Source organism: Paenibacillus xylanilyticus, assembly GCF_047246825.1.
In the GTDB taxonomy this organism is placed as follows: Bacteria; Bacillota; Bacilli; order Paenibacillales; family Paenibacillaceae; genus Paenibacillus; species Paenibacillus xylanilyticus_B.
Genome location: NZ_JBFOLB010000003.1, coordinates 274,487 through 332,157, shown reverse-complemented (window position 1 = coordinate 332,157; position 57,671 = coordinate 274,487). Strand labels below are relative to the sequence as shown.

At 49.3% G+C, this 57,671-nt stretch carries 53 protein-coding genes and 1 riboswitch (1 of these 54 cut by a window edge); of the genes, 38 read left to right on the top strand and 15 right to left on the bottom strand.

Features of this window, described 5'->3' with window-relative positions; all coding sequences use genetic code 11:
• Positions 1 to 251: 251 nt before the first annotated feature.
• Together AB3N00_RS20845 and AB3N00_RS20840 are read left to right on the top strand one after the other, a co-directional pair.
• The gene (locus AB3N00_RS20845; protein ID WP_413036304.1) at positions 252 to 731 is read left to right on the top strand and encodes a Dps family protein; all 480 of its coding nucleotides are present in this window, start codon (positions 252 to 254) and stop codon (positions 729 to 731) included.
• 128 nt (positions 732 to 859) lie between these two features.
• Positions 860 to 2,068, top strand: a complete 1,209-nt coding sequence (locus AB3N00_RS20840) for a nitric oxide synthase oxygenase (protein WP_413036303.1) — start codon at positions 860 to 862, stop codon at positions 2,066 to 2,068.
• A 92-nt stretch (positions 2,069 to 2,160) separates the two neighbouring features.
• Here the strand turns inward: AB3N00_RS20840 and AB3N00_RS20835 are convergent, their stop codons facing one another.
• Positions 2,161 to 3,522 (bottom strand): MFS transporter, encoded by a 1,362-nt coding sequence (locus tag AB3N00_RS20835; protein ID WP_413036302.1) that lies wholly within the window; start codon positions 3,520 to 3,522, stop codon positions 2,161 to 2,163.
• Between the two features lie 237 nt (positions 3,523 to 3,759).
• On the opposite strand from AB3N00_RS20835, the gene AB3N00_RS20830 reads away from it, so the two are divergent.
• Genes AB3N00_RS20830 through AB3N00_RS20815 form a run of 4 tightly spaced genes read left to right on the top strand, consistent with a single transcriptional unit; the run spans position 3,760 to position 7,543 of the window.
• The gene (locus AB3N00_RS20830) at positions 3,760 to 4,869 is read left to right on the top strand and encodes an ABC transporter ATP-binding protein (protein WP_175396790.1); all 1,110 of its coding nucleotides are present in this window, start codon (positions 3,760 to 3,762) and stop codon (positions 4,867 to 4,869) included.
• The gene (locus tag AB3N00_RS20825; RefSeq protein ID WP_175396789.1) at positions 4,859 to 5,692 is read left to right on the top strand and encodes an ABC transporter permease; all 834 of its coding nucleotides are present in this window, start codon (positions 4,859 to 4,861) and stop codon (positions 5,690 to 5,692) included. The genes AB3N00_RS20830 and AB3N00_RS20825 overlap by 11 nt, the downstream gene beginning before the upstream one ends.
• Positions 5,667 to 6,473: an ABC transporter permease gene (locus AB3N00_RS20820; protein ID WP_413036301.1), complete on the top strand. Its 807-nt coding sequence runs from the start codon at positions 5,667 to 5,669 to the stop codon at positions 6,471 to 6,473. Before AB3N00_RS20825 ends, AB3N00_RS20820 begins: the two co-directional genes overlap by 26 nt.
• Positions 6,470 to 7,543 carry an ABC transporter substrate-binding protein gene (locus AB3N00_RS20815; protein ID WP_413036300.1) on the top strand — a complete coding sequence of 358 codons (1,074 nt, stop codon included), beginning with the start codon at positions 6,470 to 6,472 and terminating at the stop codon, positions 7,541 to 7,543. Before AB3N00_RS20820 ends, AB3N00_RS20815 begins: the two co-directional genes overlap by 4 nt.
• A 300-nt stretch (positions 7,544 to 7,843) precedes the next feature.
• On the opposite strand, the gene AB3N00_RS20810 is transcribed toward AB3N00_RS20815, so the two are convergent.
• Together AB3N00_RS20810 and AB3N00_RS20805 are read right to left on the bottom strand one after the other, a co-directional pair.
• Positions 7,844 to 8,344 (bottom strand): hypothetical protein, encoded by a 501-nt coding sequence (locus AB3N00_RS20810; RefSeq protein ID WP_413036299.1) that lies wholly within the window; start codon positions 8,342 to 8,344, stop codon positions 7,844 to 7,846.
• Positions 8,345 to 8,536: 192 nt separating this feature from the next.
• The gene (locus tag AB3N00_RS20805; protein WP_413036298.1) at positions 8,537 to 9,574 is read right to left on the bottom strand and encodes an AraC family transcriptional regulator; all 1,038 of its coding nucleotides are present in this window, start codon (positions 9,572 to 9,574) and stop codon (positions 8,537 to 8,539) included.
• A gap of 157 nt (positions 9,575 to 9,731) precedes the next feature.
• Between AB3N00_RS20805 and AB3N00_RS20800 the strand changes: the two genes are divergently transcribed.
• A complete protein-coding gene (locus tag AB3N00_RS20800; RefSeq protein WP_413036297.1) occupies positions 9,732 to 10,322 on the top strand; it encodes an NAD(P)H-dependent oxidoreductase in 591 nt (196 codons plus the stop codon).
• Positions 10,323 to 10,448: 126 nt separating this feature from the next.
• Here AB3N00_RS20800 and AB3N00_RS20795 read toward each other — a convergent pair whose 3' ends face one another.
• From AB3N00_RS20795 to AB3N00_RS20785, 3 genes are all read right to left on the bottom strand, one after another.
• Positions 10,449 to 11,420, bottom strand: a complete 972-nt coding sequence (locus AB3N00_RS20795) for a cation diffusion facilitator family transporter (RefSeq protein ID WP_217506493.1) — start codon at positions 11,418 to 11,420, stop codon at positions 10,449 to 10,451.
• A gap of 300 nt (positions 11,421 to 11,720) precedes the next feature.
• Positions 11,721 to 12,491, bottom strand: coding sequence for a DODA-type extradiol aromatic ring-opening family dioxygenase (locus AB3N00_RS20790; RefSeq protein WP_413036296.1), 771 nt, complete (start codon positions 12,489 to 12,491; stop codon positions 11,721 to 11,723).
• Positions 12,491 to 13,165 carry an alpha/beta hydrolase gene (locus tag AB3N00_RS20785; protein WP_413036295.1) on the bottom strand — a complete coding sequence of 225 codons (675 nt, stop codon included), beginning with the start codon at positions 13,163 to 13,165 and terminating at the stop codon, positions 12,491 to 12,493. Before AB3N00_RS20785 ends, AB3N00_RS20790 begins: the two co-directional genes overlap by 1 nt.
• Before the next feature lie 206 nt (positions 13,166 to 13,371).
• Between AB3N00_RS20785 and AB3N00_RS20780 the strand changes: the two genes are divergently transcribed.
• On the top strand, positions 13,372 to 13,737 hold the full coding sequence (locus AB3N00_RS20780; protein WP_413036294.1) for a glyoxalase superfamily protein: 366 nt from the start codon (positions 13,372 to 13,374) through the stop codon (positions 13,735 to 13,737).
• Positions 13,738 to 13,775: 38 nt separating this feature from the next.
• Positions 13,776 to 14,324 (top strand): helix-turn-helix domain-containing protein, encoded by a 549-nt coding sequence (locus AB3N00_RS20775; RefSeq protein ID WP_413036293.1) that lies wholly within the window; start codon positions 13,776 to 13,778, stop codon positions 14,322 to 14,324.
• A gap of 78 nt (positions 14,325 to 14,402) precedes the next feature.
• On the opposite strand, the gene AB3N00_RS20770 is transcribed toward AB3N00_RS20775, so the two are convergent.
• From AB3N00_RS20770 to AB3N00_RS20750, 5 genes are all read right to left on the bottom strand, one after another.
• Complete coding sequence (locus AB3N00_RS20770) at positions 14,403 to 15,122, bottom strand: 3-ketoacyl-ACP reductase (protein ID WP_413036292.1); 720 nt, start codon at positions 15,120 to 15,122, stop codon at positions 14,403 to 14,405.
• 79 nt (positions 15,123 to 15,201) lie between these two features.
• Positions 15,202 to 16,101: a DUF4097 family beta strand repeat-containing protein gene (locus AB3N00_RS20765; RefSeq protein WP_413036291.1), complete on the bottom strand. Its 900-nt coding sequence runs from the start codon at positions 16,099 to 16,101 to the stop codon at positions 15,202 to 15,204.
• Positions 16,098 to 16,691, bottom strand: coding sequence for a DUF1700 domain-containing protein (locus AB3N00_RS20760; RefSeq protein WP_413036290.1), 594 nt, complete (start codon positions 16,689 to 16,691; stop codon positions 16,098 to 16,100). Before AB3N00_RS20760 ends, AB3N00_RS20765 begins: the two co-directional genes overlap by 4 nt.
• A complete protein-coding gene (locus AB3N00_RS20755; RefSeq protein WP_175396778.1) occupies positions 16,684 to 17,013 on the bottom strand; it encodes a PadR family transcriptional regulator in 330 nt (109 codons plus the stop codon). Before AB3N00_RS20755 ends, AB3N00_RS20760 begins: the two co-directional genes overlap by 8 nt.
• Before the next feature lie 259 nt (positions 17,014 to 17,272).
• Positions 17,273 to 18,817, bottom strand: coding sequence for an FAD-dependent oxidoreductase (locus AB3N00_RS20750; protein WP_413036289.1), 1,545 nt, complete (start codon positions 18,815 to 18,817; stop codon positions 17,273 to 17,275).
• 383 nt (positions 18,818 to 19,200) lie between these two features.
• Here AB3N00_RS20750 and AB3N00_RS20745 point away from each other — a divergent pair, with 383 nt between their 5' ends.
• Positions 19,201 to 22,020, top strand: coding sequence for a glycoside hydrolase family 3 C-terminal domain-containing protein (locus AB3N00_RS20745; protein ID WP_413036288.1), 2,820 nt, complete (start codon positions 19,201 to 19,203; stop codon positions 22,018 to 22,020).
• 309 nt (positions 22,021 to 22,329) lie between these two features.
• Complete coding sequence (locus AB3N00_RS20740; RefSeq protein WP_413036287.1) at positions 22,330 to 23,718, top strand: nitrous oxide reductase family maturation protein NosD; 1,389 nt, start codon at positions 22,330 to 22,332, stop codon at positions 23,716 to 23,718.
• A gap of 147 nt (positions 23,719 to 23,865) precedes the next feature.
• Here the strand turns inward: AB3N00_RS20740 and AB3N00_RS20735 are convergent, their stop codons facing one another.
• The 3 genes from AB3N00_RS20735 to AB3N00_RS20725 all read right to left on the bottom strand — a co-directional run bounded on the left by AB3N00_RS20735 (position 23,866) and on the right by AB3N00_RS20725 (position 27,424).
• Positions 23,866 to 24,705: a methyl-accepting chemotaxis protein gene (locus tag AB3N00_RS20735; protein ID WP_413036286.1), complete on the bottom strand. Its 840-nt coding sequence runs from the start codon at positions 24,703 to 24,705 to the stop codon at positions 23,866 to 23,868.
• 251 nt (positions 24,706 to 24,956) lie between these two features.
• Positions 24,957 to 25,466 (bottom strand): anaerobic ribonucleoside-triphosphate reductase activating protein, encoded by a 510-nt coding sequence (gene nrdG / locus AB3N00_RS20730; RefSeq protein ID WP_413036285.1) that lies wholly within the window; start codon positions 25,464 to 25,466, stop codon positions 24,957 to 24,959.
• Positions 25,463 to 27,424 carry an anaerobic ribonucleoside triphosphate reductase gene (locus tag AB3N00_RS20725; protein WP_413036284.1) on the bottom strand — a complete coding sequence of 654 codons (1,962 nt, stop codon included), beginning with the start codon at positions 27,422 to 27,424 and terminating at the stop codon, positions 25,463 to 25,465. The genes nrdG and AB3N00_RS20725 overlap by 4 nt, the downstream gene beginning before the upstream one ends.
• 376 nt (positions 27,425 to 27,800) lie before the next feature.
• Here AB3N00_RS20725 and AB3N00_RS20720 point away from each other — a divergent pair, with 376 nt between their 5' ends.
• Positions 27,801 to 29,438 carry a histidine kinase dimerization/phospho-acceptor domain-containing protein gene (locus tag AB3N00_RS20720; RefSeq protein WP_413036283.1) on the top strand — a complete coding sequence of 546 codons (1,638 nt, stop codon included), beginning with the start codon at positions 27,801 to 27,803 and terminating at the stop codon, positions 29,436 to 29,438.
• Positions 29,439 to 29,625: 187 nt separating this feature from the next.
• Positions 29,626 to 30,564, top strand: a complete 939-nt coding sequence (locus tag AB3N00_RS20715; RefSeq protein ID WP_175396771.1) for an aldo/keto reductase family protein — start codon at positions 29,626 to 29,628, stop codon at positions 30,562 to 30,564.
• 102 nt (positions 30,565 to 30,666) lie between these two features.
• Here the strand turns inward: AB3N00_RS20715 and AB3N00_RS20710 are convergent, their stop codons facing one another.
• On the bottom strand, positions 30,667 to 31,791 hold the full coding sequence (locus AB3N00_RS20710) for a GGDEF domain-containing protein (protein ID WP_413036282.1): 1,125 nt from the start codon (positions 31,789 to 31,791) through the stop codon (positions 30,667 to 30,669).
• Between the two features lie 274 nt (positions 31,792 to 32,065).
• Here AB3N00_RS20710 and AB3N00_RS20705 point away from each other — a divergent pair, with 274 nt between their 5' ends.
• The 25 genes from AB3N00_RS20705 to AB3N00_RS20585 all read left to right on the top strand — a co-directional run.
• The gene (locus AB3N00_RS20705) at positions 32,066 to 32,461 is read left to right on the top strand and encodes a Fur family transcriptional regulator (protein ID WP_413036281.1); all 396 of its coding nucleotides are present in this window, start codon (positions 32,066 to 32,068) and stop codon (positions 32,459 to 32,461) included.
• The gene (locus tag AB3N00_RS20700) at positions 32,437 to 33,243 is read left to right on the top strand and encodes a winged helix-turn-helix domain-containing protein (RefSeq protein WP_413036280.1); all 807 of its coding nucleotides are present in this window, start codon (positions 32,437 to 32,439) and stop codon (positions 33,241 to 33,243) included. Before AB3N00_RS20705 ends, AB3N00_RS20700 begins: the two co-directional genes overlap by 25 nt.
• 239 nt (positions 33,244 to 33,482) lie before the next feature.
• On the top strand, positions 33,483 to 34,946 hold the full coding sequence (locus tag AB3N00_RS20695; protein ID WP_413036279.1) for a catalase: 1,464 nt from the start codon (positions 33,483 to 33,485) through the stop codon (positions 34,944 to 34,946).
• A 246-nt stretch (positions 34,947 to 35,192) separates the two neighbouring features.
• On the top strand, positions 35,193 to 35,609 hold the full coding sequence (locus tag AB3N00_RS20690) for a BlaI/MecI/CopY family transcriptional regulator (protein WP_413036278.1): 417 nt from the start codon (positions 35,193 to 35,195) through the stop codon (positions 35,607 to 35,609).
• 1 nt (position 35,610) lies between these two features.
• Positions 35,611 to 36,471, top strand: coding sequence for a M56 family metallopeptidase (locus AB3N00_RS20685; protein WP_413036277.1), 861 nt, complete (start codon positions 35,611 to 35,613; stop codon positions 36,469 to 36,471).
• 39 nt (positions 36,472 to 36,510) lie between these two features.
• A complete protein-coding gene (locus AB3N00_RS20680; protein WP_413036276.1) occupies positions 36,511 to 36,924 on the top strand; it encodes a DoxX family protein in 414 nt (137 codons plus the stop codon).
• A gap of 270 nt (positions 36,925 to 37,194) precedes the next feature.
• Positions 37,195 to 38,148 carry an ABC transporter permease gene (locus tag AB3N00_RS20675; protein ID WP_413036275.1) on the top strand — a complete coding sequence of 318 codons (954 nt, stop codon included), beginning with the start codon at positions 37,195 to 37,197 and terminating at the stop codon, positions 38,146 to 38,148.
• Positions 38,149 to 38,150: 2 nt separating this feature from the next.
• Positions 38,151 to 39,113: an iron chelate uptake ABC transporter family permease subunit gene (locus AB3N00_RS20670; RefSeq protein WP_413036274.1), complete on the top strand. Its 963-nt coding sequence runs from the start codon at positions 38,151 to 38,153 to the stop codon at positions 39,111 to 39,113.
• Positions 39,107 to 39,865 (top strand): ABC transporter ATP-binding protein, encoded by a 759-nt coding sequence (locus AB3N00_RS20665; protein WP_413036273.1) that lies wholly within the window; start codon positions 39,107 to 39,109, stop codon positions 39,863 to 39,865. Before AB3N00_RS20670 ends, AB3N00_RS20665 begins: the two co-directional genes overlap by 7 nt.
• A 35-nt stretch (positions 39,866 to 39,900) precedes the next feature.
• Positions 39,901 to 40,887: a siderophore ABC transporter substrate-binding protein gene (locus AB3N00_RS20660; RefSeq protein ID WP_413036272.1), complete on the top strand. Its 987-nt coding sequence runs from the start codon at positions 39,901 to 39,903 to the stop codon at positions 40,885 to 40,887.
• Between the two features lie 177 nt (positions 40,888 to 41,064).
• Positions 41,065 to 42,648 (top strand): spore germination protein, encoded by a 1,584-nt coding sequence (locus AB3N00_RS20655; protein WP_413036271.1) that lies wholly within the window; start codon positions 41,065 to 41,067, stop codon positions 42,646 to 42,648.
• Between the two features lie 4 nt (positions 42,649 to 42,652).
• Positions 42,653 to 43,852 carry a Ger(x)C family spore germination protein gene (locus AB3N00_RS20650; RefSeq protein ID WP_413036270.1) on the top strand — a complete coding sequence of 400 codons (1,200 nt, stop codon included), beginning with the start codon at positions 42,653 to 42,655 and terminating at the stop codon, positions 43,850 to 43,852.
• Complete coding sequence (locus AB3N00_RS20645; RefSeq protein ID WP_413036269.1) at positions 43,845 to 44,066, top strand: hypothetical protein; 222 nt, start codon at positions 43,845 to 43,847, stop codon at positions 44,064 to 44,066. The genes AB3N00_RS20650 and AB3N00_RS20645 overlap by 8 nt, the downstream gene beginning before the upstream one ends.
• A 52-nt stretch (positions 44,067 to 44,118) precedes the next feature.
• The gene (locus AB3N00_RS20640; RefSeq protein WP_413036268.1) at positions 44,119 to 45,321 is read left to right on the top strand and encodes a GerAB/ArcD/ProY family transporter; all 1,203 of its coding nucleotides are present in this window, start codon (positions 44,119 to 44,121) and stop codon (positions 45,319 to 45,321) included.
• A gap of 132 nt (positions 45,322 to 45,453) precedes the next feature.
• Positions 45,454 to 46,278 (top strand): uroporphyrinogen-III synthase, encoded by an 825-nt coding sequence (locus AB3N00_RS20635; RefSeq protein ID WP_413036267.1) that lies wholly within the window; start codon positions 45,454 to 45,456, stop codon positions 46,276 to 46,278.
• Between the two features lie 197 nt (positions 46,279 to 46,475).
• Positions 46,476 to 46,666, top strand: a riboswitch (cobalamin riboswitch).
• A gap of 381 nt (positions 46,667 to 47,047) precedes the next feature.
• Positions 47,048 to 48,913, top strand: coding sequence for a precorrin-3B C(17)-methyltransferase (gene cobJ, locus AB3N00_RS20630; RefSeq protein ID WP_413036266.1), 1,866 nt, complete (start codon positions 47,048 to 47,050; stop codon positions 48,911 to 48,913).
• Between the two features lie 207 nt (positions 48,914 to 49,120).
• Positions 49,121 to 50,338 carry a sirohydrochlorin chelatase gene (locus AB3N00_RS20625; RefSeq protein WP_413036265.1) on the top strand — a complete coding sequence of 406 codons (1,218 nt, stop codon included), beginning with the start codon at positions 49,121 to 49,123 and terminating at the stop codon, positions 50,336 to 50,338.
• Complete coding sequence (gene cobK, locus AB3N00_RS20620; RefSeq protein ID WP_413036264.1) at positions 50,335 to 51,105, top strand: precorrin-6A reductase; 771 nt, start codon at positions 50,335 to 50,337, stop codon at positions 51,103 to 51,105. The genes AB3N00_RS20625 and cobK overlap by 4 nt, the downstream gene beginning before the upstream one ends.
• A gap of 68 nt (positions 51,106 to 51,173) precedes the next feature.
• Complete coding sequence (locus AB3N00_RS20615) at positions 51,174 to 51,821, top strand: precorrin-8X methylmutase (RefSeq protein WP_413036263.1); 648 nt, start codon at positions 51,174 to 51,176, stop codon at positions 51,819 to 51,821.
• A gap of 702 nt (positions 51,822 to 52,523) precedes the next feature.
• Entirely contained in the window at positions 52,524 to 53,660 is a 1,137-nt protein-coding gene (locus tag AB3N00_RS20610; RefSeq protein WP_413036262.1) for a cobalt-precorrin-5B (C(1))-methyltransferase, read from the top strand.
• On the top strand, positions 53,623 to 54,903 hold the full coding sequence (gene cbiE / locus AB3N00_RS20605; RefSeq protein WP_413036261.1) for a precorrin-6y C5,15-methyltransferase (decarboxylating) subunit CbiE: 1,281 nt from the start codon (positions 53,623 to 53,625) through the stop codon (positions 54,901 to 54,903). Before AB3N00_RS20610 ends, cbiE begins: the two co-directional genes overlap by 38 nt.
• 31 nt (positions 54,904 to 54,934) lie before the next feature.
• The gene (cobI, locus tag AB3N00_RS20600) at positions 54,935 to 55,651 is read left to right on the top strand and encodes a precorrin-2 C(20)-methyltransferase (protein WP_413036260.1); all 717 of its coding nucleotides are present in this window, start codon (positions 54,935 to 54,937) and stop codon (positions 55,649 to 55,651) included.
• Positions 55,648 to 56,445: a precorrin-4 C(11)-methyltransferase gene (gene cobM / locus AB3N00_RS20595; protein WP_413036259.1), complete on the top strand. Its 798-nt coding sequence runs from the start codon at positions 55,648 to 55,650 to the stop codon at positions 56,443 to 56,445. The genes cobI and cobM overlap by 4 nt, the downstream gene beginning before the upstream one ends.
• Positions 56,438 to 57,526, top strand: coding sequence for a cobalt-precorrin 5A hydrolase (locus tag AB3N00_RS20590; RefSeq protein ID WP_413036258.1), 1,089 nt, complete (start codon positions 56,438 to 56,440; stop codon positions 57,524 to 57,526). The genes cobM and AB3N00_RS20590 overlap by 8 nt, the downstream gene beginning before the upstream one ends.
• Positions 57,527 to 57,624: 98 nt before the next feature.
• Positions 57,625 to 57,671 carry the 5' end (the start) of a cobyrinate a,c-diamide synthase gene (locus AB3N00_RS20585; protein WP_413036257.1) on the top strand. The gene runs 1,453 nt beyond the window's last position, so 47 of the gene's 1,500 nt are visible here — the first part of the coding sequence; its start codon is at positions 57,625 to 57,627; its stop codon lies off the right edge, out of view.

The following is a 57,671-nucleotide window of genomic DNA, read 5'->3' as shown; positions in this document are numbered from 1 at the left end:
TATTAGTCCAATCTAAGGTATAAATGCTGTGTGTAAGATGGAGGGCTCCGGGTTCTGGTGATGGACCAAAAATGAAGCTTAACTTCATGGAATCTTCATTTGATTGGCTGGGCTAATGTCTTCACAAAGTAGAAAGGTGGTGTTATAATTAAAACAAGATTTAGATTAAGTCTAAATTAAATAAACGAAAACAAACTTATATGATGATTAAAAAATCAAATGATATCACATTCGAGAGGGGATAATTATCCATGAGCACAATTCAAACGAAAACCAACACTTTTGCTAACCATGCCGCTGCACTGCACGATGTTCTGAACCGCCAGATTGCAGGCTGGTCCGTACTGTATACGAAACTGCACCATTTCCACTGGTATGTTCAAGGACCACATTTCTTCACGCTGCACGCCAAATTCGAAGAACTGTACAATCTGGCTACTGCGAACATGGATGAAGCTGCAGAACGCCTGCTTGCGATTGGTGGCCGTCCGGTAGCCACCATGTCTGAACAGCTGCGTCTGTCTCCAATTCAAGAGGCACAGGGACAATTGTCTGCTGAGCATATGGTAGAGTCTGTAGTTGCCGATCTTCGCACGATGGTGGAAGTCATTAAAGAAGGCATTCATGCAGCAGATGAAGCAGAGGATAACGCTACGGAAGATATGCTGATTGGATTCACAGCAGCGCTGGATAAAGAAATCTGGATGTTAAACGCATTTTTGGGCAAATAAGCTAAGGTAACCAGATATCCTGACAACGATATGTAGAGTCCGTGAACAAAGTCCCCGTTCGCTTACAAATCCGGTGTGCTTGCCGTATAATGATGGCATTCAAGATGTATAGATTGGTGGAATGAACGATGCGGGCAGACCTGGGACAATTGCAGGAAGAAGCTGAACGGTTTATATATACATGTTATGACGAGCTGGGCCATTCGCGTGAAGACGCGCAGGCCCGGCTTATTGCCGTTAACCAAGAGATTGAAGATACCGGCACCTATGTGCATACCGCCGAAGAACTGGAGCAGGGCTGTAAAATGGCATGGAGGAACAGCAACCGCTGTATTGGTCGATTATTCTGGGATAAACTTCGGATTGTGGATGCGCGTCACGCAGACACAGCTGGAACGACGGCGGATGCAGTGCTGAATCATATCCGCGTTGCATCCAATGGCGGTAAAGTCATCCCCATGATTACGATCCTTCCGCCGAATGGGCCAAGCGGAACTCCCGTGCGGATCTGGAATCACCAGCTCATCCGTTATGCCGGATACGAGACAGACCAAGGCATCGTGGGTGATCCCGCATCCGTGGAATTGACCAAGGTAGCCCTGTCACTTGGCTGGAAAGGAGCAGGGAGTGCTTATGATGTATTGCCGCTCATTATTCAGGCGCAGGGGGAATCTCCTGAATGGTACTCTGTACCCCAGGAAGACATTGTGGAAGTGTCGATTGAACACCCGGAGCGGCCCGAGATTGCTGAACTCGGCATTCGCTGGTACGGTGTGCCGATGATTGCGGACATGAGGCTCGAGATTGGCGGCATCTCTTATCCGGCCGCGCCGTTTAACGGTTGGTATATGGGAACCGAGATCGGTGCCCGTAATCTGGCGGATACGTTCAGGTACAACAAATTGCCTGCGGTCGCAGCAGCGCTTGGACTGAATACGTCAAGTGAAACGACGCTCTGGAAAGACCGAGCACTCGTTGAATTGAATGTAGCTGTACTGCATTCGTTCAAGAAAGCAGGCGTCAGTATTGTGGATCATCACACGGCAGCGGCGCAATTTGCATTGTTTGAGCAGCGGGAGGAGATGGCCGGGCGTGAGCTGACCGGCGATTGGGTTTGGCTGATTCCGCCCGTATCTCCGGCGACGACGCATATTTTCCACAGTTCCTACCGCAATGAGATCGTGAAGCCGAACTTTTTCAGGCAGGAGCTGGCGTATACCCTGGATGGAAAAGCATCTGGAGCAGAACAGCAGAATAGCGAAAAGCACAGTATAAAGTCAGAGAATCAACAACCATCGGCCGGAGATTCACCGATGAAATGCCCGTTTGCACACTAATTCGTGCGAGCGGGTTATTTTTTCCCTAGCCTCTATAATAAGAAAAAAATAAAATAAAGAAGACCGCCCACTCGTGTGGGCAGTCTTGTGCGTTACCCCTGTTTCGATCTGTACCGGCTCCGCATCACGGCCTGAACCGCGATGGCAGCAGCGATTAGAACCAGGTTGAACACAAATACGGCATAAAGCGAAACGTACTCCACAAGCAGCGCAGCGATTAGAGGAGAAACGATAGAGCCAATCTCGGCTGCGGAGACGATTTTGCCTATGACTGCGCTTCTACCTGTGTCAGGGATGTGGTCCCCGATATGAGCAAAGAACGAATCCATGTAACAGGCACCGCCAACCCCGCCAATCAGCATGCCAACATATACCCACACATAAGAAGATGTACTTAAAAAAACAACCACTTCGATGCCGATCATCAACATGCCGAACATGCAAAGTAACAGACGATCGCCCATACGGTCCGACAGATAACCGGCTGCTGGAGCAGCAGCAAGGGTTGAAATCCCGGCCACGGTGAAAGCAAGGCTGGTCGCAAACGGGTCCCAGTGCATAATGTGGGCTGCATACAGGGCGAAGTAAGTCAGAAATACGGCATAGGCGCTCATCTCCAGAAAATGTACCGTGCCATAGCCAATGAGTTGTTGTCGCCGGGTAAGCCCTGTAAAAGAGCTTGGAGTGTTATGGTCAGGTGCAACGGAAGTTGGAGAAGCTGTGCCCATATCGTCCACAGCAGTATTGTTTATAATGGTATCGTCAGATGCTGAAGAGGGGAGTTTAATCGCATGGGCATGTTCTACAGTCATATTAGAAGCTGCTCCTGAGTCCGAACCTGAAGCATGTTTGCGTCCGACTTTCTCAGATGGTTGATCAGAGCCCGGCTTGGTCTTCATCCCCATGGCTGTTCCCATAGCCATCAGGCAGCACACTGTAACAAGCAAAAAAGGAACCGACAGCGGCCAATGCAGTGCAAGCCAGCCGCTAATCACCGGGCCGAGCACCATACCTCCGCCTTCACTGCTGCTGATATACCCGTTGTACAGACCACGGTTGTCAGTATTGCCCCCATCCCCGATGATGGATCGTACAATGACCGTAAGTCCGGTGGAAGCGAGTCCTTGCAGTAAACGCAATAGGCCGAACAGAAATGCAGAAGAAGAAACCGCGAAACCGCCCATACAGACTGCGAGAACAAACAGCATGACGATCAGCGCCCGTTGACCTCCGAGTTTACGGTACAGAGCTGCTGCTGGCACCCCGCCAATGACTTTTCCTACATAAAAGAGTGCAAAAATAACCCCCATCATCCAGCCGGACAGGCCGAATTCCTCAATAAACAAAGGAAACAGGGGCAGGATCATGAATCCGCCCATCTGACTAAGAAAACAAATGATCATCAGCAAAGGCAGGTTGCGGCGAATGTCCACGAGCAAAGACTCCTTTCGCACAGAAATCCGACTTCAAGAATCCCTCCAATCTCTCCAGAGGTATGCGTAGATATCGACATATACCCGTAATGTATGCAGGATTTGTGAAAATAAGAAGAAAAGACACACAGCGTTTACACCAAAACCATTGCGGATATAGCTGAATCATATATAATAGATGGGATTTGTAATAACGAAGTGTTTATCGAAAGTGTACAGGGTAAGTTGTACCTCAAGTTTAAGGGGGCGAGATGAAACATGTCAGATCAACAACCAATTATCCGGTTCGACCGGGTGACCCAGCAATACGATCAGGATGAAGCCGTATTGAAGGAAGTCAGCTTCGAGATTGAGCGGGGTAAATTTTATACGCTGCTTGGCCCGTCGGGCTGCGGCAAAACGACAATATTAAGGCTGATCGCCGGCTTTGCGGAGCCGACACAGGGCAGTATTTATTTTAATGGAGCACTGATCAACCGTGTTCCTGCCCATCAGCGCCAGGTCAATACCGTGTTTCAGGATTACGCGTTATTTCCGCATTTGAATGTATTTGAGAACGTGGCGTTTGGTTTGCGGATCAAAAAGATGAAAACGGCTGAAATACGCAGCAAAGTATTGGAAGCCCTCAAATTCGTCAACCTGTCCGGATATGAAAACCGCGAGATCGGCGAGATGTCCGGTGGACAGCGACAGCGGGTCGCGATTGCACGTGCGATTGTAAATGAACCTGAGATCCTGCTGTTGGATGAGCCATTGTCTGCACTCGATCTGAAGCTTCGGACCGAAATGCAGTACGAACTGCGTGAGCTGCAGCAGCGGCTGGGCATTACGTTTATCTTTGTCACGCATGATCAGGAGGAAGCGCTGGCGATGTCGGATGAGATATTCGTCCTGAACGGCGGTGTGATCCAGCAGAGCGGTACGCCGAATGATATTTATGATGAGCCAATCAACCGTTTTGTGGCGGACTTCATCGGGGAATCGAACATTGTATCCGGCAAGATGAAACAGGACTTTGTGGTGGAATTCGCCGGAGCACAGTATGAATGTGTCGACCAGGGATTACAGCCGAACGAGCCGGTTGAGATCGTGATACGTCCAGAGGACTTGGAGATTACAACCGAAGATCAGGGCAAGCTGAAGGTCAATGTCGACTCCCAGCTGTTCCGCGGAGTGCATTACGAGATATCCAGTTACGACGATGCAGGTAATGAATGGCTTGTGCATTCTACGAAGAAAGCGGTCGTAGGGGAACGGATTGGCCTGTATTTTGACCCGGAAGCCATCCACGTCATGCGCTTTAATGAGACCGAAGAAGAATTCGACAAACGACTTGAAGCCTATCAAGAGGCCACCCATGCAGAGTAAGGCGAGTACACGCAATGCGTATCTGATTCCATATGTATTATGGATGGTGCTGTTCGTTGTCGCTCCGGTACTGCTGGTTGTCTATTACTCGTTTTTTGATGTGGAGGGCAACTTCACGTTTGGCAACTATGCCCGCTTCTTTACGCCCGTATATATGCAGATGACACTGAGTTCATTCTGGTATGCCCTGCTGATTACGGTGTTTGCCCTGTTAGTTTCGTATCCGACAGCGTATTTGCTGACCCGGACGAAGCACAAGCAGTTGTGGCTGCTGCTGATCATTTTGCCAAGCTGGATTAATCTGTTGTTAAAAGCCTATGCCTTTATCGGCCTGTTCGGAACATATGGCCTGACCAACTCCCTGCTCGAAGTGATCGGTATAGGTTCGCAGCAGATTTTGTTCACCGACTTCAGTTTTATCTTTGTTTCGGTGTACATCTTCATTCCGTTCATGATTCTTCCAATCTTCAACGCGTTGGAGGAAATGAATCCTTCGCTCATCTATGCAGCGCGGGATCTCGGAGCTTCATCCTGGCTGACGTTTCGCCGGGTCATCTTCCCGCTGACGCTCTCTGGAGTTAAATCGGGATGTCAGGCTGTATTTATTCCAGCATTATCCTTGTTCATGATCACCCGCCTCATTGCGGGGAACCGGGTTATTACGCTGGGAACAGCCATTGAACAGCATTTCCTCGTCACCCAGGACTGGGGGATGGGGTCAACGATTGCTGTCTTTTTGATTATTGCGATGGCGATCATTATGTTTCTGACCGGATCAGGGAAGAAGGAGGTGCGTAATGGGAAGAAACGGAAAGCTGTCTAACGTCTATTTGGCCGTCGTATTTGCGATCCTGTATGCACCGATTGCGTACCTGATCTTTTATTCCTTCAACAGTGGCGGCCACATGCGTAATTTCGAAGGATTCACGCTGGAATGGTACAGGGAAGTTTTTGCGGATACCCGGCTGCTGATCATTGTACTCAACACATTTATTATTGCGCTGCTGTCATCAGCAATTTCAACCATACTTGGTGTGGCAGGAGCTCTTGCAATCTATCATGTGCGGCGTAAACGGACCAAAAACACGCTGCTGTCTCTCAATAACGTGTTGATTGTAAGCCCGGATGTCATTATCGGTGCATCCTTCCTGATTTTGTTCACCATGATTGGGATCAAACTGGGATTCACATCGGTCCTGCTGTCCCATATCGCATTCAGTGTGCCAATCGTGGTCATCATGGTACTGCCGAAGCTGCAGGAAATGAGCCCAACGCTGATGGATGCGGCACGCGACCTGGGAGCAGGATCATGGCAGATTCTGACACGTGTGGTGCTGCCCTACGTCAAACCGGGTATATTCGCCGGGTTTTTCATGGCATTGACGTATTCGCTGGATGACTTCGCGGTTACATTCTTTGTCACGGGGAACGGATACTCCACACTCTCGGTGGAGATCTACTCCCGGGCGAGACAGGGTGTATCCTTGTCCATCAATGCACTGTCGACCTTGCTCTTCCTGCTGACCGTGGTGCTGGTTATTGGATATTACTTCATTAACCGCCGCGCTGCACGGACACCTGCCGGAAGGGGGCTGCGTCCATGAAGCAACTGGTACGGACGTTTGCGATCGTGTTTGTGGCTGCCTTTGCCCTGATGATCCTGGCTTCATATCTCAATAAGAGCCAGGGATACTCGGGCGGCAACACGCTGACCATCTATAACTGGGGCGATTATATCGACCCGGATCTGCTGACGGAGTTTGAGGAAGAGACAGGCATTAAGGTCATCTACCAGACATTCGACTCTAATGAAGCGATGCTGACCAAGATTGAGCAGGGCGGGACTACCTTTGACGTAGCCATACCTTCCGAATATGCGATTAGCAAAATGAAAGAAGAGAACCTGCTCATTCCCATCGATCACAGTAAATTAACGAATTTGAACAACATTGATTCCCGGTTCCTGGACTTGTCCTTTGATGAAGGCAACCAGTACTCCATCCCGTATTTCTGGGGGACGGTGGGAATTGTGTACAACCCTGAACTGGTCAACGGTTTGACGTTTGAGAGCTGGAACGACCTGTGGGACCCACGGCTGAAAAACCAGATCCTGCTGCTGGATGGTGCTCGTGAAGTCATGGGAATGGGACTGAACAGTCTCGGCTATTCCCTGAATGATACCAATGAAGACCATCTGCAGGAGGCTTTGGCGAAACTGTCTACCCTGACGCCTAACGTCAGAGCCATTGTCGGCGATGAGATCAAAATGCTGCTGGCGAACGAGGAAGCGGCGGTAGGACTCGTATGGTCCGGAGACGCATCGGAGATTATGGATGAGAACGACAAGCTCGATTACGTGGTGCCTGAGGAAGGCTCGAACCTCTGGTTTGATAATATGGTCATTCCGAAGACGGCGAGCAACATTGAAGGGGCACACCAGTTTATTAACTTTATGCTGGACCCGGATCATGCCGCACGTAATGCCGAGTATGTCGGATACTCCACACCAAACGCGGAGGCACTGAAACTGCTGCCAGAGGATATCTCGGGCGATGAGCGTTTCTATCCGGATGAGACACTGACAGGCAAGCTGGAAGTGTACGATAACTTGGGTAAAAAAATGCTTTCGCATTACAACGACTTGTTCCTTGAGTTTAAAATGCACAGCAAATAGTCAGCTGAGCGGCATGACCACATGCCGCATACACGGCTGTAACATAGCTGCAAAAAATCCCCTGAATCCATTTAAAGGATCAGGGGATTTTTCTTCTGACTACCTACATTCCAAGCAAACAGCTCAGGTTGTTGTCATAACTGGTTTACACATAACGGAGAGGGCAGACAAACGGGAGAAGCGAAGCGCTCGCCTTTATTCCTGGATTTCTCCCTTTAGTAAAGGGGGATCAAGAAATCCGGGAATAACAGCGATCGAAAGTTGTCTGCCGTCGAAGTGTCGAGTGTAAACGATTTTGGTCTACATGTTTCTTTTGCGACCCACGATTAACCACGCCCCGCCCATAATCAGCACAATTGCGACGAATGGTTGGATGAAGGACAGACTGCTCAGCATCGAACCGATGGACATGACGGAGAAGAATAACAGTGAGATCACCGTCAAAATGTTGATAGGGATAAGCAGCCATTTATTCCGTCCGCCAAACCAGTACAATTCAAACAAACCTACAGCTACCGCAAGGATAAAGCCAGGCCACATCGTGCCCCAGTTGCCGAAGAGCATGGCGATCTGGCTAACCACACCGGCAGTCAGCAAAATACCGCCCGGTACAAGCAAGCCAACCCCTCTGCCAATCATGGAGAAGTACAGCCAGTGGAAAAACAGCCCGAGCGGAATCACAAACAGGGTCGGCCAGAAGGTAGCAAAAATGGTGCCCGGACCGAGTGAACCTCCCTGGTTCAGAATCAGGTACACGCCCAGCAAAATGAGTACAGGCGCCAGGATCGTACGTTTAGCCATGATATCTCTCCTTTTCAACATTCATTAGAGTCATTCCGAACAGTCGTGAAGTTTTTTTTCTCGTTACACACAGCATACCATGAACGAGAAAAGGCTATCCTCGGTCTTTGGAGTTAAAATGAACCTAGACTTAAGTCTAGGTAGATGACAAGGATCAGGTTCCTCACACCGAAGTCGTAACTTCGTATAGTCCTAATCGACTGGCATATAGTGCTTCAAGTCCGCGCGGTATTGCCCGGGCGTCCGTCCGGTCCACTTTTTGAAGGCGTTCTGAAACGCACTTTGCTCGGAAAAATGAAGGGCATAGGCAATTTCACCAACGGAATAGTTTCCTCCCCGCAAATAGTTCAGCGCAAGCTCCTTACGTACCTGAACAGATATTTCATGGTATGTCGTACCTTCTTCACGCAATCGGCTTTGAAGTGTACGAATGCTCACGCCCAGATGCTCTGCGGTATGTTGTAATGTCGGAAAGGTGGCAGGTAGGCTATCGAGCAGCCAGCGGCTGACTTTGCCAGAGAACGTATGGGAAGAATGAAGCAGTTCCTTGCTTTCCTGGGCCATCGTTTCAAACACTTTCAGCATCTTTGCATCCGAGTAAAGAACGGGGTGACTGAGAATGTCCTTGTGCAGGCGTAATTGATTATGGTTGTCTCCAAATTGGGGAGTTACTCCGAACATGTCGACGTATGGGGTCAGGTTTTTTGCTGCTTCAGGCGCTTCATGGCTAAAACGGATCTCCTTTATGTCCACTGGGCAATTCCCCAGTTTACGGATGAGAGATAACACGGAGACAGTCATATCTTCCACGCAATGACGGGACATCTGCTGCGGTGATTGCAAAAACAGACGAAGAACCACATCTTGCCCTTGGATCTCCCAATCCAGATTGAATCCGCTGTACAAAATGATGTTATACCGCTGATATGCAGCGAGTGCATCACCAATCGTTTTGGAATGCATCATAACGTAACCGAGAAGGCCCAGGTCAGCAAAGTCGAGCAGGAGCCCTTGATTTAAGCCGAAATACAAATCATTGGAGTATTCAGAAGCTTCCTGCAGAATTCGTTCCAGTTCTTCGACTGGAATTCGGGCTTCAGTATGCTGCAATATTGCCGAGTCAAAACCGGCATACTTGAAAAAGGTTTCGGGGTCATATCCTTTGTGAACGAGCGTTTTCATAATTGGATACAGCATGGAAATGGATACTCCGAGATTGTGATTATTCATGTACCTCCATTGCGCGAATTAGCAATTTTTTGGCGTCCTCGATCATTTGTTTAGAGGTAGGTTCACCTTATGATGATAGTACGCCTGCTTCTTCGGCTTTCATGTCAGCATTTTATGCAAAATGCTTACGTACTTATTATACAGGAGGAACCCAAGTATGAAATCCAATATTCTGGTCATTAACGGCCATCCTGATCCGGAAAGCTATTGCAGAGGGCTATCCGATGCTTATATCAAAGGGGCTCAAAAATCCGGCAGTGATGTAAATTTTATTGATTTGAGCCACATTCAGTTCAATCCGAACCTGAAATACGGTTATCGTAAACGGACGGATCTTGAGGATGATCTGGTGAAAGCCCAGGAGCTCATTCGCAGAGCTGACCATTTGGTGTTTGTGTATCCCTTGTGGTGGGGAGCGATGCCAGCTATTATGAAAGGTTTTATCGACCGTATATTTTTGCCGGGGTTTGCCATGAAATATCGGGAAGGCTCGCCCCTGTGGGACAAATTATTAAAGGGAAAGTCGGCGCATCTCATTGTAACGATGGATACACCACGTTGGTATAATCGGTTGATATACAGGCAAGCCGGGCACCGGGTCATGAAATCGAATATTTTGAAATTTTCCGGTGTCTCCCCGGTACGGGTTACTGAGATTAGTCCGATCAAGGGGTCAACCGAAGCGTTTCGTCTGAAGTGGCGGGAGAAAATTGAGGCCTTGGGGATGAAACAGGGCAAGAGCCAATGAGGCTATTGCCCTGAACCGCAGGACTGAACCACAGCCTGAAGGCTATAGTTGAAAGTTAATTGATCATGAAAGAGCCCACTCCAGCTGGAGTGGGCTTGGTCTGTTTTATTTACATCAAAGCGTTCGTTATTTGATGACATCCGAGTGTTTTTTGCCCCAGCTTTTCACCCCATCATCTTCAATAATGGAAATGGCCGCATCAGCGATGTCCGGATTGGTCATCAATTTCTCCTGAACACGGAACTTGATATCGTCAGCATCGGCCAGAGACAGGCCTTTGGTCAGCTCAATCAGTCCTTCAACATGGTAATAACGGCCTTCCTGGATGATGCGCATCATCTGGATATCGGCCACATGGGAGTCTGCCAGAATGGTCTGGGACACTTTGTCCTCAATATCCTGTGGAGCAGCGACACCGATGAGTCCAATCATATTGTCGTATCCGACCCGGAAGGCTACGGCAATCATCAGACAGCCAATCAGGGTAGTCACAATGCCATCAAGCAATGCGAAATTGGTCAATGCGATAACAATGACAGAGATCAAGGCAAGTGTTGCCCCGAGTACCGCTACCACATCTTCGTAGAATACGAGTCGTGTTGGTGGTGCAGCGCGTCCCACGTTTTTGATCGCTGCAGGAACAAGGGAGAAACCGGACGCCTTGGGCGCACGCGCTTCAACAAGGATTTCCTTCATCGCTTTGATCAGGATGGCACCGTCAATCACAATGTTAAGTACGAGCACACCGATGTTGATCCAGAGGCCGCCTGAATGACCAGCAGGATGCTGCAGCAGGTGAATTCCTTCATGGATGGTTTCGTAGGCCATAATCGTCACCACGATCACGGCAATCATACAGAAAATGTTGATGACCCGTCCAAATCCGGTTGGGAAGCGACGTGTCGGTTTTTTTTCGGACAACACACTTCCGACAAAAACGAACCCCTGATTGATGGCATCGGCGAGCGAGTGCATGGCAGAGGCAAACATGGCCCCGCTGCCACTGAATAGAAAGGCTCCTCCTTTGCACAGAGCGAGTACGGCATTACCTGCCATAGCTACGGCCGAGGACGTGTTTCCCTTTTTGACGAGAGACATGAAGCTCTCAGACTTTGCTTGTTCAGCCACGTTGAATGTTCCTCCCAAAAAATTTGATAGGTGTAAAATTCAAGATTCTTAGTTACATCTTGTGCATTACCACTAAATGTTATTATAACCCGCTTTACATATCCCAGCATTATGCATAAAAGGTCATATTATAATATGGACAAAATTAAGGATATTGAATAAGGAGCTTCATGAATTAGTTATTTAAAAGGGTGCATACAAAAAAAGCACTCATAGAGTGCCTTTCAATAGTATTCCTTGTGCATCAGTCATTAATGCGGATTCTTAAACTTAATCAAACTTCCAGCAGGACAAGCTTAGATTACCATATTGATAAGCTTTGAACAGCAGGGATGCTTTCTTGGTCTGATCGCCCGCGCCCATGGCCAGCAGCAAGGGTACAAAATGCTCGGGTGTAGGCACTGCAGTCCGAGCGGACGGTGCCAGCTTATCATAAGCGAAGAGCGCTTCGGTATCCCATTGGACCAGCTTGTCCTCCAGCCAGTTGTCGAACTCCATCGCCCAAGAGTCCATGCCGTTGCTCTCCCAGTTCAGCTGGCGCAGATTGTGGACGGTACCGCCGCTGCCGATCACGAGGATGTCTTGTTCGCGAAGTCCAGCAAGTGCTTGACCGATCCGATATTGCTGTTCATTCGTCAGATATCGATTCACGGACAGCGCAATGACGGGGATATCTGCATCAGGGTAGAGCAAGCGAAGGACAACCCAGGCACCGTGATCCAGACCTCGAACGGAATCGGCTTCTGCGGGAATACCAGCTGCTGTGAACAGGCGAAGGACCTCGGCAGTTGTCTCAGCATGGCCTTGAGCCGGATATTTGATCTGATACAGTTCCGGCTGGAAGCCGCCAAAATCATAAATGGTCTCATAATGGGTTGTGGAGGATACGAGCTGAGTCGTGGACTCCCAATGCGCAGAAAATAGTACGATTGCCCGCGGTTTGGGCAGCTCCTGCCCAAGTTTTTGCAGAAATTCGGTGTACACATTTTCCTCCAGTGCAAGTGACGGCGCACCATGTGCGATAAAGAGGGATGGCATCATTATGCAATCAGTCCTTTCGGGTCCCCGGCAGTCAGTTCAGCATCGCTGCGAAGCCAGTGTTGAAGTTGATCGTAAAGCTCAGCAGTGACGTGATGCCCGCCAGGGTACAGAACGTAAGTGACATTGCTGATATGTTCACGGAAATAGTCTGCGTTGTCTTCACCCAGCTGCAGGGGGAAGAGATGGTCCTGGTCTCCGTGGGAGATGAATACGGATAACGCTGTTCCGGGTTGTATTGGATACTCGTCTTTTACAAATTGCGGGATGTAACCACTCATGGCTGCGATCCCTTTGATGGCATCACCCATGATCAACGAAAGCGTCATAGCCATAATGGCACCCTGGCTGAATCCGGCGATATAACGACGAGCCGGATCAATCGCATATTCTGAGGACAGGTGCTGGATAAGCTGCTGCAACCCCTGAGCGGAGGTGTCAAACAACTCACGAACAGGATTGCCAATGCTTTTAATTTGAAAATAAGCATAGCCGCCGCCCTGAACAATCGATCCACGAACAGCCACAATAATAAAATCGGCTTGCATCGGTTCCATTAGTTGAAGCATGTCCTGCTCATCCGAACCCATGCCGTGCAGGGCAAAGATAACCGGATATTTCTGATCTGTATCGTAATTGGAAGGAACCCGAACTTCATAAGTAAATGAAGAATTCAATGGAATCACCGCCTGAAGAAATTTAGTTATTGAATAGTTCACCAATATGAAATTTATATTCTTATTTATGAACAAAATTTATCACGATTCCATTGTAGGGTCAATATTATTTTTGTATTATGAAAATATGTTTACGTATAAGAAACCTATAATAGAAACTAGCGTTGCTGAGATTGAATCAAATTATTCCCAAGGAAGTGATCAGGATGTTGAAGGGGATTGTGCCTATTCTGAGGATATTTGATGAGGCCAAGGCGAGAGAATTTTACATCGAATATCTGGGATTTGGTTTGGATTGGGAGCACCGTTTTGAAGAAAATATGCCCTTATATATGCAGATATCGTTCGACTCTGTTATCCTGCACCTGTCTGAGCATCATGGCGATTGCACTCCAGGTGCTGCGCTACGAATCGAAACGGATAATCTGGATGCTTGGTGTGAAAGGCTTAATCAGAAAAATTATAAACATGCCAGGCCGGGGATTACGGATACGCCTTGGGGATTAAGGGAAATGACTGTGGCGGACCCATTTGGGAACCGGATTATTTTTTATGAGTCTCCCAGCGAATAGACTGAGAATTCACCAAGACAGAAAGGGAGGGAAGTATGATGGATATTGGCTTGGCCATTCGCACCATACGAAAGCAGAAACAGATTACAATCATGCAAATGTGCGAGGGAACGGGATTATCGAAGGGGTTTATCAGCAATGTGGAAAATAATAAAACATCGCCATCCATTGCAACACTCGAAAGTATAGCGGATTATCTGGAAGTTCCCCTTCCGTACCTGCTGCTGACACCTGAGCAGCGGATGAACGTGGTACGCAAGAATGAGCGCCAGGAAACGACTGCAGCAAACGGGTCAATTAAGGTGCAGCATCTGACGGCAAAAGGAGCAATGCGAATGTCCATTGTGGAACTGCCTCCAGGCGCCTCCACAGGGGTTAGCAAGCATGCGGGTGAAGAGAGTCACCTTGTCCTCCAGGGAAGGATTCGTGCGGAGCAGTGTGAGGACGTGGAGATTTTGGAAGTGGGGGATTCGTTTAGCTGGAATGCTATCGTTACTCATGAGGTGACCAATATTGGTGATGAGACGGCAGTTGTGCTAATCGCTGTGTCCAAAGAGCTGGATCTGGACCGTTTGTGGAACAAGTAAGGCGTGTGCATACTCACAACGGCAATCAATTAAAAAGACCGCCGAGAGTTTCTCCGGCGGCCTGATCAATCCTGTTGTTTACTGTGGATTGGTTGTCCAAATACCTGCAGCTTTAACAAATACACGGTCGGAGAGCTTGAGTGTAGCCAGAGCAAGCTCGGCTACATCTTCCGCTTGCATCATGCGATCTTCGTCTCCAATTTTCAGACCGGCATTGGTCGCAAGCTCGGTATTTACCGTACTTGGTGTCAATGCCGTTACCCGAATGTTGGATTTGCGTACTTCCTGCATCAGGGATTCAGTCATCCCAAGCAGGGCGAACTTGGATGCACAGTACGCTGAACCTGTAGCGAATCCACGCTCGCCTGCAGTAGAAGCGATATTAATGATACTGCCGCTGCTTTCCTTGATCATGCTCGGCAGTACGGCACGTGTGACGTAATATGTACCCATAACGTTGACATGCAGGATGCGCTCCCACTCTTCCGGATCCATGTCAAGCAACGTTCCGAAGCTGGCAATGCCTGCGTTATTAATGAGGATATCGACTGCACCAAGCTCCATTTCGATCGCTGCTACAGCTGCTTCAGCTTGGGTACGATCGGAGATGTCAGCTACGGCACTGGTTACTTTAATGCCGTATTCCAGGCTCAAGGATTGCTGAAGGGCCTCCAGATCGGAGGCGGTACGGGCGATTAAGCCGAGATGTACACCTTCCTTAGCAAGTGCTTCAGCAATGGCACGGCCAATGCCTTTACCGGCGCCAGTAATGACAGCCGTTTTATTTTTAAGTTCCATGTGGGTAACTCCTCCTTAAAAGTTGGACTGGCATTTTAATTATACTATATTACCCACAGTTCGGATATTTGCTTCATCATTACTTGGTGATTTTGATGCTGCCTGAAGTGGTACGGGCCTTGATGACTTCCTGGTTAATCATCGGAGATTCCGGTACATTAACATCTCCGGAAGTGGCCTGGGCGTCATAGACTCCCTCAAAGTCTGGTGCGGCTTGAATGAATATATCTCCCGATTGTCCCGATACATCGATAGGCCCGGGTGCAGCTTGCTCAATCTCCACGCTACCGGAAGTGAATTTGATCAAGGCGGCGCCGCTTAATTTGGTAATCTCGGTATCGCCGGATTGGATTCGGCTGTTCAAATCACCTGTGATCTGATCTGCCTGGAAATTACCGGAGTTCATAGACACATCCAGATTCCCGTGAATCCTGGAAGCTTCGAGATCGCCTGATGTTAATTCCAGTTCAATACGTGGGGCAGAGATATCTTCCAGCTGAATGGATCCCGAGGTATTATTCAGCTCAAGCAGATTGGCGTTCAAACCGGTCAAAGTCCAGTCGCTTGAGGAAGAATCGAGCTTAACCTCATTTAGTTGGTGCCCTTCAGGCAGGGCAACGGTAATTTTGGAATCACGGTCATTCCAATACAGGGTGAAAAACTGTAATTGCTCACGTTCTGTCTGGGATAGTTTAAATGTCCCTTCGGATAAAGTAGCCTGTTCGAAGCTTTGGATAACAGCTGGGTCCCATTTACCGTCTACCTCGATATAACTACCGGAGTCCGGGCTGACCACGAATTCAATATCCGCGCTAAAATTAGCGTTCATGATGACACTTTGTAACTCATCACTTTTAAAATCCCATCGCTTGGAATATTCCTCCCGCTTGTCTCCGAACTGAACTCCATATATGGACGTTCCGAGCAAACCTATACCGATACAAATGACCGCTAAAGCCAACCATTTTTTTGTACTCATGCGGAAATGTCTCCTTTCATCGTCTTTCTGTTCCATCTCAGGTATTGAAGAGTCGCTGCCTTGAAGCCCTTAAATACCCATTTCGCAGCAATGGCAAATAGAATACCCACACCGAATGCCCCAATGGCCACGAACAGTTCTGCCTTGTCGAAATGATTGAGAAACAGGAAGTCCACAGCAGCTGCGACAGGGGCCAAGACCAGCAAGGACAGACTGGCAATCACAAGCCACACCGACCAGAGTGTTAACCCCAGAGGAATCCCCAGGATCAAATTCAGAAAAATCAATCCAATTCCGGTAAAAAAGTTGCGAGCTGCTCTATTGCTGCTCTTCGGTGGCCGCATTTCTCCATAAGTCGGAGCGTAAAAGGGATCTGAGCCCGGTGTATTTACGTCATAGCGGTCACCAAGTGCTTCCCGTGCAATCTCTTCCGGACGGCCCAGTTCACGGGCAATCTCTTCTTCCGGTCTACCTTCTCGAAGCCCGAGTTCGAAATGCTGATCATAGTCTGCGAGCAACTCTGCCCGTTCCTGAGGTTCCATTGGCCGCAGATGAATTTCCATGGCCTGCATAAAATGTTTTCTATTCATTGTGGGTTCCTTCCTCAATAAGATTTGCGACATTGCGTACAAATTCATTCCATTCTGTAGTCAAGGCCTGCATATAGTCACGACCGGTATCGGACAGCTTGTAATATTTACGCGGTGGTCCCTCGGTTGATTCTTGCAAATAGGTGGTGCAATAACCGTCTTGAACGAGTCTGCGCAGCAATGGATACAGAGCGCCTTCAGCAACTTCAATATGTTTGGAAACCGCCTGAGCCAGTTCGTAGCCATACCGATCCTGGCGGTTAATCAGTACCAGGACGCATAGCTCCAGCACTCCCTTTTTGAACTGGATATTCACGTTCACACAGGTTCCTCCTTATTCCTTCTTCAATCACTAGTGTGTATTGATCAGTAGTTATGGATTCATCATAGCATTCAGTACTGTTTAATGCAAGGTAGTGATTTAAAAATAGTTCCGTGTCACGATTCTGTCCTGAGTTATCGTCGTCTGGTGACATTGTGGATCAATAACTTCCCATAAGACCAGCATACGCAAAACCCGGGTAAGATGCCTCCGTCCGAAGGCGGAGTCCTACCCGGGTCTGTAAACCGAATCTTTACTATTATTCTGAGGCTTCAAGCACTTTGAGGTCTTTGACAGCGGGTCCTTCAATCACTTTACCTGCAAAATCGAAGCGGGAACCGTGACAAGGGCAGTCCCACGAGCGTTCTCCTTCATTCCATTCCACTTCACATCCCAGATGAGTACAGGTTGTATCGACCAAAAACAGTCTGCCACTGGTGTCCTTGTAGGCACCGGCCCGTTTGCCGTTATGACGAACCACGGCGCCTTCATCGTTGCCAATCTCGCTGACGTCCTTGTGAACAATGCCTACTTTGCCGGAGATTAATTCTTTAGCTACATTCGCGTTTTCTATAATAAAGTTTTTTACACCAGGATCCGCTTTGAATCTCGCGGGATCGAATACAGCGGCATGGGGGTTGTCACGACCGGTGATACGGTCTGCCAGAATATGTCCGGCCATTGTTCCTGTGGTCATGCCCCACTTGGCGAACCCGGTAGCAACATAGACCCGTTCATGTCTTCCGGTAATGGGTCCAATATAGGGTACCTTATCGATGGATATCAGATCCTGGGCAGACCAGCGGAACGGAATGCTGCGGATGCCGTACGTCTCCTCTGCGAATCGTTCGAGGCGTTCATAATGACCATAGGTACAGATACCCTGTCCGGTTTTGTGGTTTTCTCCCCCGAAAAGAATCAGTTCCTTTCCTTCATGAAGCACTTTGCGCAGGGATCTGGTCGGTTCATCGTCCGATATATACATGCCGCCGGCATAGGTTTTTTGAGGTTCCACTGCAACAGCATAAGAGCGCTCTGCGTGCAGCCTTGTAAAATAAAAACCTGGGTCATACACAGGGAAGTGGGAAGCCACAACGACATGTTCAGCTGTCACGGATGGACCATTACCATAGGTTCGTACATGAAGTGAGGCATCCTCTTCAACGTCAGTTACCGTTGTATGCTCATAGATCTGAACCCCTTGCTTGACCGCTGAATCGAGCAGGTAATGCAAATAAGCCAGTGGGTCGAAGCGAGCCTGACCAGGCATTTTAATGCCTGCTCTCGACGGAACCGGAATTGGAAGTGGATCGACCCATTCACCTGGAATGTTCAGCTTGCCGTAGGCGGTAAGCTCGATCTCCAGCTTTTTCAGGTTATCCTCGGATTGAATGTACACGTAGGCATCTTCTTCTGCCCACTGGCAATCGATCTGTTTTTCCTTCACCAGATTGCGTACCCAGTTGGCAGCTGCAGCATTGCCTTCATAATACATGCGTGCCTGTTCGTGTCCGAAGTGGTGGAGCAGCTCATCGAATATCACCCCATGCTGTGCAGAAACCTTGGCTGTGGTATGTCCGGTTGTACCATCCAGTACTTTTCCCGCTTCCAGAACCACCACACGCATGCCTGTTTGGGCGAGCAAATAGGCTGTTGTGATACCTGCAATACCTGCACCAATAATGGCTACGTCTGCCGTGATGTCTTCAGTAAGCTTCGGATATGCATCGAATTCATGAGTAGCCCTCCAGATGGACTCCGGGACAGGGGGCAAGCCCGTTGGGGGCTGTTGGTTATCGCTCATTCGGTATTTCCTCCTTGATCTTTCTTCAGGTCAAATCCATGGTTCGTATCCCAACAAGCTCGAATGGGATGTACTCCTATCCATGATTGCCACACTATGTCCGAATAAAACGATCCGAGGCAGAGTTTACAGACCAATGTTCACATTTTCCTGTGTAGAACCCCTGTTTTTTTTGCTGAACATGCTTTATGATAAGGTTATCGAAACCGTTTTAGTAAATGTGGAAAAGAACATACTATTACTCTTTTAAATGTTGATTTGGCAAGGTTTTTTGCCTGTATAAGAAGAGTTTAAGTGTACTGAAATGGACAGTGTCTATTACTTTTTATGTATTCGCTATCATCGACAAATAAACGATCGAAGCCCAAAGGAGATTCCAACCCATGACCAATCAAACCAAATATCCATTTCAGGATACAACGCTCGAACTGGACACAAGGGTGAAAGACCTTGTATCCCGTCTGACCGAAGATGAGAAAATCGAATCCATGCTGCAATATCAGCCGGCCGTAGAGCGTCTGGGCATTGCTGCATATAAACACGGAACCGAAGCCGCTCACGGTCTGGCCTGGCTTGGCGAAGCTACATCCTTCCCGCAGCCCGTAGGACTGGCATGCACATGGGATGCGGAACTCATGAAAGAAATCGGCTCCGTTATTGGAGACGAGGCAAGAGTATTTTACAAACGGAATCCGGCTGTCAACGGTCTCACGCTGTGGGCACCTACGGTGGATATGGAACGTGATCCGCGTTGGGGCCGGAATGAAGAGGCTTATGGTGAAGATCCCGAACTGACTGCGGAGCTTACAACTGCGCTCGTTAAAGGGATTCAGGGAGATCATCCGAAGTACTATAAGGCCGTTGCGACATTGAAGCATTTCCTGGCCAACAATAATGAAGTCGACCGCGGAAGCGGCTCATCCAGCATTGATCCGCGCAACATGCGCGAATATTATCTGAAAGCCTTCGAGAAGCCTTTCAAAGAGGGCGGAGCGCAGTCCATGATGACCGCGTATAACTCCATTAACGGAACGCCGGCACTGCTGCATCCATTTGTTAACGAGATTGTCAAAGGCGAATGGGGTATGGACGGTTTCGTTGTCAGCGATGCGGGTGATGTAATGGGGATCAAAAATGACCATAAGTACTATGACTCTCATACACCGGGTACCGTGGAATCGGTAAAAGCGGGAATCGACAGCATTACCGATGATGCTGATCTGTCCAAGCAAGCACTCCGTGAAGGTTTGGAACAAGGAACGCTTACCATGGAAGATATCGATTTGGCGTTGTTTAATACGTTCCGTGTACGTTTCCGTCTGGGTGAGTTCGATCCGGCTGAAGGCAATCCGTATGCGTCCATTGGCGAAGAAGCGATGATGACAGAGAAGGCGAAGGCATTGTCCCTCAGAGCAGCAAGAGAACAGGTTGTTTTGCTCAAGAATGACAAAGGCACACTTCCGCTGGATAAAACGAATTCAGGCAAAGTGGCCGTTATTGGTCAGCTCGGCGGCACGGTCTATCGTGACTGGTACGCAGGCACCATGCCGTACAGTGTATCCCCGCTTGAAGCGATCAGAGGCAAAGTAGGCAGCGACAAGGTTGCATTCAAGGATGGGAATGACCGGATTACGCTGACCTCGGTAGCAAACGGAAAAGCAATTGGGCTGTCTGAAGCTGAGAAATCACCTGTCATTGCTTCGGGAGAGGCCGAGACGTTTACGCTGACAGACTGGGGCTTCGGAAGTTACACGCTGCAGGCAGAAAGTAACGGCAAATATTTGACGACGGATGAAGAAACGGTAACAGCTTCAGCGGATGAAGTGTACGGCTGGTTCGTCAAGGAAGTATTCCACCTGCTTCCGCAGGAAGACGGCAGTGTGGGGCTGACGACTTGGAATGGCAAAACGGTTACTGCGCCAAATGGCGGTAATGATGCATTTGCCGTATCCGAGGAGTTGAAATCTTTCGGAGCCACGGAGACCTTTAAGAAGGATATTGTTGTGAACGGACTGGATGAAGCTGTAGCAGCAGCCAAGGAAGCCGAAACAGCGATTGTATTTGTAGGCAATAACCCGCTTGTGAACGGGAAGGAAGAGATCGACCGTCCAAGTCTGGATCTGGCTGAATCCCAACAGCGTCTGGTTGAAGCCGTATATGCTGCGAATCCGAATACGATTGTCGTTATTGTGGGCAGCTATCCGTTCACATCCAATTGGGTTCAAGAGAACATCCCGGCTGTGTTGTACACTTCCCATGCGGGACAAGAACTGGGTAACGCTGTGGCCGATGTGCTCTATGGGGATTATGCGCCAGCAGGCCGCTTGAACATGACGTGGGTGCAATCCGCAGATCAATTAACGGATATCAAGGACTACGACATTATTCAATCCGGACGTACGTATCAGTATTTTGAAGGTAATGTCCTGTATCCATTTGGACATGGATTGACGTATGCTTCGTTCAAATACAGTAACCTGGAGTTAGATCCTGGCCAAGCTGGAACCGAAGGAACGGTTAAAGTAACAGTCGACGTAACAAACACCGGAACCATTGCCAGTGATGAAGTGGTGCAATTATATGTACGTGCCGGTAAATCCCGAGTGAAACGTCCACTCAAAACGTTAAAAGGGTTCCGTCGTCTTCATGTTGAAGCCGGAGCAACCGTGAAAGTCAGCTTCAACTTGCCGGTACAGGAACTGGCCATCTGGGATGTGACCCGCGATCGTTATGTGGTAGAAGCAGGGACATATTCCATCATGGTTGGTAAATCATCCTCGGATATTCAACTTGTTGCCGATCTGATGGTCGATGGCGAGACCATTCCTGCCCGTAATCTGAGCGTGGTAACACGTGCTGAGAATTATGATGCCTATTTCGGTGTTGATTTGGATGAGAGCAAGGAAGGGGGCACCTCTGTCCGTGTGACTGGCAAACAGGGATGGATTGCCTTCAAGGATGCAGATCTGGGCAGTCATGCAGCTGTCATTGAGGCACGTGTATCGGCTGAACAGGAAGGTGCAGTGCTCGAAGTTCGTCTGGACGCAGCGGATGGTACGCTGGCAGGACGTGTCGACATTGCACAGAGCGGTGCGCAGCAATGGTCAACGGTCAAAGCCGATCTTCAAGGTGCAGCAGGTCAACGTGACATCTACCTTGTATTGTCTGCGGGTGTACGTGTAAGCCATTTTGAGATCCGCTAACCCGATAAAATGAGCATTATTCATAATTAATAAAATAAAGAGTCTATTCCCAAAGGTTAAATTGTCTATGGGATAGACTCTTTATTTGTTTTGGAGAACATCTTCATGCAGGAGAACATAATCCCGATCGGGACAAGTCCGAACAATGTGGCTGGAGTCCCAAAGATGAGATTGGCTGAAGGACATCAGAGGCGCTCTATCTGTGAGCAAAGCAATGAGCAGCAGCTTAATCCTGACCTGGAGTACAAGGGTTTTGTCCAATCCATTCTACTAAATGATCATAATATAATAGTAGGAGGTGGATATCGAATGGCTAATGAAATTTCTGTGCCGGGTGATTTCCCGACTATCGCTGCAGCGGTAGCCGCAGCCAATGAATTAGATACGATTCGAGTAGCCCCAGGTGTATATAATGAAACTATTATCGTTAATAAAACGATTCAGTTACATGGGGCTCAATCGGGGGTGGATGCACGGTCCAGATTCCCTCTTACGGAATCCACAATTACGAGTAACAATGCTAGCGGGGTTATTCAAGTGACTGCGGACAATGTGGTCATTGATGGGTTTACAGTACAAAACAACTCAGCAGGCCCGGGGATTACAACCAGTCCGCTATTTTCAGGGTACTGGTTATTCAATAATATTATCCAAAACAACGTAATCGGACTCTATTTCAACTCTTCTGGATTAACATTTTCACAAGCAAAGTATAACTTAATCCAGAGTAATAATCAGCCAGGCGCTGCCACAGGAAATGGTATTTACTCAGACCAGACGTCCGTGGATGTATTTATTGACAGTAACAAGTTTCAAGGTGGTCATGCCAACGCTTCTATAAACTTCTCAGGTGGAGTGCCAGGAGTTCAGGAGAACATTATTATTGCAAACAATCTGGTGGTTCAGGACAATTCGATTGCTCTTACGAACACCACGAATGTCAAGATCACAAATAATACTATGCTTAATACCCAGGGGAGTTCAATATTCATCGCGGGTGGAACCAGTCGAACAGAGATTGAAAATAACATCCTGCATAACAGTATTTCAAATGGAATAAGTGTAAATAATGTTTTTGATCCTGATGGTAATACCAATATTCGAGCCAAGCTAAACAGTATCCAGGGAAATACGATTGCAGGGCTTAACATTGCAGTAGGTTCTTATGGTACGACTCCGCCAAACCGAAGATTAGATGCTACAAATAACTGGTGGGGAAATGCAAGTGGACCTGCTCCAATTGGGACAGGTGATACGGTGATCGATCCTGAAGGAGTAGCCGAAATTACACCGTTTTTAGCAGCGGATCCAACGGATCAACAAACGATACCAGGTAATCTGCTTACAACAGGGCCAATTCAAAGGAATGGATCGAATATTCAAACCATTATTGTGGATGTCCTTAACAATGATCCGTTGACCGCGGTGGTTGTTGAAATCAGAGGTTTCTCTATGGGGACTTCCGGCCTTAAAACTCCTTATGTGCATGAGATATTCAGCCTGGATTCCAGTACCAAAATCCAAAAAACGTATTCAGTTTCTGAGCTTGAGGAATTTGAGTTTCAATTCAATATCACAGGCACTGATGCTGTTCATATATCCATTTGGCCAAGAGACATTGGTGGGGCTTTGTTGCCAACTCAACGAGTTTTGACTTCTGAATTGCAACAAATAAGCATGTTAACACCAATATCATAAAAGAGGATCAGCAGGCGGCTTCAGCTTTTAGCCTCCAAAATGAATGAAAATATAAAACAGCGATCTTCTATACCAATAGAGAATCGCTGTTTTCTTTATTATACGGTATTAAGTGTAGATGCTCAGTCTCCTTAATATTTATGAAGCTTATCTGCCATCAAACGTAATCAGTTTGTGCACAAATTGTTTTAGTTGCTGGCTGGTGTCATTCAGCTGTTCAATGGTACTCATGAAATTGTTAACCAATTCTGCCTGTTCCTGCGAGCTGGCGGTAATCTCTCCAAGCTCATTCTCCATCATATGAATGGATTGCCGGACAGCGAGGAGAGACTCCTCAATTTGGGTGGTTGCTTTTTTGGTGTCCACGGACAGTTTGCGGATTTCCTTGGCAACGACGCCGAATCCTGCACCCGCTTCACCTACACGAGCAGCTTCGATGGCCGCATTCAGCCCAAGCAGATTGGTTTGTTCCGAGATCTCTCGAATAAAGCTGGCTACCTGAGTGACGTTCCCTGATTTCTGTACAGCTTCTCTGGAATTGTTCCGGATTTCTTCTGTGGTGGCACTCAGTTCTTCGGAGTGTGCAGCTACATGCTGGACACTATCAATGAGCTGGTTGGTCAGATGCTCGGTGGCCTCCATGAGCTGTTGTAACTGTGCCTGATCGTCCATGCTGTAGAGCAGATTGAAGATGGCAATGACTTCACCCTGTTCATTTTTGATCGGAAGGTAGGATACATCGAACGGAACACCGAACAATTCTTTGGGATAATGATCAAATTGTTTCTCCGTACTGCCTTTCAGATCGGCAAAATCACGATTGGGTTCAAGCAGAGGATCACCTGCTTTGAATTCCAACTGTTTTAACGACTCTCCTGCAGAAAAGTATAGGAATTTCTCCCGGTCAATAATGGAAAGGGTTACATCTTGACGTATAGTGTCACGGAAAAACGGCATGCATGTAATTAATGCTTGAATAATATCCATAACTGGGTAATGGCCTCCTGAAATGTATAATATAGAAAAGTGTTAAGGTTTATTTTAGTAACCACCTATATATTATATCGACAATTAATCAAGATCTGAGTAGCAAAAAAGAAAAAAATATTCCCGTTCAAAATAGACACGAATCTCAGGATCCGTGTCTTTTGAATGGAAATGTAAGGTTCGATCGATGATACTGTGGATATGAGGTCAGAGTAGAATATCATCTTCATTTAATGGAAAAAAAACAACGGTCACAATGCATCCATCTCGATTGTAACAATCCTATTTTCCCTTAACGTTGCCTGCACATCAACCAATCGCTGATTGCGGCTGCCCCGAAAAGGTAAAGACACATCACGCTCAGCGGCCACATAAGGTCCGTCTATAATGACATCGCACAGCCGCGCCAGTTCTGCCCGTACAGGATCAGCAACAAGCCGCTCGTAGACAAATCCGGTATAGGCCCATACGGTCCGATCAGGACAAGCTGCGCGAAAACGGCGCACCCATGGAAGACATTCCTCTGCTGAGAAAAAGGGATCGCCTCCGCATAGCGTAATCCCGTCCAGCAGGGGGTGGGCAGTGACCTCACGCAAAATCTGCTGCTGCCGCTCCTCGGTAAACCGCTCCCCTGCCCGGAAGCTCCATGAATCCGGACTGAAGCATCCCGGACAGGCGTGGCGGCAACCGCTGATAAAGATGACAGCTCGCAGACCGGGACCTTCATTCACGGACTCGGGAATATAACCGTACAGATTCACTTATGTTTCACCCGGTCCCGGACTTCTGCCTGCTTCGCGGAATTGAAACGCACCTTGTAATCGCCGGTAAGATAACCGGTTACCCGGCGCAATCGCTGGAAGTGTACATGGTTCTCATGTGCTTCACAACCTGGGCACACATCTCCGATGACACCTTCATACCCACACGCAGGACAGCGGTCGATGGGGTGATTAATGGAGAAGTAACCGATATCCTGTGCCAGTGCATATTGAACAATGCGCTGGAAGGCGCTGGTATTGGCCCGTACGTTTCCATCCAGTTCAACATAGGAAATGGCTCCGGCATTGCACAGTGTATGGAAGGGTGCCTCCAGCTCTATTTTGCGATAGGCTGGCAGTGTGTAATAGACCGGGATGTGAAACGAGTTCGTATAGTATTCGCGGTCATTGACCCCTGGAATGAGGCCATATCGCTCGCGATCGATCTTGGTAAACTTGCCGGACAGCCCCTCCGCTGGCGTGGCGAACAACGTTACATTTAGGTTATGCTGTTCGCTCATTCGGTCACAGAATTCGCGCATGGTGCGAATGACGTTCAGCGCTTCACGATGGATATGAGGATCCTGTCCATGGTGCCGGCCATACAGGGCGGTCATGCATTCGGCAAGCCCAATGAAACCAATGGACAATGTGCCGTGCTTCAACAGTTCTGCCACAGGCTCATCCGGTGCGAGCTGCTCCCCGCCTTCCCACACACCTTCTCTCATCATGAAATCGGATGCCTTGGCAGGCTGTGCCGTTTGAATGCGATAGCGGTGCAGCAGTCCGGAAGCCGCACGGTCCATGACCGCTTCCAGTGCTTCATAGAATCCCGTACGATCGGCGACGGCCCGTGCCCCCTGGCAGATGCCATAACGAATGCCGAGCTTGACCAGATTGATGGTATTAAACGACAGGTTGCCCTTACCACTCTGACGATTCCGTCCGAAACGATCGGCCAGTGTGCGTGTCCGGCATCCCATGGTAGCAATAATGGTATCCGGATCTTCCGGGCGGTAGTACGGCAGGTTGAATGATGCATCCACGTTGACAAAGTTGGGATACATGCGCCGGGAAGAACAGGTCACGGCAAGGCGAAACAAGTCGTAGTTCGGCTCCCCTTGCGCCTGGTTGATTCCCTGTTTGCACTGGAAGATATGCTGTGGAAACACAGGGGTTTCCCCGCCACCGAGGCCGCGGATGGTTGCCTCCAGCAGAGAACGGGATACGAGCCTTCCCTCGGCAGAAGTACATAGTCCGTAGTTCAGGGAGGTAAAGGGAATCTGTCCACCTGCCCGGCTGCTCATGGTGTTCAGATTATGAATCAGGGATTCGGCAGCCTGTCCAGTCTCAAGCTCTGTCTCTTCACAAGCGAAATCGTAAGCACGCGGGCACGTTTCCCGTGCCTCAAGGCTATCCATATGCAGCTGCTCATCACCAATCAGTGCATGTTCTCCAAGCAGCCGCTGTCCCTTGCGATAATGCTTGCGGAAGGATCGCTGTACATAAGGAGCAAGATCCCAGTCGATTTTGTTGGCGGAGACCCCGCCGTATTGGCTGTTCTGCTGCGATTGAAAAATAATGGCAACCAGCGCCATGGCTGACATGATGGTCTGAGGCGTACGCACGGAACCATTTCCCGTATTAAATCCGGAGGCCAGCAGGCGATCAAACGGAATAAAGATACAATTGGTCGTTCCAAGCGCATACTGATCCAGATCGTGGACATAGAGATCACCGTTTTCCACAGACTCAGCAAGCTCACCCGGGAGCACATGACGAAGAGCATGCCACTTGGCCGTTTCTGAGCCGAGCCTGCTCATTTTGCCACTGAACGAATCGCCGTTGAGGTTGGCGTTCTCCCTCAGTGTATCAGCGTCTTCTGCGCCAATAATTCGTCTTCCCAGGTCGGATAATAGATCGGATGCCGGTGGAGCAGCATACTCTAGCATGTTCATATCAGGTTCCTCCTAAATGATTTGTTTATGGTTTGAATTCAATTAAATACTATATGTAGGTTTTTATTATCCATTTATAAACTATATATGGTTTTTTGGGTGTGACGATCATCACATGGCTATACTCTCCAGACTGGAGTTGACCGGGATTGATGAATAAAGGTTTTCAAAGTGAATGGGGAAGCGTATAATTTCTATTTATGCTGTGTGGGGGATGAGCGTGTTTACGCTATGATTCTCTTAGACATCTGTGGTGGTAAACATATATGTACATGTTGTGACAATGGATTAAGAAGAAGATTCGACCTTCAAATACAGGATGATTCATTTTTGATACAGAGATGTAGAACTGCAGCTAAGACTTGAGGGGTGAATCATGGGAACGGTAGGCATGACTAGAGGATTCTATGAAAATGTACAAGAAGCCGCGTCCCATATCGTGGATGTGTTAAGTGGCGTATTGAAGGTCAATACCATTTTCGTAGCCACCAATGATGGGATGACCAATGTCATTATTGAAGCATTTAATCGCAGGGAAGAATGGGTTGTCAGAGGCAGCGAACTCCCGTTTGAGTCCTCTTACTGCAGTCTGGTACTGCAAGATACTGCACGCAACCTGACGATAACGGATACTGCCGCACATCCGATGACTTGTTCAATGGATGTAACCAAGGCGCTGGGTAATCGTTTCTTTGTAGGCATTCCCATTATGCGGCGCTCGGGTGAGCCATTTGGCACAATTTGTTTAATGGACGATCCAGACTATGTGATCAGTGAAGCCGATATGAAAACATTGAACGCAATGGCTGTGTTTCTTGGGTATGTCGTTGATTTGGAGAGCAATCTGCTCCTGCAGAAACAAAAGCTGAATGACACGGAGCAGCTGAAGATCCAGTTGCAGATCGAGAAGGAACGTGCCGAGTCGGAAGCGATGACGAAGACACAGATGATTGCACTCATGAGCCACGAGATTCGCAACCCGCTCAATGGCATTCTTGGGTTAACCGATCTGATGCGCACACCGGATATGCCTGACGAACATGTGGAATACGTGAACATGATCGAGACAAGCGGCAACATTCTGCTGTCCCTGCTAAACAATATAATGAACTTCAACATTAATGATACGGGTAAAACGGTAGTCCAGGATGATCCCTTTGATTTGGTTTCCACCATTGAGAATACCGTTTATTTGCATGTTGCTCAGGCCATGGCCAAGGGAATTGAACTGGGTTTGAACCTGGAAATGAATATATCTCAGGTGTTCGTGGGAGACGAGGCCAAGATCGGCCAACTGCTCGCAAATGTGCTGAAATACGCCATTGATTCAACCCGTGCAGGTTCTGTACTGGTTAGAGCTCTTGTGGATGGTAATGATTTGGATGAGGCGGGTACTTTACTGCTCCATGTCAAATACACTGGGCGGATGTTGACGCCTGACAAAAATCTGCAGGCATTCAATACGCTGGATGGAAAGTTCAGCATCCAGAAGCTTGTGGGTACCAATCTCGGTTTGGCCGTCAGTCAAAATCTTGCCATTCTCATGCATGGTCATATTGAGGTAAACAGTCTGGGAGAAGAGGAAACGGAATTCCAGATCAGGCTGCCACTGATCAGACACTGGGAACTTCCGCAGCTTGCAAGCATTCAGCAGCGATTGAAAGGCACGAGCGTTATGCTTGTCAAAGCACCCGACATCTTGCAGGGGGTATCTTCCCTCATGCGCAGATGGCAGATGGATGTTCACATGACTTCAGACTCGGATCAGGCACATCAATGGATGGATGAGGGACTTGACCCTGACGTTGCCGTGATCGATATGGGATTACACCAAGGCCATGCTGCCAAGTTAGTGCACGAATTAAAGAGCAGCGCAAAACAACTCCCGATCATCATTCTGGTTCCGTACGGAATGCACATCGATCCGCATGAGGCGGGAATCGTTGATGCGGTTTTGACCAAGCCGGTGAGACAGTTGGATTTATTAAATGCGCTGAGCGCAACATTGCATTAAGCAGAATAAGATTTACATGCGCACCTGAGCAGGTGCGTTTTTTATTGCCAGTGGGGAGAGTCACCCCGAACATTCAATCTGCCAAATTACCATTTTCTTAGTCAAAGTCCTTTTCATCCACGCTGGTTACGTTACAATAGAAAAGTAATGATTCTAACTACTTAACCTTAAGGAGGATGTGCATTCAATGGAATACCGCAGATTGGGTGGAAGCGGACTGAAAGTAAGCGAGATCAGCTTGGGCAGCTGGCTGACGTACGGAGGGTATGTGGAGCGTGAAAATGCGGTGAAGTCGATTGAAGCCGCATTCGATGAAGGCATCAACTTTTTTGATACAGCAAATGTGTATGAGCGCGGCGCGGCAGAAGAACTGCTCGGGCAGACTTTGAAAGCGTATTCCCGCGATTCCTATGTTCTTGCAACCAAAGTATTTGGCAAAATGGGGGATGGTCCCAATGACCAGGGCTTATCCCGCAAACATATTAAGGAGCAATGTGATGCAAGCTTGAAGCGTTTAGGCGTGGAATATGTGGACATCTATTATTGCCATCGTTATCATAACGAAACACCAATTGAAGAAACGCTGCGGGCACTGGATGATCTGGTTCGTCAGGGCAAGGTGCTGTACGTAGGTGTGAGTCAATGGACAGCCGCTCAGATGGAAGCTGCCTTGGGTACCGCCGATCGTCTTCTCTTGGATCATATCGTGGTCAATCAGCCGGTGTATAACATGTTCGACCGTTATATTGAGAATGAGATTATTCCGCTGGGCGAACGCAAAGGGATTGGACAAGTTGTCTACTCTCCACTTGCGCAAGGTCTGTTAACCGGTAAATATACCTCGGTTTCGGATATCCCCGAGAACTCCCGTGCCGCGAAGCTGGGCTGGGACGAAGGGAAAATCAATGCAGACAAAATCGGAAAAGTACGCCAGTTGATTGAAGTAGCGGACAAACTTGATCTGAAGGTGGGACAACTGGCCCTTGCCTGGATTCTGCGTCAGAACAATGTGTCCAGTGCACTTGTAGGTGCAAGCCGTCCCGAGCAGGTGAAGGAGAACGCTGCTGCATCAGGTGTAAAACTGGATGCTGCCATTGTCGAAGAAATCGAGCAAATCCTTTCCTAATCGAGTAGTCGAGAAATCCTCAAGGTTAATCGCATATTGAAATGAAAAAAGGGATGCCCCGTAGGCCAGAAGATGGCTGGGGGCATCCCTTTTTTAATCATGTCAGAGCAGATGTTTTCCGGCAAGCACAGCGGGCCGCTTCGGAATGGCGCAGACCCGGTTCCGGCCGGTATTTTTGGCTTCATATAATGCACGGTCAGCCTGTTCGAAGAAGTCAGCGTCATCCCGCTCATCACAATGATCCGGGAAGACAGCCACCCCGATGGAAATGGTCAGGCGAATCGTCGTGCCGTCAGGCAGAGCAAAGAGATACTTTTCGACAGACTGCCGAATCGATTCAGCGATTGCGAGGGCTTGGTGACTGCCGCAATCCAGCAGCAGAATGGCAAATTCCTCGCCCCCGTTGCGGGAGACGATGTCAGCTGATCGTGAATGTTCAATAAGCAATTGTCCAAGCTGCTTCAGGACAGCATCACCGGAGCTGTGGCCGTACGTGTCATTCACCTTTTTGAACCGGTCAATATCAATGACCAGCAGGGATAGCTTCTGTTTGGTTTCCCTGGCTCGCTCCAGCTGCAGTTCGAGTGATTTCTCAAATTGCCGACGATTGCTGAGATTGGTGAGGTGGTCTGTGGATGCCCTCCGTTCCAGCAGGAATAACATCTCATTCGATTTATTAATAAATTCTGCAATAAAATAAATAAAGATCCCACCAACAAAAGAAATGGTCATCTGAAACGGATATATTTTCATTAATGAATTCATACTGCTGGTATTCAGCAACAAAATCACAAAGATCAGTGTTATGCCGAGCAGGTTCATGGTAATAATTTTGGTTAATCTTGACCAGGAAGCGTACGCAAAATATACACCCGACAGCCCGATGAGTATCATGACGAAGGCGGCATCAATCGCTGCGGACGATAATCCAAACATGGCAATACGCAGGATCGAGATGACAAGTCCGGCAATGACAGAGGCCAGTCCTCCCAGATACACTGCTGCTGTAACGATCGCAAGATGGCGCAGATCCACAATGGTGTCGTCATTCAGAGGGAAAGAATAGTTCATCAGCACAGTGCCATAGACACCAAACAGAATACCGCCAATCAACTGCACACGCAGTGAAGGAAACGGGACACGAATATTATAGTATTTGGCAATAATTCCGGATATGTACATGAATGTGATCATGACACAAATATTTATAAAGAACGTGCTTAACAATGAACAGCCCCCCTTTAACGCACATTAGTATAGTTTATCTGAAAAAGAGTGCAGTAGCGAACCATATTATAGCAAATGTGCAAGTTGATTGCTGGAAAAGGGCCATTAATAATATAAGTTATTTGTTCATAGAGCTGATGTTGACTTCATTATACATTAAGATTTATACTTAATCTAAATCAAAATTGATTTTCATGTTTCTGGGGATCATAGCGATCAGTGGATGCTATGTCATTGTATATACTTTTGAATGAATTTATAAAGGAGAATTGCCGTGAGAACTCTAAATCTGACGATACAAAGACAGGCCGTTTATGATGTAGTGCGCCATTCGGAAGACCATCCGACTGCCGCAGATGTGATGAACCGTCTGGTTGAGCAAGGATATAATTTGGCCTATGGCACGGTGTATAATTCGCTGCGTTATTTAACGGACAAGGAATTGATCCGGGAGCTTAAGCTCGGTGAGACTGCAAGCCGATACGATGCCCGCATGGATGATCACCAGCATATTATGTGTGAAGTCTGTGGCAAAGTGGACGAGGTTATGACAGAGGTTCCTACCGATTGGATGCAGCAGGTGGCCGAGGAAACCGGATATGCAATTGATCATGCTCATGTGGTCTTTGGAGGTGTCTGCGGGGAATGCAAAAACAAACGGATCAAGTAAAAATCAGGATGTCTGATCGCCGTTTGCCGCTCCGGGTCAAGCCAGCTCTTGCTGATCCAGCTCCCTTTGTGGATGCTTGTCCTGTTACGCGGCGTGTCATTCTGATTAGTCCGATGCCGGGCCAGGTTCATGAACTGGTCAAAGCGTTGACGGACAGCTGCTTCGATGTATTGGTGTTCCATCGCTGGGAACCGGATCTTCATGAACGCCTGGTATTTGATCTGCTGATCTATGATCTGTCTGTGGCTGGAACAATTGATGCGTTCGCCGGAATCAGCAGCCGTTTGAACCGGGAGGCAGAGCATGTGGCGCCATGCCTATATCTGGTGGGCGAGAATATGATCGGCAGTGCCAGCGGACCGATGCTTCAGGAGGAACTGCTGGTTTGGCCGGCACGTCCGCAGGAGGCCCTGTACCGGGTACAGCGCATGATTGGCAATAGTCCGGTTACACCGAAACGTGGATTTTTGCCTGAGGAAGGACAACGTATCGGGTTCAAGGATCTGTGGCTGGACCGTGAACGTATGAGTGTGCAGCGGGACAACAACCGGATTCATCTGACCAAGACCGAATACGATTTGCTGCTCAAACTGATTGATGCCAAGGGAGCTGTAATTTCCCGGGAGGAAATGCTCAGCGACATTTGGGAGACTGATTTTACAGGTGGAAGCAATGTGGTTGATGTTCATATCAAAAGCTTGCGCAAAAAGCTTGGCGATAACGCGGCTTCCCCGCAATATATTGTTACTGTAAGAGGAGTGGGCTACCGCCTGGCGGATTAGTCCGCTTTTTTTTTATTTTCAGCCTTCTTTGGTGCCCGAAGCATATGTTCATCCTTCATTCATGAAACTGCCAGGATACTCATGAGAATCTCATGCGAAGCTCATGCAGTTGTTCTATTGGACATGTTAGAATCAATTTAACAGTTAGATCAAGTCTAAATGTATATTTAAAGTAATGACGAATATGATTTAAATAATAGATACACCAGGCATGAGGCCATCATGAGGAGGATTCAGATATGACAGAACGTATGACAACGAACCAGGGAGCGCCCGTAGGTGACAACCAAAATTCCCGCACGGCAGGCAGAAGAGGACCAACCTTGCTTGAAGATTATCATCTGATCGAGAAGATTGCCCATTTTGACCGTGAACGTATTCCGGAACGGGTAGTGCATGCCAGAGGTGCTGGTGCACATGGTGTATTCACACTGGAGAAGAGCATGAAGGAGTTTACCAAAGCGGATTTTCTGCAGGAGCCGGGAACGGAAACGCCAGTGCTGGTTCGGTTCTCCACGGTTATTCACGGAACGGGTTCACCAGAGACTGCGCGTGATCCACGCGGGTTTGCGGTCAAACTGTACACACGTGAGGGAAACTATGACATTGTAGGCAATCATCTGCCTGTATTTTTCATCCGTGATGCCATGAAATTCCCGGATATGGTGCATTCCCTGAAACCTGCGCCAGATACAAATATTCAGGACCCTGCACGGTACTGGGATTTCATGACGCTCTCACCTGAATCCACACATATGATGACCTGGCTGTTCTCGGATTTGGGTACACCCGCTAACTACCGTGAGATGGATGGGTTCGGCGTGCACGCCTTCAAATGGATTAACGCCCAAGGCGAGATCCACTATGTGAAGTATAAATGGGAGTCTGCACAGGGTGTGCGCGGGTTCTCTCGGCAGGAAGCATCAGAGGTCCAAGGACAGGACTTCAACCACGCTACCCGGGATCTGTATGACCACATCAAAAACGGCCAGTACCCGCAGTGGAAGCTGCAGGTGCAGCTCCTGAAGCCGGAACAGATGGATGATTTCTCTTTTGATCCGCTTGACCCGACCAAAACCTGGCCTGAAGATATTATTCCGTTCCAGACGGTAGGGACCATGACGCTGAATCGCAATCCGCAAAATTTCTTCGCTGAAGTAGAGCAGGCAGCCTTTTCACCAAGTGCATTGGTGCCGGGAATAGAGCCATCCGAGGATAAATTGCTGCAAGGACGTCTGTTCTCCTACCCGGATACACAGCGTCACAGACTTGGACCAAACTACCTGCAAATTCCAGTTAACTGTCCATATGCGCCGGTTCGCAACCATCAGCGCGATGGACTGATGAATGTGAATCAGGACCCGTCTCCAGTGAACTATGAACCGAACAGTTCTTCCAGCAGTCCACAGGAAGATCCAGCATACCGGGACAGTCAAATGCCGCTGCAGGGTCATGTTACACGGGAGAAAATCGAGAAAACCGATGATTACACCCAGGCAGGGGAGCTGTTCCGTTCGTTTACGGCTGAAGAACAGAAGAATCTGCTCGATAATCTGATTAACGACCTGAAGGGCGTGCCGGCACAGACACAGATGCGTGCATTATGTCACTTCTTCCAAGCTGACGGACAGTTTGGCGGACGTCTGGCTCGTGGACTTGGTGTAGATATTTCGGCATATATGCCATCGGCAGACCGTAAATAAGAGCTATTATTAATATTTCTGATACAGAGTAACAAATACAGCGATGTAATAAGGCTGGGCAGGACTGCAGAAATTGCAGAACTGCCCAGCTTTATGCTTTTTTTGCAGTCAAATCGGCGTCTCTATCCCTCAATGATGTGCAGAAATGGAAAACAAATTTACAAATTATTTACAATAAATACCTGACATAGAGGTTGACTTCTCGTTAGTTGGCACTACAATGGGTAGTGTGAGGGGTGTCTGAACATGAAAATACACAATTTTAAAGTGGGTGAGCGTGGGCTGAATCGTTTTTTTGGTCCGCTGGAAGCGAAGATTATGGATATATTATGGGCGCGTCCAGGCAGCAGCATCCGCGAAGTGCAAACCGCACTTGAACAAGATCGAGATGTTAATTTCAATACGGTCATGACGGTCATGAACCGGCTCGTGGATAAGGGTTTGCTTTGCAAGACACAGAAGGGCCGGACGTCACTGTATCACCCGGTACAGAGCAAGGAGGAGTTTATGAACGACCAATCGAAAGAGCTGTCACATGAACTGGTAGACGAGTTCGGAGCACTGGCAGTGAGCCATATGCTGGATGCACTGGATGAAGCCGATGCGGGGTTGATCGAACGTCTGGAGCAGAAGATCAAACAATGGAAAAAGGATAGCGACTGATATGTGGAAGGCCCGCTCGAAGCTGTTGTTTACTGTCGGGTTTGGCATTCCGCTGCTGGTGTTCATGCAGATGTTCATGTACACGATGTACAAAATATTCGGTTGGGATATTCCCTTTAATCTGCTCTGGCTGTGCAATCACTGGATGAGCCGGCTGGGCTGGTTATCGGTAGGCCATTTTCTGATGCTGCTGGTAGCACTGACGTTTGGAGGAACAGGCTGGCTGTTCATGCATCGCATGATGAAGACAAGGGCAGCCGTAAGAAAGCTCCGTTCGATCGAGAACTCGGCCATGTCGGGAGAAATGGAGGCTAAGTACCGTCATCTCAAGCAACCGGCATTCATCGTTGTGGACAAGCATTCACCGATTGCTTTTACGATTGGTCTATGGAAACCTTCGATCGTACTTTCAACAGGGCTGCTGGACATGCTCGATGCTGAAGAGGAAGCGGCTGTTGTCTATCATGAAGTTCATCATTTGTGGCACCGTGATCCGCTCAAGACAACTTTGCTGTCGGTCTTTGCGATCATGATGCCGTACATTCCCGTATTGAAGCATACTTCGAAGCAATATCATATTGTCAGTGAAATCCTGGCTGATAATGAAGCGATTGAGCGTACGGGAAATGCAGCGGGCATTGGCAGTGCCTTGCTCAAACTGATCCGTGCTTGTCCAGAGCCATGGCGGGTACGGGAGATGGCTGTGCAATCCTCATTTGCCGATACCTCGGTAAATGTACGTATCTCCCGTCTGCTCGATCCCGAGCAGGACGTTGCGCTCGCCCTGCCATGGTTTGCAATTTTAATGTCTGCAACGGTGTTTCTGATGATGTCTGTTTTGTTTGTCTGGTCGATCGGATAATTCCGATCTGTTGAACTTAATATCAAGGAGGAGATGAGCATGAATAGTCGGAGTGTAGAGATTGGACTGTTTTTCTCAAGAGTTATGATTGGCCTGATCTTTGTATTGCATGGTTGGAGCAAATTTGAAGGTGGAATTAGTGGGACAGTCGGTTTTTTCGAAAGTATTGGCATTCCCGGTTTCCTTGCGTCCGTTGTCGCCATTATAGAGCTGGCCGGCGGGGCTGCGATGATTTTGGGACTAGGGACACGCGTATTTGCTGCTTTTTTTGTTATTGTAATGGCAGGGGTGTTGCTTACTGCCAAAGTGGGTCAGCCATTTATGAGCGGGACGGAGTTTGATTATCTGCTGCTGGCAGGATCTCTGACCTTGCTGTTCACAGGCAGCCGCTTTCTGGCAGTTGACCAGTTTTTCGCCAGACAGGGCACGGTTAGCCGTAATGCGAGTGCATGACATGAGTTGCGGTTCGCCGATTAACAAAAATGAATGACATGGGCCTTCCATAACGGAAGGCCTATTTCCTTATATCTATTTAATCATGCTGTATATATCTTTCGGGTTGTTTCACGAAATCCCAAAAATTACGAAGCTCATTCAGGTTGACATCTGGAAATTAATATAGATATAATTCAAAATAATTGATAATGAATATCAATATCATATGCTGAGAGATAAGAGCTATTACATTGTTTTGCGGCTATCGGTGAGGGGATTATTAGAGAGATGAAGTTAGGTTACATGTTAATCGCACTGGCTGTTCTGTCTATCATATACATATTTATTGGGAATTCGGACATTTCGCCCTTGGATATATTCCACTTGACCCCAGTCCAGCTGCAGGTATTGCAAGTCAGCCGTTTTCCCCGCCTGATCAGCATTCTTGTCGCTGGCGTCAGTATGAGCGTCATTGGTCTGATTATGCAGCAGCTGACACGCAACCGGTTTGTTTCGCCTACAACGGCAGGCACCATGGATTCAGCGCGATTGGGCATCCTGGTGACGTTGATGTGGTTTTCCGGAGCGTCCCCCCTGCAAAAAATGCTGGTCGCCTTCGCCTTTGCGCTGGCGGGTACGCTGATTTTTATGCGGATCCTCGAGAAAGTCAAGTTCAAGGATACGATCTACATTGCCCTTCTGGGTCTGATGTTTGGCAACATCGTCAGCTCGGTCACGACTTTTTTTGCATACAAAAACGATCTGATCCAGAACATGTCTTCCTGGCTGCAGGGCGACTTCTCCACGATTATGAAGGGTCGGTATGAACTGATCTATATCAGTATTCCGCTTCTGATTATCGTCTATCTCTTCGCCAACCGGTTTACGCTGGCGGGTATGGGAGAAGACTTCTCGACCAACCTGGGATTGGCATACCGGAGAGTGGTTAACCTCGGGTTGATTCTGGTGGCCATGGTTTCAGCCGTCGTCATTATCACCGTAGGCACCATTCCGTTTTTGGGCCTGGTCGTGCCAAATATCGTGACGCTGTATAAGGGGGACAACCTGCGGGATACGCTGCCTCATACGGCAGTGCTGGGCGCCATATTTGTTCTGGTTTGTGACATTTTGGGGCAGTTGATCATTTATCCGTACCAGTTGTCCATCAGTTTGACAGTGGGAGTCGTGGGCAGTGTGCTGTTTCTGTATTTACTGCTTCGAAGAAAGGCATATGGATCATGAGAATGAAATATACAGCGAATACTTTAAAGTTTGGCATTTTGATTGCAGCGGCAGTGGTTCTGATCGGTGTGTTTATGGTCATTCAATCCGGAGGCAATTGGGATTACATCCTGCCGCGTCGAGGGAAAAAGATTCTGGCCATCGTGCTCACCGGAGCATGTATTGCATACTCAACTGCCATTTTCCAGACGATAACCAACAATCGGATTCTTACACCGGGCATTATGGGGCTTGACTCTCTGTATATGTTGTTCCAGACCTTTGCCGTGTTTGTGTTTGGAAGCAGTCACATCAGCTTTGTGAATAAAAATCTTAACTTTGCGGTGTCCGTCCTGTTAATGACTCTGTTTGCACTGCTGCTTCATCAATTTATGTTCAAACGAGAACGCGGGCGCAATATCTATTTGCTGCTGCTCGTGGGTCTGATTCTGGGAACACTGTTCCAGAGCCTGTCCTCCTTCATGGAGGTGCTGATTGATCCGAATGAGTTTCTCATCCTTCAAGGCAAGATGTTTGCCAGCTTTAACAATGTAAATACGGACCTGTTGATCATTTCCATGGCAGCCATCTTCCTGATCTTGCTGTATGCACGGAAATTCACCAAGTACCTTGATGTACTGGCGCTTGGAAAGGATCACGCGGTGAACCTCGGTGTCGATTACCACTACATTGTCAAACGGCTGCTGCTGGTTGTCATGGTCCTGGTGTCCATCTCCACCGCGCTTGTAGGTCCGATCATGTTCCTGGGATTGCTGGTCGTCAATCTGGCTCATCAGGTATTCCGGACACATCGGCATATCGTGCTGATCTGGGGCTCGGTTATCATCGCCGTTGTTGCCTTGGTGGGTGGACAGCTGGTGGTGGAACGGGTATTCACCTTCTCGACAACGGTGAGTGTCATTATCAATTTTATAGGCGGTGTGTATTTCATCTATTTACTGCTAAAGGAGAATAAGTCGTGGTAGAAGTCAGAAATGTCACAAAACAATACGGCGGCGTCCGGGTAGTGGATGACGTATCACTGAATATTGCCAAAGGAAAGATCACTTCATTTATCGGGCCCAATGGTGCCGGTAAAAGTACGCTGTTGTCCATGATCACCAGACTGATTAGCAAAGACACAGGGCAGGTTCTGATTGAGGGCCGCGAAATCGAAGGCTGGAAGAGCAAGGAATTGTCCAAAAAGATTTCGGTACTCAAACAATCCAACCATATTAATATCAGGTTGACGGTAGAGGATCTCGTGGCCTTTGGGCGTTTCCCTTATTCACAAGGAAGGCTTACACCAGAGGATCACCAGTGGATTCAGGAAGCAATCGATTATATGGAGCTCGGGCCGTTCCGCAAAAAGTTTTTGGATGAGCTCAGTGGTGGACAGCGGCAGCGGGCGTACATCGCCATGGTTATTGCACAGAACACTGAATATATCCTGCTGGATGAACCACTGAACAATCTGGATATGAAACATTCCGTGCAGATTATGAAAGTGCTGCGCAAAATGGTGGACGAGCTGGGCAAAACGATTGTGATTGTCATTCATGACATCAATTTTGCATCATGTTACTCCGATTATATTGTCGCGCTCAAGGACGGCCGGGTCGTGCAGGAAGGTAAAACGGAGGACATCATTGATACGGATGTGCTGCAGCAGGTGTATGACATGCACATCCCGGTGCAGTGGATTGATGGGCGTAAGATTTGTGTGTATTTTGCGTGAAATAAACCAATATAGAGAGTGAGAGGTGTCTATTTATGAAAAAGGGTTGGTTGTTAACATTGTTGGTTGTATTGTCCGTTGTTCTGGCAGCATGCGGAGGAACTAAAACAGCAGAGAATACGGGCGAAAGTACGGGTACGGGTTCGGAGGCGAATGCTGCCGCGGAGCAATCCAGTGAGGAGATCGTTATTAAACATCAACTGGGCGAGACAACGGTGAAGAAGAACCCGCAAAAAGTGGTTGTGTTTGACTATGGTGTACTCGATTCCCTGGATCAGCTGGGGGTAGAAGTTGCCGGGGTTCCTCAAGAGGGCATTCCTCCATATCTGGAAAAGTATAATGATGCCAAGTACACCAACGTCGGTGGTTTGAAAGAAGCTGATTTTGAAAAAGTAAATGCCATGAGTCCTGACCTGATTATCATCTCGGGACGTCTGTCGGATTCATACGAAGAATTGAGTGAGATTGCACCTACCATTTACATGGCGGTCGATACTGAAGACTACATGAATTCACTGACGAGTAACGTGAAGACACTGGGTGAGATTTTTGGTAAGGAAGCAGAAGCAGAGAAACAACTGGCTTCCATTGAATCGTCTGCCAAAGCGTTGAAAGATAAAGTAACGGCTGCAGGGAAAAACGCACTGATTGTTCTGACGAACGAAGGCAAACTGAGTGCATATGGTGCAGGTTCACGATTTGGTGTGATTCATGATGTATTTGGTTTTACACCGGCAGATGCGAACATTGAAGTATCCACGCATGGACAGAGTGTTTCCTTTGAATACGTGATGGAGACAAATCCGGATTACCTGTTCGTTGTAGACCGCAGTGCAGTGGTTGCCGGTCAGGGCGAAGCAGCCCCAGCCAAGCAGGTGATCGAGAACGATCTGGTTAAAAATACGACGGCTTACAAAGAAGGACATATTGTTTACCTTGACCCGAACTACTGGTACTTGTCCGGCGGCGGCCTGGAGTCCATTCAGGAAATGATTAAGGAAGTGGACGCAAGCGTCAATTAAATGGAATGAAACTCAGCAACATGTGGGAATGGGGAGAAAAAGATCTCTGCGAATGCAGGGATCTTTTTTGTTTTCCTGAAGTGGGAAGGCTGCATGGATTTTTGCAAATTGCCCACATAATTCCCGTTCATCTGGCACAAGCTACCTTGTATAAAAACAAGAGCGGAGGGACGGTATATGGCCGATAGGAAAACAGGGAAAGAAGCTTCCCCAGCATCAGTAGAAAAAAAGCACATACCCTTGGGGCTGCCGTCTCCGCCCATATTAAAGCAACCCATCGGACTGACGCATGAGAGCCACATGCTCGCGCTCGAAGACATCTTCTCGGACAGTTCGGATGTGGTTTTCCGCAATGTCATGATCTCACCGGAAGTGCAGGGACTTCTGGTGTATATTGAAGGGATCGTGAATTCGGCTGATATCCAGGATCACATGCTGCGTCCATTAATTCGGGGGCTGATCGAGCAGCGTACCGATGAACCCGACGTGCCGATTGATGACACCCGAATTGCACTTACTCAGGTCAAAAAGGTAGATTCATGGGCTGCCGCTGCAGACGGCGTGCTGGAATCCTCGGCATTGCTGCTGATTAATGGAAGCCGGGAGGCCTGGCTCTTTAATGTCAAGGGCGGCGTACGGCGGGGAGTAGAGGAACCCCAAACCGAATCCGTTATCCGGGGTCCTCGTGAAGGGTTTACTGAAACTTTGCGTGTGAACACGGCGCTGATTCGATTCAAGTTGAAGACTTCTTCACTCAAGATGCTGAGCATGACCATCGGGACAGAGACCAAAACCAGTGTCGTGCTAACCTATCTGGATGACATTGCGGATCCCAAGCTGATCAAGGATGTCAAAAAACGCCTGAACAAGATCAAAATTGATGGGGTTCTAGAAACGGGATATATTGAGGAATTGATCGAAGATCATCCGTATTCCCCATTTCCACAGATGCATTATACCGAACGCCCAGATACGCTGGTTGGTAATCTGCTGGAAGGCCGTTTTGCCATTCTTGTGGATGGCAGCCCCTTTGCACTGATTGGTCCGGTCACGATGTGGCAAATGCTGCAGGCCAGCGAGGATTATTATGAACGGTTTTTTATCAGCAATCTGGTACGATGGATCCGATTTTTGTTTGTGGCTATCGCATTGTTTTTGCCAGCACTTTATATCGCGATTACAACCTTCCACCAGGATATGCTGCCTACAACGCTGATTCTGAGTATTGCCGGGGCCAGGGAGGCTATCCCGTTTCCAGCACTGGTGGAAGCTCTTATTATGGAACTGTCATTTGAGGCGTTGCGTGAAGCGGGGGTCAGGCTGCCCAAAACGGTGGGTCAGGCTGTCAGTATCCTCGGGGCGCTCGTGATCGGACAGGCAGCGGTACAGGCCGGGATTGTATCAGCACCGATGGTTATTATCGTGTCGATGACAGGTATTGCGTCTTTCACCATCCCGCGCTTTAACTTTGCCATTACGGTTCGTTTACTGCGGTTTCCGATTATGCTCCTCGCTGGCATGCTTGGACTATATGGCATTGTCGTTGGACTGGTATTGATCTCCGTACATCTTACTCAGATGACTTCCTTTGGCGTACCGTATCTGTCTGGTTTAAGTCCTTATAGCAAGACGGATACCAAGGATATTGTGATTCGTGCACCATGGTGGAAAATGATCAATCGTCCTTCCACAGTGCATCGGGATCAGAAGCGGATGAATGCCAAGATCAACGGTTCGCCAGAAGCTGAGGAGGGGTGGTAAGCTCATGCATTTCATGCATAAGTATCGCACAGTGGTGCTGCTGTTCCTGTGTACCCTTCTGCTATCAGGCTGTTGGGATCGTGAGGAAATTAATGATATTGCCTTTGTAATCGGTATTGCCGTTGACAAGGAAAATCAGGATTACAGAACAAGTATGCAAATTGCTCTTCCTGGTCAATCCGGTGCCGCTGGAAGTGAAGGAGGCGGGGGAGGTACAAGTGGGGATAAATCGTGGTTCATGCTGTCCAATACAGCCAAAACCTTTCGCGGTACCTCGCTTGAAGGGCAAAAGGCCCTGTCTCGGAGGATTTACTATGCTCATCGCCGCACGTTGCTTATTGGGGAGGACCTGGCAAGAGAAGGCATTGCCCCGATGCTGGATCTAATAACAAGGTATCCGTTAAACCGTCTGTCTGCCATGCCTGTAGTCACCAAGGGAGAAGCATATAAGGTCCTGGATGCTGACGCACCGATTGAAAAATTCCCCTCTGAAATGGTTAGGGAGTTATGCTTCCTGAATATGCGGAATCCACGTTCGCTCAAGCTTTTTATCGATTCCATTCTCTCCGATGGCATAGATCCCTTTCTCCCTGTTGCGTCTATTACGAATAACGTACCGAAGGAGTGGAAGGACGTCAAAACGAACATTAAGTTGGACGGACTGGCCATTTTCAAAAAAGACAAGCTGGTGGGAATGATCGAAAAGGCTCCCGCGGATGCCCTTATTTTGGCCATGGGTGAAGCCAATACGCCAGAAGTGCTGATCGACGCTCCAAGGGGTGAAGGGAACCTGTTCATCAAGCTTAATGAAAACAATTCATCTTATCGTCCACATATCCGCAATGGCAAGGTGAGCGTAACCATTCAGTTATACGCCAAGGGAATTTTGGTTGATAACGAATCCAACTATGGGGATTTGCGAGAAGGTGAAATTCAAAGTCTTAATGAGGCCATTCATAAAAAAGTGAAAGATGACATTGAAGAAGGGGTCAGGTTGATCCAGAAAAAGTATAATGCCGATATTTTGGGATTGGGCCGTTCCATTCGTCAGCAAATGCCGAAAGAATGGGGCAAGATTAAGGACCGTTGGTATGACATTTATCCCAATATGGAGGTTGTGGTAGAGCCCCATATTATTATTGAAAATGTAGGGATCACCAACAAGCCGATTGGATTGACGGAGGAGGAGATCATCCATGATTAAGCCGCTGATGTTTACTTACCTGGCTATGGTCATCGCAGTCATCGTTATGGACTTTAAGCACCTGAGGCAGGGAGCGGCGATTAATAGATGGTTATCCTACGGGCTGATTGCATGCAGCCTCGGGATTTGGATTCATGTGACCTATTTGAGCAAAACCTTCTTTATCACAGTATGGCTTACGCATTGGATACAACGATTGTTACCGCTGCCGTAGATGTTTCGAAATATCATAATCTTCAGTTAAACAGATAGAAAGGAGGTATGCGATGAATCAGGGGGTAACCAATCGTCAGCTGGTGCTGCTCGTGATGCTGCTCAGTATTACAGGCACTTTGATTCAGCCTCATGCACAGGCCATCTACCATGCCGAACAGCATGCCTATTTATCCTATATCCCTTTGTTTCTGGTGATGACGTGTTCAATGTGGATGCTAAATCGTGTTCAGCAGCGATTCTCCAATCAGGACTTGTTTGAGTCTCTCGTTGAGCGTCATCCTTTTATGGGACGTGTAATAGGGCTGCTGTATATCTTGTTTTTTCTCTTTGTATTTGCCCGCGATATCCGGTTAATAGGTGACTACGTAAGTATTACATTGCTGGAGACTACCCCGATTTCGATCATTGTGTTGTCCCTTTTGGTCATGGCTGTTTTTATTGTAAGGGGAGGTCTTGGATCATTAATTGGAATGTCCGAGTTGTATGTAACCTTGTTCATTCTGATTTCCTTAGTTGTGCCGTTTATGCTTGTTCAGCAAGTTGATCTTGCTAATCTGATGCCGTATTTTTACATCGATGTTGCAGATGTTGGCAAGGGAAGCTGGTACCTATTCTCCTTTTTTGGAGAGATGATTGCATTGCCTTTTGTAGTTAAGGGCAGTGATTTTCGTTTCAAATCCGTCTTGTGGGGAATTACAATTTCAACCTTGTTGTTGATTCTGGTTTTGATCGAGACCATAACATCGATTGGTGTGCCCGTCGCGTCCAGATTGGTATACCCTTCCTATGAGCTTGCAAGGCAGCTGCAGATCAGTGATTTTCTCGACCGGTTTGATCTGGCATTGGCAGCAGCGACTCTACCTGCGATGATTACCAAGATTGCATTTGATCTGTATTTTGTCTGTTGGGGACTGAAACGGATGATCCCCAAGGTATCTGGAAAGATCATGACTGGACCTGTAGCCTTGGTGGGGTTTGTGTGTGCTTTCTGGTTTTTCAAAAATGCAATCCAGCTGTTCCGCTTTACACGGGAATGGACATGGATCGCCATTCTGTTTGAGGTGTTGTTCCCCATTATTCTCTTTGTGTTTCTTCGTCCGCGCCGAGAGGAAACAGATTCTTCCCGCCAAGGAGATAAGCAGCGGAAAACAGAACATAAGCATCAGGATCAGGAGAAGAAAAATGCCGACTCCGATGAAGAAGGCAAAACCAAACGAGATGACATGCAGGGTGGCGAGCTTCAGCCTTCCTGATCATTATCATAAAAAAACGTTATAGAAGAACGGGTCAAATGACGTGAAACGAGGTTTCCCTCCATGAAACTAGCCTGTATACTGTAGTCAGACGGATGAACGTTCGGCTGAACGAACTGGGGGGAAACAAGAATGGCTCAACATTTGGCGGGTATACGTGTAGCGCTGACGGGACCGCGTAAATCGAAGGAAATGGCATTACTGATAGAGAAAATGGGCGGCATTCCACTCGTGCGACCTGCACAGGGCACGGTATTCCTGGACGATCGGAACATACGTGATGGTCTCGTATCCTTAATCTCGGATCCACCGGACTGGGCAGTGTTAACCACAGGGATGGGGCTTGATGCCATTTTTGAAATGGCAGAGGATATGGACATTGCCGGAGAACTGCTGGATGTCCTGGCCGAAGCTTCCATTGCGGCAAGGGGATACAAAACGGTGAATGCACTTCGCAAGCGTAAGCTCTCTCCACTGGTCAGGGATGATGATGGCAGTACGGACGGGCTGATCCGCGAATTTGCACCACATGACCTTGCAGGCAAAAAAGTCATGCTTCAACTTCATGGGGAGACTGCGCCGAAGCTGGTTGATTGGCTGGAAGAACAGGGTGCGCACGTACGACAGGTTTTACCTTATCGCCATGTGCCGCCGGAAGAGGCTGAACTGGAACTGCTTCTGAATGAGATTGTGCAGCATGAGGTGGATGCGGTAGCTTTTACGAGCGGTCCCCAGGTACGTTTTTTGGCAGCATATGCAGCTTCCCAGGGCAAGCTTAATCAGATGCAGCAGGCTTTTCGTGAAGGTGTGATTCCGGCTTCTGTCGGCAAGGTGACGGCTAATGCCATGCGTGAAGAAGGCATTGAGGCACTTGTTGTGCCGGAGGAAGAAAAAATGGGAGCGCTCATCGTAGAACTTGGACGACATATTGCTGCAACCCATGCAGATAAGGCCTGAGAAGTCTATCCGAACATCGTTCTTGTAAGAACCTGGTCGTATTGAAAATGAGGGTTGCTCACAAGAATATCGTATATAAGGTTCTGATCCTTTTATGGATCAGGACCTTTTTCTGTTTTGTCTGAAATTAGGAGAATGGACAAACATCATAAGCATGGACATTTTTTCCTGAGCGGTGTTATGATGAAACCAATATTATTCATGAAAACAAGCAAGGTGCTCTTGCGTGAAGCAAGAGGTAACAGGGAATCGGGTGCAAATCCCGAGCGGTCCCGCCACTGTAATGGGGAAGCCCTTTTCATCCAAGTCACTCGGTATATCCGGGGAAGACAGAAAAGGAAGCTGATGATCCAGAGCCAGGAGACCTACCTTGCATGTGTCACCGAACCCTTCGCGGAAAGGAGTGGTGTACGAAGAATCAGGAAACGGGCGAACAATCGGTTCGCCTGGCAGGCCTTTTGCGGCCATGCAGCCACAGACCCTCCTCTGTAAGGGCCGTGGACTGTCTTCTTGAGTGTACGTACATGCGTATCCCATCCGATATAAGGATGGGATTTTTTTGTTTGTTTTAAGAAGAACGTTATGGAATCGAAGTAAAGAACATGCCGCGCAGAAGAAGGTCGGCCAAGCCGTCCTTTTTCACTGTTTGAATCAGTTTGGATGAAGAAGGGTGGACGATGCCATCAAGCCGAACTGCGGGCTGGTGAAATGTATAGATGATTTTGATCTGCTAAGACGCTGGACTGGATACGGAGGAGGAGGAGAAGTAATGCAAAACCAAGGGAAGCTGCTGATTATCGGATTTGGCCCGGGTGCGATGGAGCATATCACCACAAGGGCATTGGAAGCACTGCGGGAGAGCGAGGTCATCATCGGTTATAACACTTACGTTGATCTGATTAGGCCGCTCCTGGACGGACAGGAGATTGTTCGGACAGGCATGACCGAAGAGGTAAGCCGGGCACAGGAAGCGGTCAGACAGGCGGAGATGGGCAAAATAGTGGCTGTAATCTCCAGTGGTGATGCCGGGGTGTACGGTATGGCCGGACTTGTGTATGAAGTACTGATGGAGCAGGGCTGGAAGCCGGATAGTGGTGTTGGCGTTGAAGTCATTCCGGGCGTATCCGCCATTCAATCCTGTGCCTCACTGCTGGGTGCACCCGTGATGCATGATGCATGTACGATCAGTTTGAGTGACCACCTCACGCCATGGGACACGATTATTCGGCGAGTTGAAGCAGCTGCAGCGGCTGATTTTGTCATTGCTCTGTACAACCCTCGCAGTGGACGCCGCACACGCCAGATCGTGGAAACCCAGGAGATGCTGCTGCGTTACCGCGATCCGCAGACACCGGTTGGGCTCGTAAAAAGTGCTTACCGTGAACGTCAGGATGTCGTGATGACCACACTGGAAGACATGCTGAATCACGATATCGGCATGCTGACGACCGTGATTATTGGTAACTCCTCGACCATGATGTACGAAGGACTCATGGTCACACCGCGCGGGTATCAGCGGAAATACACGCTGAATACCGCGGAACAGTCGCTCAGACCGCATGAGCGACTGCGCACGGAAGCCGAGCCATGGTCGCTCGGCGCCATGGAAGCCCGCTCTGCTGCCTCCGGCGAGGCAGCAGACTCGGGCCCGGTCCGCGCTGCGCAAGGCAGTGCGGACACGGCTTCGCAAGGGCAGCCGCGTGCAGACGCGCCTGCGGCAAGCCCGGCACGCAGCGGTGGCACTGCGGTGCTTGCCGCCGAGCGGCCCGCGGCGGTAGACCCCGCACCGCGTGCAGCCGCAGTGGCGCCGCGCGCAGATGCAGCTTCGCTGGCTGCCGAGGCACTGACGCGGCTTGCGGCAGGCGGCAAGCTCGCCGGCGAAGCAGCCAGCCGATGGTTGGATGCGGCAGCACCGGGCTCGTTAGCCGGGACACCGCAGCAGGCTATGGCAGCAGCGGTACGCACGGCACCCGAGCCGGGACGCAAAGCGCCGCTGTTCGAGGTTGGCGTCTCGCCTGGCGTCGGCAACAAGAAGTTTACCGCAGCCCAGATGGCGCTGCTGGCGCAGTGTGCGAGTGAAGAAGGCGAGCTGGAATACACGCCGGAACATCAGATTATTTTGCGAGTGCCGACCTTTGAGCCGGATCAACTGGTAGAGGAGCTCCGCGCAGCGAACTTCATCGTGGTTCCGATCGGTGATGTCATCAAGGTGAAGGCTTGCGACTTCTGCAATATGGAGAAGGACGATGCTGTACCGATGGCCAATCATTTGCAGGCCGTTATTGGCGGGCTTGGTGCGCCGAAAGAAACCAGTGTGGCCCTAAATGGCTGCGGCATGGCGTGTTACGGTGCCGTGCTGGAGGATATCGGAATTGTCTACCGCAAAGGCGGGTACGATCTCTTCCTTGGCGGCAAAAAGTTTGGACGAAATGCTCACCCTGCCCAGCCGGTAGCTGAGGGTATTCCAGGAGATCAGATTGGCGGGATTGTGGAGCGGATCGTGGCGGAGTACAAGGAAAAGGGACATCCGAACGAGCGATTCCACAAATTTTTCAAACGCGTTGGGGTAATTCAGGGTTTCCGTCACGTAGATGCACCCGTAACCGTGGAAGTAAACCCGGTATGTGGTGACTAGTAGTCGTGTCATCGTCTGATGAAGCAGTCGTTTTTGACGACAGATGCCTATGATATTGGCGGTAGTTGCAATGCACTTTTTTCATATAGTTCGAAATGATTGGGTAACGAAGTTGTCTTCCGTGGAAGGCGCGTTTACCGAGCAAGCGCAATATAAAATGATGAGATGCCTGGTCTGTGGATCAGGCGGGGGAGGAAGAAATCAGAGATGAATGCCATTTTGCTGGTGGGACACGGCAGTCGTGATCCTGAGGGAAACCGGGAGTTGATGGAGTTTGCACGTGCAGTAGCGGAGAAATCCCCGGAGAATACCGTGGTGGAGACCTGCTTTTTGGAGTTAACAAGACCGAGCATTGCCGAAGGGGTTACCGCTTGTGTGGATAAAGGGGCAACACGTGTCGTATTGGTGCCGATCATTCTGTTTGCTGCAGGCCATGCCAAAATTGATATACCTAATGCGATTGACCGGGCCAAGGCGCGTTATCCGCAGGTGGAATTTGTGTACGGACGTCCGATTGGCGTGCATGAGAAAGTGGTTCAAATTATGCAGACCCGTCTGCAGGAGGCTCAACCTGTCCTTGTTGCCGCAGCTCATGGCGGCACAGCAGTGGCGGCTCCGCCCGCACCTGTCACGGATGAAGAGACAGCAGTGCTGGTCCTTGGCCGGGGAAGCAGTGACCCGGATGCCAATAGTGACTTTTTCAAAATGACCCGGATGCTGTGGGAGAAACTGCCGTATAAATGGGCTGAAAGCAGCTTTATTGGTGTGACCCAGCCTTCGTTCCCAGATGGATTGCAGCGCTGTTTGCTGCTTGGTGCGAAGAAGATTATCATCATGCCTTATTTCCTGTTCACCGGTGTGCTGATTAAACGTATTGATGAAATGACAGCAGAGTTTGCTGCTGCACATCCCGACATTCAGGTCGAGATTGGCGGATATTTTGGATTCCATCCGCAATTGGTGGAACTGGTGTTGGAACGGGCGAATGAAGGTTTGCATGGACGGGTAGCGGCCAACTGTGACAACTGCCAATTCAGACTTGAGGCTGCCAAACATCACCACCATCACCATGATCACGATCACGGACATGGTCACGATCATGATCACCACCACGATCATCACCATCATGATCACGCACATGATCACAGCCATGACCATCACGATCACACACATGATCATAGTCATGACCACCATCACCATGAGCATGATCACCATGTTCACGACCATAGCCACGAACACGAGCATGTGGTGAGCAGCCGGGAAACATCGCTCGATTTCCATCATGATCACGAAGACGAGCAGCATTCGCACCATGAACCTGAAGTTACGTTAAATGATCATGATGAAGAGGGAAACGGTAAAGAAAATACCTCCCCAGATCATGCTCAGATTGCAGCAGCATCGGAGCAGGTGAATCGCCCATGATCTTTATGTTATGTGGTACCAGTGATGCGCGCGAGCTTGCACTGCAGATTCAGCAGCAGGGGACGGACGTACTTACTTCGGTTGTAACTGATAGTGCGGCGAATAGTCTGAACGAAGCTGGATTATCTGTTCGTACGGGCAGACTCACTGTGGAAGCCATGGTCGAACTTGTACGTGAGAAGGAAAGCCGTGCCATTGTGGATGCAAGTCATCCCTTCGCTGAGGAGGCCCATGCCAACGCCATGGAGGCAGCACGACAGGCAGGAATTCCGTATATCCGCTATGAGCGGACAGGACTGGCATATGATGATCATCCATTGCTTCATGTCGTGTCTTCCTATGATGAGGCAGCGCTTAAGGCGAAAGAGCTTAAAGGTTCTGTCATGCTGACGACAGGCAGCAAGACGCTGCAAATGTTCACCAAGCACCTGCTCGGTGATCCGGATATTCGTCTCGTTGCCCGCATGCTTCCGCGTCTCGACAATATGGAGAAATGCGGAGAACTGGGTGTTGAACAGCGCAATATTATTGCAATGCAGGGACCCTTTTCCCGTGAAATGAACGAAGCGTTGTACAAGCATTATGCCACCACTGTTATGGTTACCAAGGAAAGCGGCAAGACCGGGGCTGTGGATGAGAAAATCCAATCTGCTCTGGAGCTTGGCATTCATGTCGTGCTGATTTCCCGTCCGGAGGCTGAATTCGGAACGGTGTTTGACCATTTTGAAGGCGTAATCTCCGAGTTGAAGCGTGTATTGGTGCAGTAGAACACCCGAATAGTCCAAATTTGGATAAACCATTTTTGAATCACATTACATTGAAGGAGTGAGTGCATATGGATTTCAAAACGGAATTTAAACCTCTGACCGTACAGCCTCAGGAAATTGAGGGGAAAAGCTTCGAGATGATTACCGAGGAGCTGGGGGAGCATCCCTTTACGGATGAGCAATACCCTGTTGTACAACGTGTGATTCATGCCTCGGCTGACTTCGAACTGGGCCGCAGCATGGTGTTCCATCCAGATGCCATTCAAGCTGGAATTGCAGCGCTTCGCGCCGGCCAATCCGTCATTGCCGATGTACAGATGATCCAGGCTGGCGTCAGCAAGGATCGTATTCGCAGTCTCGGCGGAGACGTTCACGTCCACATTTCCGATCCGGATGTGATGGAGGAAGCGAAGCGGTTGAATACAACACGGGCGATCATCTCGACTCGCAAAGCAACCCAAATGTATGAGGGTGGAATTTATGCGATCGGTAACGCTCCGACAGCACTGCTGGAGCTGATTCGTCTGGTGAAGGAAGGGGAGGCCAAGCCAGGCTTGATTATCGGAATGCCTGTTGGATTCGTATCCGCAGCAGAATCCAAAGACGAGCTGCGCAAGCTGGACATCCCGTTTATCACAAACATCGGCCGCAAAGGCGGCAGTACCATCGTGGTAGCTGCCCTGAACGCTATCTCCCTGATGGCAGTTAAGGCTTAGTTAAGTAAACGACCACAGGTTATTGGAGAGCGCTAACAAACCCTATAGATCTTATATCACGGATGTTCATCATTTTCACATTCTAACGAACCGGAGTAACGCTATTCCGGTAAAAAACGCTAAAAAGTGTTGGAAACATCGTCTTTTTAAGGAAATAACGTCGCTATGATTCGTTACTATTTTTGTTTGTGGAATTTGGCTCCAATAGCGACTCCTAGGTTCGTTACAATGTATCATCCTGGGCGCGTGACTGAAACGGAGTTAATGTTTGAGCTCGGTTCACGGTGCATAAGGTGGTTAAATCCCCAAGCATCGCCCACTTGCAAAAATGAATAGCAGACTGCACAAACACAAAACTGCGTAACTACATTCCATGCCATCTCTTAGTGGCATGGAATGATCAGTTACCCATAAGGACCTCAGGGCATTGTTTAGTCCTTTAAGTTGGGGTTGCTTGGATAACGAAGTGGGCAAAGATGCGGGGAGTAGCGGAGGGGACGGAATCGATTCTGAAGAAGCGAAGCGGTCGCGTTTGTCTCCATATTTCTCCCTTTATAAGAGGGAATCAAAGAAATCTGGAGACAACAGCGATCGAAAGAACGATCCGTACCCGTAGCGGCAACCCGGAATCCTAGCCCACGCAGTGATCAAAGTGTGACCATAACATTTAATGCGATAAGAAAGGACGGGAGGTCAAATACCATGAAAAGCGGAGAAAAAACCGATCCGGACAAACCGATGCGTTCGGGCTTCACAACAGGAGCGTGTGCAACGGCAGTTGCCAAAGGGGCAACCCAACTCCTGCTAACAGGGATAACTCCGGCGCAGTCTGTTGTGTCGCTGCCCGCAGGCTTTGACCACTCGTTCGAACTGATCGAGCAGGAACTGACGGATGGCGTAGCCACCTGTGCCACGATTAAGGATGCCGGCGATGACCCGGACGCTACACATCTGGCGAAGATTATCGCGCATGTTTCCTGGCGGGACGAGCCTGGCATTGACCTGGATGGCGGCATCGGCGTAGGCCGTGTCACAAAGCCTGGTCTGCCTGTGCCTGTCGGCGAAGCGGCCATTAATCCCGTCCCGCGGCGCATGATTACCGAGGCCGTCACCCAGGTACTTGCCGAACACGGTACAGCGAGAGGGGTACGCGTCGTGATCAGCGTGCCGGACGGCGAAGAGATAGCCAAGAAGACACTGAATTCCCGTCTAGGCATTCTGGGCGGCATCTCCATTTTGGGTACACGCGGCGTGGTCGTTCCGTTTTCGACCTCTGCCTACAGAGCGAGTGTGGTACAAGCTATTTCCGTTGCTCAGGCATCCGGCTGTGACCATATTGTGCTGACAACGGGTGGCAGCAGCGAAAAATACGCCATGAAGATGATGCCCGAGCTGCCAGAGGAAGCTTTTATTCAGATGGGTGACTTTGTCGGGTTCGCCATCAAACACGGTAAACGACTGGGCATGAAACGCATCAGTCTGGTCGGTATGCCAGGGAAATTTGCCAAAGTGGCTCAAGGCGTCATGATGGTGCACTCCAAGAGTGCGCCGGTAGATTTTGGATTCCTTGCGTCCGTGGCCCGCGAGACCGGAGCCGGAGATGAGCTGGCGCAAGCGATCGAGGAAGCCAACACGGCGACTCAGGTGGCGGATATGATGACCGAGGCGGGGTACTTGCCCTATTTTGAAAAGCTGTGTACATACGCCTGTCAGCACTGTTTGGAACATGCGGGAGGCGGCATAACGGTGGAAGTGGTATTGGTGACGATGAAAGGAATGGAACTGGGGAGGGCGGAAATCAGTGAACTCGAAGACAGCAATTGGAGCAAAGAATCGTAACATCCGCATCATTGGCGTAGGCGAGGAGGGCGCGGCAGGACTTACGGCAGACAGCCTGAATCTCATTCAGGAGGCTGATGTGCTCGTGGGAGGCGAACGTCAGCTGCAATACTTCCCGGCATTTGCGGGGGAGAAGTTAGCGATCAAGAGCGGTTTAAGCGATCTGGTTGTGAAAATAAAAGCGTTGCAGGCCACACACAACGTCGTTGTGCTTGCCTCGGGAGACCCGCTGTTCTACGGCATTGCCGGGTATCTGGCGCGCAAATTAGGCCCGGATCAACTGGAGATTCGGCCTAATCTCAGTTCGCTGCAGCTGGCATTCGCCCAGCTTGGCGAGAGCTGGCACGATGCCGTGCTCGAGAGCGTGCACGGACGCCCACTCAAGGGCCTCGCACAGCGCATTGATGGCAGAGCCAAGATTGCGCTGCTCACGGACGAACACAACAGTCCCGCTGCGATCGCGGCCTATCTGCAACAGTTCGGCATGACCGAGTATGATGCCTACGTTGCCGAGAACCTCGGCGGGGCAGACGAACGTGCCCGCCATTACACCCTGGACGAGCTGGCGGAAGCGGAATGCAGCCCGCTGAACGTCGTTATTTTGCTGCGCCGCAAGGATGCTCCTGCGCCCCGCCGGGGATTCGGTTTTGCGGACGATGAATTCCATCAGCGCAAACCGGAGAAAGGCCTGATCACCAAACGTGAAGTGCGCGCATTCAGCCTGTCTGAGCTGCGGCTCGCGGAGGACAGCATCGTGTGGGACATCGGCGCAGGCTCCGGATCGGTGGCAGTGGAATGCACGAGGCTGGCGCCACGAGGCCAAGTATTTGCCATCGAGAAAAATGAAGGTGACCTCGTGAATATCGAGGCCAACCGGGTGAAATTCCGGACGGACTTCACCGTCCTTCATGCCAAAGCACCAGCAGGGCTGGACGAACTGCCCGATCCGGATGCGGTGTTCATTGGCGGCAGCGGTGGCGAGCTTGCCCAGCTGATCGCCCTGTGTGCGTCCCGGTTACGACCGGAGGGACGCATCGTGGTCAATGCAGCGACCATCGAGACGCTGCATGACACCATGAAGGCCATGCGCGACGCGGGCCTGATTGCCTCCGTGACGTTACTCCAGACGGCGCGAAGCAAGCCGATCCTGAACATGACCCGTTTTGACGGACTGAATCCGATCTACGTGATCACAGGTCAGCATGCAGCGATAGAGCAGACGGAAGATGGGATGGCAGAATGATTTTCATGGACAGGACAAGGGGGAAAACAACATGAGTACGGCAGCAGTAGGTACGCTGTATGGCGTGGGCGTTGGGCCGGGAGACCCGGAACTGATTACGGTCAAGGCATACCGGATGATCCGGGAATGTCCGGTCGTTGCTTACCCGAAGAAGCGCAAAGGCGGTAAATCGTATGCCCACGAGATCGTGGAATTGTATGTAAACCCGGATGAAAAAGAGATGCTTGGCCTAATCTTCCCGATGACCAAGGATCCGGTTGTGCTGGAACGGGAATGGGGCAAGACTGTGGAAGCGTGCTGGGCTGCACTGAAGGAAGGGAAGGATGTCGCTTTTGTTACAGAAGGTGATCCGAACCTGTACAGCACATTTATTCATCTCGCCAGGCTGATGCGGGAGCTGCATCCTGAAGTGCCGATTAGTTCGATTCCAGGCATCTCATCCGTGTTGGGTGCAGCGGCAGCACTGGATATCCATCTGGCAGACGGAGACGAGCAGGTGGGCATTATTCCGGCTACGGCAGATAAAGAAGCGATGAGGCAGGCGATCGAGCATCACGATACGATTGTATTTATCAAGGTGGCGAAGGTGCTTGACCCGATGCTGGAACTGCTGGACGAGATGGGACTCGGCGGCAAGGCTTCGGTTGTGACCAAAGTCACTTCTCCATATGAACTGGTCTGGCGCGATGCCCGTGAACTGAAAGGGCAGGAGCTGGAATATCTGAGCCTGATGGTGGTGAGCAAATGAAGACATTGGAACCGAAAGTCTATATCGTTGGCGCAGGCCCGGGCGACCCGGAATTGATTACGGTGAAGGGTTCGAACATTTTGAGAAGTGCGGATCTGGTGCTGTATACGGATTCCCTGGTGAATGATGAACTGATCGCCACCGCGAAGCCGGAAGCAGAAGTGCTGAAAAGCTCGGGTATGGACCTGGAGCGCCAAGTCGAGCTGATGTGTGAAGCCATTCGTGCAGGCCGGAGCGTAGCTCGAGTGCATACCGGCGATCCGGCGATGTACGGCGCAATTTTGGAGCAAATGGTGTTGTTAAAGCAGCAGGGTGTGGAATATGAGATCATTCCAGGTGTGAGTTCAGTTTTTGCTTCGGCAGCTGCATTGGGGGCGGAACTAACCGTACCGGAACTTACGCAGACGGTGATCCTTACACGTGCAGAAGGGCGTACGCCTGTGCCTGAGCGGGAGAAACTGCGTGATCTGGCGTCCCATCACTGTACCGTGGCGCTCTTCCTGAGTGCGACGCTGGCGAAGAAAGTCGTGGTTGAATTCCTCGCCGCAGGATGGAGTGAGGATACACCGGTGGCAGTCGTGCAGCGGGCAACCTGGCCGGATCAGAAAATTGTACGCACGACACTTGCCAACCTGGCAGCCGACCTGCGTGCCGCAGGCATCACGATGCACGCCATGATTCTGGCCGGCTGGGCGCTGGACCCCGATCTGGTAAATCGGGATGCTCACCGTTCCAAGCTGTACGACAAATCCTTCACCCATGGTTATCGCAAAGGAGTGAAGTCCGGTGAGTAATCCGTTTGCAGCCGTTGCCATTACAAAACATGGCGTGGAGATGGTGCGCAATCTGGCTGGACAGTTTCAGGGCACGGACGTATTTTATATGAGCAAGTTTGCCCGAGGAGACGAGGAGCAGCTGGGTTATCAGCTGTTTGAAGGCTCGGTGAAGCTGATTTTGCCTGATTTGTTCAAGCGCTATAATGGCATCATCCTCTTTATCTCTCTAGGTGCGGTCGTGCGAATGATCGCTCCACTGCTCGTGGACAAAAAAGTCGACCCTGCCGTGTTGGTCATCGATGACCGCGGCGAGAACGTCATCAGCGTACTATCCGGCCATCTCGGCGGCGCAAATGAACTGACTCGTCAGGTCGCGGAAGTACTCGGCGCACGTGCGGTGATCACAACGGCTTCAGACGTTCAGGGAACGATTCCGGTAGATATGTTCGGCCGGGAACTGGGATGGGTCGTGGACAGCTTCGACAAGGCAACACCTGTCAGTGCGGCTGTTGTGAACGAGGAGCCTGTTGCCCTGATTCAGGAGACAGGGGAGCGGAACTGGTGGCGATATAACAAACCCGTACCCGATCATATCCGCGTCTTCAGCAGCATGCAGGAAACCGAATCGTTTCCGTTCAACGCAGCGCTGGTGGTCAGCGACCGCCTGCTCACAGAAGATGAACAAACGCGATTCCTTACGAACGGGGTACTGTACCGTCCGAAAAGTCTCGTGCTGGGCATGGGCTGCAATCGCGGCACATCCATGGAGGAATTGGAGCAGGAAGTACTCGCGACATTGGAAGAGTTGTCCCTTTCGGTGAAGAGTGTGCGCAACGTAGCGACGATTGACCTGAAAAAAGATGAAGAAGGCCTGCTGGCTCTGTGCGCCAAGTACGGCTGGGAATTGGTGACGTACTCGCCGGCCGAGCTGAATACGGTTAAGTTTCCGAATCCGTCCGAGACCGTATTTAAATATACCGGAGCATATGGTGTGAGCGAGCCTGCGGCATTACTCTCTTCCGGAGCTAATCACTGGCTGCTGGAGAAGAAAAAAAGCGGCAACTTGACGATTTCCGTAACGAGAATTCCGTTCGACTAAATAAATTTTGCTTCATTATATGAAGCTGCATGTATCGTGTAACCGCATCGTTTCTTGGTGCGGTTTTGTTATATCGAAGAAAAAGGTGGGATTTGAAGATGAACAATTCCAATAAAAATGCCAGACCTCGGTTGATCATCGCTGG

Bases quoted from the DNA above. Each gene is read 5' to 3' on its own strand.
- AB3N00_RS20815 (WP_413036300.1), top strand. From the start codon at position 6,470: ATGAAGCAACTGGTACGGACGTTTGCGATCGTGTTTGTGGCTGCCTTT.
- cobI (WP_413036260.1), top strand. From the start codon at position 54,935: ATGAGTACGGCAGCAGTAGGTACGCTGTATGGCGTGGGCGTTGGGCCG.
- AB3N00_RS20795 (WP_217506493.1), bottom strand. From the start codon at position 11,420: ATGTCTCTCGTCAAAAAGGGAAACACGTCCTCGGCCGTAGCTATGGCA.
- AB3N00_RS20750 (WP_413036289.1), bottom strand. From the start codon at position 18,817: ATGAGCGATAACCAACAGCCCCCAACGGGCTTGCCCCCTGTCCCGGAG.
- AB3N00_RS20675 (WP_413036275.1), top strand. From the start codon at position 37,195: ATGAAGTTAGGTTACATGTTAATCGCACTGGCTGTTCTGTCTATCATA.
- AB3N00_RS20810 (WP_413036299.1), bottom strand. From the start codon at position 8,344: ATGGCTAAACGTACGATCCTGGCGCCTGTACTCATTTTGCTGGGCGTG.
- AB3N00_RS20680 (WP_413036276.1), top strand. From the start codon at position 36,511: ATGAATAGTCGGAGTGTAGAGATTGGACTGTTTTTCTCAAGAGTTATG.
- cobM (WP_413036259.1), top strand. From the start codon at position 55,648: ATGAAGACATTGGAACCGAAAGTCTATATCGTTGGCGCAGGCCCGGGC.
- AB3N00_RS20745 (WP_413036288.1), top strand. From the start codon at position 19,201: ATGACCAATCAAACCAAATATCCATTTCAGGATACAACGCTCGAACTG.
- AB3N00_RS20805 (WP_413036298.1), bottom strand. From the start codon at position 9,574: ATGAATAATCACAATCTCGGAGTATCCATTTCCATGCTGTATCCAATT.
- AB3N00_RS20765 (WP_413036291.1), bottom strand. From the start codon at position 16,101: ATGAGTACAAAAAAATGGTTGGCTTTAGCGGTCATTTGTATCGGTATA.
- AB3N00_RS20670 (WP_413036274.1), top strand. From the start codon at position 38,151: ATGAAATATACAGCGAATACTTTAAAGTTTGGCATTTTGATTGCAGCG.
- AB3N00_RS20695 (WP_413036279.1), top strand. From the start codon at position 33,483: ATGACAGAACGTATGACAACGAACCAGGGAGCGCCCGTAGGTGACAAC.
- AB3N00_RS20770 (WP_413036292.1), bottom strand. From the start codon at position 15,122: ATGGAACTTAAAAATAAAACGGCTGTCATTACTGGCGCCGGTAAAGGC.
- AB3N00_RS20740 (WP_413036287.1), top strand. From the start codon at position 22,330: ATGGCTAATGAAATTTCTGTGCCGGGTGATTTCCCGACTATCGCTGCA.
- AB3N00_RS20820 (WP_413036301.1), top strand. From the start codon at position 5,667: ATGGGAAGAAACGGAAAGCTGTCTAACGTCTATTTGGCCGTCGTATTT.
- AB3N00_RS20610 (WP_413036262.1), top strand. From the start codon at position 52,524: ATGAAAAGCGGAGAAAAAACCGATCCGGACAAACCGATGCGTTCGGGC.
- AB3N00_RS20655 (WP_413036271.1), top strand. From the start codon at position 41,065: ATGGCCGATAGGAAAACAGGGAAAGAAGCTTCCCCAGCATCAGTAGAA.
- AB3N00_RS20760 (WP_413036290.1), bottom strand. From the start codon at position 16,691: ATGAATAGAAAACATTTTATGCAGGCCATGGAAATTCATCTGCGGCCA.
- AB3N00_RS20685 (WP_413036277.1), top strand. From the start codon at position 35,611: ATGTGGAAGGCCCGCTCGAAGCTGTTGTTTACTGTCGGGTTTGGCATT.
- AB3N00_RS20775 (WP_413036293.1), top strand. From the start codon at position 13,776: ATGGATATTGGCTTGGCCATTCGCACCATACGAAAGCAGAAACAGATT.
- AB3N00_RS20830 (WP_175396790.1), top strand. From the start codon at position 3,760: ATGTCAGATCAACAACCAATTATCCGGTTCGACCGGGTGACCCAGCAA.
- cobJ (WP_413036266.1), top strand. From the start codon at position 47,048: ATGCAAAACCAAGGGAAGCTGCTGATTATCGGATTTGGCCCGGGTGCG.
- AB3N00_RS20635 (WP_413036267.1), top strand. From the start codon at position 45,454: ATGGCTCAACATTTGGCGGGTATACGTGTAGCGCTGACGGGACCGCGT.
- AB3N00_RS20780 (WP_413036294.1), top strand. From the start codon at position 13,372: ATGTTGAAGGGGATTGTGCCTATTCTGAGGATATTTGATGAGGCCAAG.
- AB3N00_RS20715 (WP_175396771.1), top strand. From the start codon at position 29,626: ATGGAATACCGCAGATTGGGTGGAAGCGGACTGAAAGTAAGCGAGATC.
- AB3N00_RS20790 (WP_413036296.1), bottom strand. From the start codon at position 12,491: ATGATGCCATCCCTCTTTATCGCACATGGTGCGCCGTCACTTGCACTG.
- AB3N00_RS20800 (WP_413036297.1), top strand. From the start codon at position 9,732: ATGAAATCCAATATTCTGGTCATTAACGGCCATCCTGATCCGGAAAGC.
- AB3N00_RS20645 (WP_413036269.1), top strand. From the start codon at position 43,845: ATGATTAAGCCGCTGATGTTTACTTACCTGGCTATGGTCATCGCAGTC.
- AB3N00_RS20840 (WP_413036303.1), top strand. From the start codon at position 860: ATGCGGGCAGACCTGGGACAATTGCAGGAAGAAGCTGAACGGTTTATA.
- AB3N00_RS20625 (WP_413036265.1), top strand. From the start codon at position 49,121: ATGAATGCCATTTTGCTGGTGGGACACGGCAGTCGTGATCCTGAGGGA.
- AB3N00_RS20690 (WP_413036278.1), top strand. From the start codon at position 35,193: ATGAAAATACACAATTTTAAAGTGGGTGAGCGTGGGCTGAATCGTTTT.
- AB3N00_RS20720 (WP_413036283.1), top strand. From the start codon at position 27,801: ATGGGAACGGTAGGCATGACTAGAGGATTCTATGAAAATGTACAAGAA.
- AB3N00_RS20845 (WP_413036304.1), top strand. From the start codon at position 252: ATGAGCACAATTCAAACGAAAACCAACACTTTTGCTAACCATGCCGCT.
- AB3N00_RS20640 (WP_413036268.1), top strand. From the start codon at position 44,119: ATGAATCAGGGGGTAACCAATCGTCAGCTGGTGCTGCTCGTGATGCTG.
- AB3N00_RS20700 (WP_413036280.1), top strand. From the start codon at position 32,437: ATGCAAAAACAAACGGATCAAGTAAAAATCAGGATGTCTGATCGCCGT.
- AB3N00_RS20825 (WP_175396789.1), top strand. From the start codon at position 4,859: ATGCAGAGTAAGGCGAGTACACGCAATGCGTATCTGATTCCATATGTA.
- cobK (WP_413036264.1), top strand. From the start codon at position 50,335: ATGATCTTTATGTTATGTGGTACCAGTGATGCGCGCGAGCTTGCACTG.
- AB3N00_RS20660 (WP_413036272.1), top strand. From the start codon at position 39,901: ATGAAAAAGGGTTGGTTGTTAACATTGTTGGTTGTATTGTCCGTTGTT.
- AB3N00_RS20650 (WP_413036270.1), top strand. From the start codon at position 42,653: ATGCATTTCATGCATAAGTATCGCACAGTGGTGCTGCTGTTCCTGTGT.
- AB3N00_RS20735 (WP_413036286.1), bottom strand. From the start codon at position 24,705: ATGGATATTATTCAAGCATTAATTACATGCATGCCGTTTTTCCGTGAC.
- AB3N00_RS20725 (WP_413036284.1), bottom strand. From the start codon at position 27,424: ATGAACATGCTAGAGTATGCTGCTCCACCGGCATCCGATCTATTATCC.
- AB3N00_RS20615 (WP_413036263.1), top strand. From the start codon at position 51,174: ATGGATTTCAAAACGGAATTTAAACCTCTGACCGTACAGCCTCAGGAA.